At 24.6% G+C, this 57671-nt stretch carries 43 protein-coding genes (2 of these 43 only partly in view); 9 read left to right on the top strand and 34 right to left on the bottom strand.

Annotated features, from left to right (window positions below; all coding sequences use genetic code 11):
* Positions 1 to 283: the 3' portion of a MalY/PatB family protein gene (locus MarbSA_RS09625; RefSeq protein ID WP_054835490.1), read on the top strand. 917 nt of this gene lie to the left of the window's left edge; only the last 283 of its 1200 coding nucleotides appear in the window; its start codon lies beyond the left edge, outside the window; the stop codon is at positions 281 to 283.
* 282 nt (positions 284 to 565) lie between these two features.
* Here MarbSA_RS09625 and MarbSA_RS09620 read toward each other — a convergent pair whose 3' ends face one another.
* The 13 genes from MarbSA_RS09620 to MarbSA_RS09560 form a co-directional block, all read right to left on the bottom strand.
* On the bottom strand, positions 566 to 1198 hold the full coding sequence (locus MarbSA_RS09620; protein ID WP_221061513.1) for a class I SAM-dependent methyltransferase: 633 nt from the start codon (positions 1196 to 1198) through the stop codon (positions 566 to 568).
* Between the two features lie 407 nt (positions 1199 to 1605).
* Complete coding sequence (locus MarbSA_RS09615; protein ID WP_054835757.1) at positions 1606 to 2352, bottom strand: DUF4013 domain-containing protein; 747 nt, start codon at positions 2350 to 2352, stop codon at positions 1606 to 1608.
* Between the two features lie 94 nt (positions 2353 to 2446).
* Positions 2447 to 2641 (bottom strand): helix-turn-helix transcriptional regulator, encoded by a 195-nt coding sequence (locus tag MarbSA_RS09610; RefSeq protein ID WP_054835756.1) that lies wholly within the window; start codon positions 2639 to 2641, stop codon positions 2447 to 2449.
* Between the two features lie 128 nt (positions 2642 to 2769).
* Entirely contained in the window at positions 2770 to 3300 is a 531-nt protein-coding gene (locus MarbSA_RS09605) for a phosphatase PAP2 family protein (RefSeq protein WP_221061512.1), read from the bottom strand.
* 161 nt (positions 3301 to 3461) lie between these two features.
* Positions 3462 to 4106 (bottom strand): DedA family protein, encoded by a 645-nt coding sequence (locus MarbSA_RS09600; RefSeq protein ID WP_054835875.1) that lies wholly within the window; start codon positions 4104 to 4106, stop codon positions 3462 to 3464.
* 532 nt (positions 4107 to 4638) lie between these two features.
* Positions 4639 to 5277, bottom strand: coding sequence for a hypothetical protein (locus MarbSA_RS09595; RefSeq protein ID WP_156314634.1), 639 nt, complete (start codon positions 5275 to 5277; stop codon positions 4639 to 4641).
* Between the two features lie 299 nt (positions 5278 to 5576).
* A complete protein-coding gene (locus MarbSA_RS09590; protein WP_221061511.1) occupies positions 5577 to 11432 on the bottom strand; it encodes a beta strand repeat-containing protein in 5856 nt (1951 codons plus the stop codon).
* Between the two features lie 282 nt (positions 11433 to 11714).
* The gene (locus MarbSA_RS10370) at positions 11715 to 12686 is read right to left on the bottom strand and encodes a transposase (protein WP_231624340.1); all 972 of its coding nucleotides are present in this window, start codon (positions 12684 to 12686) and stop codon (positions 11715 to 11717) included.
* Positions 12687 to 13649: 963 nt separating this feature from the next.
* Positions 13650 to 16682: a pseudomurein-binding repeat-containing protein gene (locus MarbSA_RS09580; RefSeq protein ID WP_054835491.1), complete on the bottom strand. Its 3033-nt coding sequence runs from the start codon at positions 16680 to 16682 to the stop codon at positions 13650 to 13652.
* Positions 16683 to 17078: 396 nt separating this feature from the next.
* Complete coding sequence (locus MarbSA_RS09575) at positions 17079 to 18917, bottom strand: pseudomurein-binding repeat-containing protein (RefSeq protein WP_221061510.1); 1839 nt, start codon at positions 18915 to 18917, stop codon at positions 17079 to 17081.
* Positions 18918 to 19161: 244 nt separating this feature from the next.
* A complete protein-coding gene (locus MarbSA_RS09570; protein ID WP_221061509.1) occupies positions 19162 to 20397 on the bottom strand; it encodes a hypothetical protein in 1236 nt (411 codons plus the stop codon).
* Between the two features lie 373 nt (positions 20398 to 20770).
* Complete coding sequence (locus MarbSA_RS09565; protein ID WP_244987901.1) at positions 20771 to 26206, bottom strand: beta strand repeat-containing protein; 5436 nt, start codon at positions 26204 to 26206, stop codon at positions 20771 to 20773.
* A gap of 97 nt (positions 26207 to 26303) precedes the next feature.
* Positions 26304 to 27080 (bottom strand): hypothetical protein, encoded by a 777-nt coding sequence (locus tag MarbSA_RS09560; RefSeq protein WP_221061507.1) that lies wholly within the window; start codon positions 27078 to 27080, stop codon positions 26304 to 26306.
* 367 nt (positions 27081 to 27447) lie between these two features.
* On the opposite strand from MarbSA_RS09560, the gene MarbSA_RS09555 reads away from it, so the two are divergent.
* Positions 27448 to 28296, top strand: a complete 849-nt coding sequence (locus tag MarbSA_RS09555; protein WP_042703559.1) for an AAA family ATPase — start codon at positions 27448 to 27450, stop codon at positions 28294 to 28296.
* A gap of 122 nt (positions 28297 to 28418) precedes the next feature.
* Entirely contained in the window at positions 28419 to 29567 is a 1149-nt protein-coding gene (locus MarbSA_RS09550; protein WP_221061506.1) for a VWA domain-containing protein, read from the top strand.
* A 177-nt stretch (positions 29568 to 29744) separates the two neighbouring features.
* On the opposite strand, the gene MarbSA_RS09545 is transcribed toward MarbSA_RS09550, so the two are convergent.
* The 3 genes from MarbSA_RS09545 to MarbSA_RS09535 all read right to left on the bottom strand — a co-directional run bounded on the left by MarbSA_RS09545 (position 29745) and on the right by MarbSA_RS09535 (position 32608).
* On the bottom strand, positions 29745 to 30578 hold the full coding sequence (locus tag MarbSA_RS09545) for a hypothetical protein (protein WP_221061505.1): 834 nt from the start codon (positions 30576 to 30578) through the stop codon (positions 29745 to 29747).
* 204 nt (positions 30579 to 30782) lie between these two features.
* Positions 30783 to 32432: a DUF11 domain-containing protein gene (locus MarbSA_RS09540; protein ID WP_221061504.1), complete on the bottom strand. Its 1650-nt coding sequence runs from the start codon at positions 32430 to 32432 to the stop codon at positions 30783 to 30785.
* A gap of 2 nt (positions 32433 to 32434) precedes the next feature.
* Positions 32435 to 32608: a hypothetical protein gene (locus MarbSA_RS09535; protein ID WP_156314677.1), complete on the bottom strand. Its 174-nt coding sequence runs from the start codon at positions 32606 to 32608 to the stop codon at positions 32435 to 32437.
* Positions 32609 to 33053: 445 nt separating this feature from the next.
* On the opposite strand from MarbSA_RS09535, the gene MarbSA_RS09530 reads away from it, so the two are divergent.
* Positions 33054 to 34910 (top strand): right-handed parallel beta-helix repeat-containing protein, encoded by a 1857-nt coding sequence (locus MarbSA_RS09530; protein WP_221061503.1) that lies wholly within the window; start codon positions 33054 to 33056, stop codon positions 34908 to 34910.
* A gap of 961 nt (positions 34911 to 35871) precedes the next feature.
* Here the strand turns inward: MarbSA_RS09530 and gdhA are convergent.
* The 5 genes from gdhA to MarbSA_RS09505 form a co-directional block, all read right to left on the bottom strand.
* Positions 35872 to 37215, bottom strand: coding sequence for an NADP-specific glutamate dehydrogenase (gene gdhA, locus MarbSA_RS09525; RefSeq protein ID WP_221062092.1), 1344 nt, complete (start codon positions 37213 to 37215; stop codon positions 35872 to 35874).
* 235 nt (positions 37216 to 37450) lie between these two features.
* Complete coding sequence (gene xth, locus MarbSA_RS09520) at positions 37451 to 38224, bottom strand: exodeoxyribonuclease III (protein ID WP_221062091.1); 774 nt, start codon at positions 38222 to 38224, stop codon at positions 37451 to 37453.
* 418 nt (positions 38225 to 38642) lie between these two features.
* Entirely contained in the window at positions 38643 to 38840 is a 198-nt protein-coding gene (locus MarbSA_RS09515; protein ID WP_054835826.1) for a 30S ribosomal protein S17e, read from the bottom strand.
* 11 nt (positions 38841 to 38851) lie between these two features.
* Positions 38852 to 39193 carry a chorismate mutase gene (locus MarbSA_RS09510; RefSeq protein ID WP_052332177.1) on the bottom strand — a complete coding sequence of 114 codons (342 nt, stop codon included), beginning with the start codon at positions 39191 to 39193 and terminating at the stop codon, positions 38852 to 38854.
* The gene (locus tag MarbSA_RS09505; protein ID WP_221061502.1) at positions 39171 to 40079 is read right to left on the bottom strand and encodes a shikimate kinase; all 909 of its coding nucleotides are present in this window, start codon (positions 40077 to 40079) and stop codon (positions 39171 to 39173) included. Before MarbSA_RS09505 ends, MarbSA_RS09510 begins: the two co-directional genes overlap by 23 nt.
* 509 nt (positions 40080 to 40588) lie before the next feature.
* On the opposite strand from MarbSA_RS09505, the gene sppA reads away from it, so the two are divergent.
* Positions 40589 to 41407 carry a signal peptide peptidase SppA gene (gene sppA, locus MarbSA_RS09500; protein ID WP_221061501.1) on the top strand — a complete coding sequence of 273 codons (819 nt, stop codon included), beginning with the start codon at positions 40589 to 40591 and terminating at the stop codon, positions 41405 to 41407.
* Between the two features lie 75 nt (positions 41408 to 41482).
* On the opposite strand, the gene MarbSA_RS09495 is transcribed toward sppA, so the two are convergent.
* The 12 genes from MarbSA_RS09495 to MarbSA_RS09440 all read right to left on the bottom strand — a co-directional run bounded on the left by MarbSA_RS09495 (position 41483) and on the right by MarbSA_RS09440 (position 52815).
* Positions 41483 to 41881, bottom strand: coding sequence for a PIN domain-containing protein (locus tag MarbSA_RS09495; protein WP_054835290.1), 399 nt, complete (start codon positions 41879 to 41881; stop codon positions 41483 to 41485).
* The gene (locus MarbSA_RS09490) at positions 41881 to 42195 is read right to left on the bottom strand and encodes a ribbon-helix-helix domain-containing protein (RefSeq protein ID WP_054835289.1); all 315 of its coding nucleotides are present in this window, start codon (positions 42193 to 42195) and stop codon (positions 41881 to 41883) included. Before MarbSA_RS09490 ends, MarbSA_RS09495 begins: the two co-directional genes overlap by 1 nt.
* Before the next feature lie 107 nt (positions 42196 to 42302).
* Positions 42303 to 42959: a protein-L-isoaspartate(D-aspartate) O-methyltransferase gene (locus MarbSA_RS09485; protein WP_221061500.1), complete on the bottom strand. Its 657-nt coding sequence runs from the start codon at positions 42957 to 42959 to the stop codon at positions 42303 to 42305.
* A gap of 285 nt (positions 42960 to 43244) precedes the next feature.
* Positions 43245 to 45332: a DEAD/DEAH box helicase gene (locus tag MarbSA_RS09480; RefSeq protein WP_082398032.1), complete on the bottom strand. Its 2088-nt coding sequence runs from the start codon at positions 45330 to 45332 to the stop codon at positions 43245 to 43247.
* Positions 45333 to 45406: 74 nt separating this feature from the next.
* A complete protein-coding gene (gene moaC / locus MarbSA_RS09475; protein WP_054835288.1) occupies positions 45407 to 45877 on the bottom strand; it encodes a cyclic pyranopterin monophosphate synthase MoaC in 471 nt (156 codons plus the stop codon).
* 388 nt (positions 45878 to 46265) lie between these two features.
* On the bottom strand, positions 46266 to 47399 hold the full coding sequence (locus MarbSA_RS09470) for a glycosyltransferase family 4 protein (protein WP_221061499.1): 1134 nt from the start codon (positions 47397 to 47399) through the stop codon (positions 46266 to 46268).
* 339 nt (positions 47400 to 47738) lie between these two features.
* Positions 47739 to 48986 carry a cobalt-precorrin-5B (C(1))-methyltransferase CbiD gene (gene cbiD, locus MarbSA_RS09465; RefSeq protein WP_221061498.1) on the bottom strand — a complete coding sequence of 416 codons (1248 nt, stop codon included), beginning with the start codon at positions 48984 to 48986 and terminating at the stop codon, positions 47739 to 47741.
* Positions 48987 to 49407: 421 nt separating this feature from the next.
* Positions 49408 to 49653 (bottom strand): MJ0307 family thioredoxin, encoded by a 246-nt coding sequence (locus MarbSA_RS09460; RefSeq protein WP_042703529.1) that lies wholly within the window; start codon positions 49651 to 49653, stop codon positions 49408 to 49410.
* Positions 49654 to 50196: 543 nt separating this feature from the next.
* Entirely contained in the window at positions 50197 to 50718 is a 522-nt protein-coding gene (locus MarbSA_RS09455; protein WP_054835510.1) for a DUF308 domain-containing protein, read from the bottom strand.
* Between the two features lie 416 nt (positions 50719 to 51134).
* Positions 51135 to 51650 carry a DUF308 domain-containing protein gene (locus MarbSA_RS09450; protein ID WP_221061497.1) on the bottom strand — a complete coding sequence of 172 codons (516 nt, stop codon included), beginning with the start codon at positions 51648 to 51650 and terminating at the stop codon, positions 51135 to 51137.
* A 245-nt stretch (positions 51651 to 51895) separates the two neighbouring features.
* On the bottom strand, positions 51896 to 52195 hold the full coding sequence (locus MarbSA_RS09445) for a DUF2098 domain-containing protein (protein WP_054835512.1): 300 nt from the start codon (positions 52193 to 52195) through the stop codon (positions 51896 to 51898).
* Between the two features lie 395 nt (positions 52196 to 52590).
* The gene (locus MarbSA_RS09440; RefSeq protein ID WP_042703523.1) at positions 52591 to 52815 is read right to left on the bottom strand and encodes a PRC-barrel domain-containing protein; all 225 of its coding nucleotides are present in this window, start codon (positions 52813 to 52815) and stop codon (positions 52591 to 52593) included.
* A gap of 504 nt (positions 52816 to 53319) precedes the next feature.
* On the opposite strand from MarbSA_RS09440, the gene MarbSA_RS09435 reads away from it, so the two are divergent.
* The 4 genes from MarbSA_RS09435 to MarbSA_RS09420 all read left to right on the top strand — a co-directional run bounded on the left by MarbSA_RS09435 (position 53320) and on the right by MarbSA_RS09420 (position 57316).
* Complete coding sequence (locus tag MarbSA_RS09435) at positions 53320 to 54978, top strand: tRNA uridine(34) 5-carboxymethylaminomethyl modification radical SAM/GNAT enzyme Elp3 (protein ID WP_221061496.1); 1659 nt, start codon at positions 53320 to 53322, stop codon at positions 54976 to 54978.
* 397 nt (positions 54979 to 55375) lie between these two features.
* A complete protein-coding gene (gene deoC, locus MarbSA_RS09430) occupies positions 55376 to 56089 on the top strand; it encodes a deoxyribose-phosphate aldolase (protein ID WP_221061495.1) in 714 nt (237 codons plus the stop codon).
* A gap of 139 nt (positions 56090 to 56228) precedes the next feature.
* Entirely contained in the window at positions 56229 to 56579 is a 351-nt protein-coding gene (locus MarbSA_RS09425; RefSeq protein ID WP_221061494.1) for a hypothetical protein, read from the top strand.
* Positions 56580 to 57064: 485 nt separating this feature from the next.
* Positions 57065 to 57316, top strand: a complete 252-nt coding sequence (locus MarbSA_RS09420; RefSeq protein WP_042703517.1) for a hypothetical protein — start codon at positions 57065 to 57067, stop codon at positions 57314 to 57316.
* A gap of 289 nt (positions 57317 to 57605) precedes the next feature.
* Here MarbSA_RS09420 and MarbSA_RS09415 read toward each other — a convergent pair whose 3' ends face one another.
* Positions 57606 to 57671, bottom strand: the 3' end of a protein-coding gene (locus MarbSA_RS09415) for a pseudomurein-binding repeat-containing protein (RefSeq protein WP_054835948.1). Its footprint extends 657 nt past the window's final position; the window shows 66 of its 723 coding nt (coding positions 658-723); its start codon lies beyond the right edge, outside the window — the gene reads right to left on this strand; it ends in the stop codon at positions 57606 to 57608.

Here is a 57671-nt window from a genome sequence, read left to right as displayed (position 1 = left end):
GAATTTAAACCTTTTAAAAAATTATTTCAAAGATATTAAAGGTATGACACCAATTATTCCTGAAGGCACTTATTTAGTATGGATAGATTGTAAAGGTCTTGAAATGGACAATGAAACATTGAATGAATTTTTAAAGAAAGAGGCAAAAGTATGTCTTGAAGATGGATCATTATTCGGAACAAATGGAAAAGGTTTTATGAGGATGAATATAGCTATGCCTCGTCCACTTCTAGAAGAAGCATTGAAACGAATAAAAAATGCTGTTTATACATTAAACTTATAACTAACTTAAAAATTAATTATAAAATAATTGTAAAATAATTATAAAGAATTAATATAAAATACATATAGAGTAATAAACAAATAAAATACCTATAAATTATTTATAAATTAATAATAAGCTAATAAAAACCAAATAAAAGAAAAATAAAAAGAATTAAAAAAATATAAGAATAAATACAAAAATTAAAAAAATTAAAATATAGAAAAGTGAAGTAATAAAAAAGTAATTTAATAAAAGATTAAGCACAATAAACAAAAGTAAAAATAATAAAAATATAAATTTTTATTCTTTTTTAGTTGCTATTGCACAAATCCAATTATTACCTTCATCTTTTTTAAATATATTTATATCGACAAAATTAGAATCATTTAAAGCTGATTTAAGATCATTTTCTGAATAAATTTTCATATCCAATAATTCTATATAATCACTCATTTTTTCAAGAATATGTTCTTCACCAGCAGCTTCATTACAAATAAAGATCTTACCATCTTTTTTTAATACCCGATTGACTTCTTTCAAATCTTCAATAAAATCTGGCCAAAAGTAAACTGTTTCAAACCCTGTAACAATATTAAATGTTTCATCTTCAAAAGGAAGCTTTGATACTGATCCTTGAATTATCTCAACTTTTCCTTCTTTTATAGCTGTTTTGTTAAAATGTTCAGATTTTTCAACACTAAGTTCAGAATAATCCAATCCATAAATTTTTCCATTTGGAGTCATTTCACTAAATCTTTTTACATTAACTCCACCACCACAGCCAATATCAAGAATTATATCATTATTTTCAATATCTAAATGACTGATACCCCACCTAGCTAATTTTTCATGAGATTCATTCATTTTTTCAATCATCTGAGAGCCTAATTCTCCCTTAGGTTTACGTGCATTGATTATTAATTTTTTGTCCATAAGTTATACCCACATATATTATTTAATTTTATGCTATTAAAAATATTGTTTTCATTATATAAATTAAATAATCTAGTAAAAAATTAGGATTCTAAATAATAGAAATAATATTTAAAAATAAAAAATAAAAATTAGATAAAACTATACTTCTATTAAAATGTAGATATAGCAAAAAATTTTAATAAATACATTACTAACTACATTTTTAATAATATCATACATTAAAATAAACATATATCATTGATTTATAGTTAATTATTAACAATTACATCTATATCTATATGTCATAAATCATTATATTCCAATAGATTATTTAATTTATTTTACAAATTACTAAGATAAAAATACTAATATAAATGAAAAATAATATAAATATAATAATAAGTATAAATATCATCCTAATAATTTTATTCTAATTCTCTCATATTATAAATCAAACCTATTGCTCTACTTTCAAAAGTTAAAAAGAAAGGCAATAAAAACATAATCGCAATAATAACAAATATTCCAATAATAAAAATAGAAGTAATGTAAAATGCAAAAGTTCCCATAAATTTTATTAAAAATGCAATTGATAACCCTATAAGTGATATTAAAATAAGAAGTGTTCCTAAAATTCCAACTATTAAAACAATACACCCTAAATAGAATTTTACATATCTAAAAAATCCAATAGACTTAATAATTTTTATGAGTTTTTTAATATTAAAAGCACTTTTTAAAGACCCTTCATTAATCATGTTAGGAATAGCCACAATAGAAAATAAATAAAATATTAACCATACTATAATAGTCAATGCTAATATCCCAATATAAGGACCTAAAAGGGAAATATTTGTTGCATCATTAAATATATGATCTCTTTCATGAAATATTAAGAATAAAATTATTCCTGGCAACAAATAAACAAATCTTACTATAGCTACCTTAAGTCCTTGGATAAACATATTACTCCAATTTTTATATTCCGGCAGAGGATCATTACCATTAATAGTCCCTTTAATTCCAATATCTGTTATTCTATAAGAATAACCTGTTACAAAAAATATAGGTATAATAAAAACACTGAAAATCGATAAAACACCTAATTTTAAAATAGATTCAGGATCTTTAAAAGAGTATTCAAAAGAATCCTTAAAAATTTCTAATATCATGAAAAAAACCTTTAATTAAACCATAATTCTATAATACCTCATGAAAAATTATTAAAATAATATAAAAACTTTTCATTAAGGCATTAATAATAAATTATTCTAAGACAAAAACATCCTCAATATGTTTACAACCTAATATTTTAGTTATTTTATAAGCTAAAGCTAATGAAGGATTATATTTCCCATTTTCAAGAGCACTTATAGTTTGTCTACTGACATTTGATTTTTTAGCCAGCTCATCTTGACTCATCCCTAATTCATGCCTAATATATTTTATTTTAGTTTTCATTAACTTAAACAACCCAACATTGCTTTTTAATATATTCTAAAAATATATACTCTAATATAATATTTTATCTAATCATATTATATAATAATATTGATTAAATATCAAATTAAAATATAAAAAAGGATTTTCTACAAAGCAATTTTTTTATATTCTTTTTTTTCTTTTAGAAAGTTTATATCATTAAGATATCTATTTACTATAAAAGTAGCTAATAAACCTCCGAATATTCCGATTAATCCTCCAATAAGAATATCGAATGGATAATGAACACCAATATACACTCTTGAAAAAGAAGCTAATAATGCTATTGGATAAAGAATCCAAGCTAGTTTAAACTGTTTTCCTCTTATTTTTAATGTCCAATTAAGACCAAATGCAGTAGCTAATGCGAATATATTTCCTGAATGTCCTGAAGGAAAAGAATAAGGGTCAAGTTCTATAATTAATAAATTTACATACTTTAAAACTATAAAAGGCCTAGGTTCTTCCACCAGTACTTTCAATGTAAATATTATTATAACTGTAATTATAAAGGCAATTAATCCGATTATAGCTAACCTTCTTAATTTTATATTTTTTTTAAAAACACCAAATATCAGTAATATTATACTTATAGTGAAAACGACTGCGGTACTACCTATATCTGTTATAATTGGCATTAAAAAATTAAAAAAACTATTTTCTAATGTATGATTTATAAAATAAAATAAAAATATATTTATATCAATCAAACTGTTATATATACTCGTAATTATTCAATCAACCCCCTCTCTTTTTTTCTACAACATTTTTACAAATGAAAGTTAACTCTATAGTATAACTATCTATATTTTCTATATTTTCTAAGTAGTTCTTTCAATAAAATTGGTAAAACTGATATTACAATGATGAATACTATTAAAAATGAAAAATTATCCTTAATAATTGGAATATTTCCAAATAAATAACCAATTGAAACAATTAAAGTTATCCAAAGTACACCACCAAAAATATTATATGATAAAAATTTTTTATATGGCATAGATCCAATTCCTGCAACAAAAGGAGCAAATGCTCTAATGATTGGAATAAATCTTGCTAAAATAATTGTTCTAGCACCATATTTTTCATAAAAATCATGGGCTTCCATTAAATGTTTCTTACTAAAAAGTTTAGAATTCTGTTTATTAAATATTTTAGGCCCTATAAATTTCCCAATATGATAATTTAGAGTATCTCCCAATATTGCTGCAAAAGAAAGAATCATAATCACAAAAACCACATTTAAGTGACTTTTTGCAGATAAAGCTCCCACAACAAATAATAAAGAATCACCCGGCAAGAAAGAAACAACTATAGTTCCAGTCTCAGAAAAAATTACCAAAAATAATATTACATAGCTCCACAAACCAAATGAATTAACTATATAAACTAAATATGTATCTAAATTTAAACTTATATGAATAATTTGACTTATAAAATCCATAAACTTCCCCTAAATTCTTTTAAAAAACATTTATTCCTTATATAATCCCAATTAAAACTATTTGTAATATATACATGAAATTAACTATTATTTTATATTAATTTTTAATTTTGAAAATATTTAAAATATGTAAAAAATATATGAAATTTGTAAAATTTATATTACAATTGTAAGATATTTCTTACATAATATATAAAAGTTTTTATTTGAATGAAAAATAAGTTTAAAAAATAAAAATAAAAAAATAGAATTAAGTCAAATATAAAAAAATAATATAAAAATAATATAAAAAAATAAACAAAATAAAAAAAGAACATATTAAAATATTAAATTAATAAAATTAGCTATCAGATTCATTATGGTTATCAAAAAACACCAATTTCAGAATAATAATCATAATAACATATTGGATATAATAATATCAACAGTAATGATTTATTAGGAAAAAATAATCCAGCAAAGAAAAAAATTATAAATATAGTTTAAAAAGTTTCATTTAACTTTCTTTAAAAGAGATACTAAAAAAGTGAAGTTATCCAAATCTATCCATTTTTATATCTAAATCTTCTTCAACAGACTCATAAATTTTATTTAAGTGTTTAAGTAACTGTGAATTTAAAATGATAGATTTATCCTTACTAAAATCAGGATTATTTGAAGCTTGATCTTTAACATTATTAATAGTACTGCAATAATCATCAATCAAATGTCGAATATTTTTAGGCATATAATAAAAATCATGAATATTATGACGAGTTATTTCAAAACTGTAATAAATATTTTTTCTACTTTCAATAACACTATCTGTAGATTTAACAAGAGATTCAGATTCAATATCCTCCAAAGAATCCTTATTTTTAAACAAAAGATCAAATAAATCCAATAAAACTCTTTCTTTATCTTTATATCTTAGCTCGAGCTTTAAATTTTTTTCACTATATCTTAACTGTTCCCTAATAACTTCTTTTTGCTCTTCAAGCTCTTTTTTTAATCTTTCATCTTGGTTAGCAAGTTCAACAGTTAAATTATCAACTTCTGTTTTTAATTGAATTTGCAACCTTTCATCAGCTTTTTCAACCTGTTTTCTTACCATTATATCGTTTCTATAATTTGTATAAATTAAACCCATAAAAGCTAACAATGATGATGAAATTGCTATTGTATCTCCCAATTGAAATCCATAACCATCTAATATAAAAGCTATTATGGATAAAATTAATAATCCACTTATTAAAATATAATAACTTCTATTATTCATAAAATAATATTTATTATAACAAATATTTATTTCTTTATACAAAAAATCTTAAACTAAAAATAAAATTAGTTAAAATAAATAAAAAATAAGTAACTCAAATAATTTTTTAAAAAAATAAAAAATAAAATAAAATAAAAAAATGAAATAAAAATAAAAAAGATAGATGAAAATCTAGAATTAATAAATCTAGAATTAATCTAAAAAATATCTATCTATTTTATATTAACCTTTCTTAAGCTTTTACTGGAATAATAATACTTATTTCCAACAAATTTTCCTATAACACTAGCTTTTCCCTTAAAATTAATTTTTTTAATGTTAAGTATAGCTATACCTTTACGGTTAGTCTTTGCTTTACCAACATACTTATTTTTGATATAGAACTTAACATAGCCTTTAGAAATGTATTTTTTAGCTTTAAGATTAATAAGTTTAATAGCAATCTTTCCTCTCTTCTCAAACTTACCTAAAAATTTAGGTTTAGAAAGTAAGGATTTAGACTTAGAGACCTTAATATTCTTGTTTGAAACAAAACCATTAAGAGTATTATCAGAATTAAATACAGCTTTAATCTTTTTTGTCCCAACAAATTTATTAGCTAAATATTTATAAGTTGCCAGGCCTTTAAAATTTGTCCTAACAGTTTTAACTTTAACATTGTTAACATAAAAGCTCACTAATTTTCCAGATAATGCTTTACCAGTACTATCTTTTAAAACAGCTTTTAGAGTTATGTAATTATTAAAACTACCTTTAACAGAACTCATAGTTAAAATAGCCTTTTTCTTATTAATTTTAATAGTATTAGTGTTACTTTTTGAGGAATTATAGTCTTCAACACCATTGAATGAAGCAAACCAATTTGAATTCATTGTTTTATTGAAAACACGGTAATAGACAGCTAATCCATTAGCATTAGTCTTATTTTGACCAATGTAAACTCCATTAAGATAAAAACGAACAACTTGATTAACAAGTGGATTACCATCTTCATCTGTCAAAACAGCAGAAAATTTAACCTTATTATTAACAAGTCCATCAATTTTTATAATATTAATTTTAGTCTTTTTTGGATCTTCTTTTTCAGCTACTATTATTTCAGCATTTTTAACAGAAACATTATTTTTACCAGCAGTAGTATTATAATTACCAGATAGAGAATAAGATCCTAAATTATCTAAAATTATAGTATAATTAGCTAAACCTTCATTTACTGGAACTAAATAAGTCATTCCATCGAATATAAAGCTAACATCACCACCAGTAATAGGATTACCCATATCATCACAAATTGTGGCATTCAATTTTACAGTAGTTCCATTTAAAACTTTAACAGTCTTGTTTCCTAAGAAAGTTAATATTACATTGTTTATTGATCCATTATTATAGATATAGTTTCCTTTAATATTAGCAGAACAGTTAGTCATTGTATTATTTTTGATATTTAATGTTCCATTGTTATATATTGCTCCACCAATATCTGCATGTTCATTAGTAAATTTTGAATTAACTATATCTAATTTAGAACAATTATTACTGTTGTATACTGTTCCACCAAGCTTTGCAGAATTTTTAGAAAAATTACAATTATTTACTGTAATTATTCCCCAATATGCAGAAGGGAACTCATAATAACCATAATTAAATATAACACCACCATTTTCTCCTGCAATATTAGAAACAAATGAACTATTACTTATATTCATAATTCCAAGGCAGTTTGAAATAGCACCACCATCATTTACTGCAGTATTATTTTCAAACTTAGAATTTGAAATATCTACTTTAGAATATGTATTATAATTATATACTACTCCACCAGCTTTTGCAGAATTCTTTGAAAAGGTACAGTTATCTATTGTGACATTTCCCCAGAATTCAGATGGGAAATTATAATGGCCATAATTAAATATAACTCCACCATTTTCACCTGCAGTATTATTAGTGAATCTAGTATTCTTTATATTCAAAATTCCAAAGTAATTTGAGATAGCTCCACCATTTCCAGTTAGTGCATTATTATTCTCAAATATAGAATTTGTTATGTTTCCATAAGGTACAGAATTATAACCAGCAAAGATAGCACCACCATCAACACCAGCAGTATTATTTATCAATGTACAATTATCGATTACAAACCAATCAATTTCAGTTGTGACATTATCACCAGAATAGATAGTTGTATAAGTGTTAGCTAGTTCAAGAGCTCCTCCGTTAGCTTCAGCAGTGTTATTAATAAATTCTGAATTTTTTAGAACTAAATTTGCAGAATGATCATAAATAGCACCACCAGAGGCAATATAACCAGTATCTTTATCAATAGCTTTATTTCCAATAAATGAACAGTTGATAATATAAGCAGGAGCAATATTTAAGAATATAGCACCTCCACGATTTGCATCATTTTCAATGAATTTACTGTTTGTTATTGTAGTGTTACTTCCTGGATAATTACTACTATCTGCATAAATTGCACCAGCATAAGTATTAGCCCTATTATTAATAAATGTTGAATTATCAATAATTAAACTACCATAGCCACTATTTTGAACAGCACCAGCATAAGCTGAAGTAGCAGAATTGTTTCTGAATATTGAATTTTTGATTATTAAAAGACCCCATGACTGGATAGCACCAGCTTCACCAGCAGTGTTATTTTCAAAAATACAATTATCAATGGTTAGATTTCCACCAAACTGAACATGAATAGCTCCACCATAACCTGCATAATAGCTTGTAGAAGCATTACCATTAGCAAGGATAAGATTGATTAAAGTTAAAGAAGAGCCTTTATCAATATTAAATAACCTTGTAAGATAGTTTCCAGATATAATTACAGGGTTAGATGGATCTAAAGAAGTTATAGTAATAGTTTTATTGATTTCCCAAGGTTCAATTGGCATATATCTATGACCAACATCAACTTCACTAGTAAGGATGTATAAACCACCGACACCTTTAATAATATCATTAAAGTTAGCTGCATCAACAGCTTGCTGTAAAGTTCTATATCCTTTATCACCAATAAACCATTTATAAACAGCTTGTTCAACAATTACATCAAAAATCTGATTATCAATTCTTGCTTGGATTAAACCAGCAGTTTCACCACCAGTAAATGATATATAAGAAGTACCATTTATTAATAAGACATTTGTCCCATTAAATGATCCAGAACCAGAAGTAACATTTAAAACAACAAAATTATCAGGCAAAGGATTTGATAAATTAGTATATGTTGTACCATCAGTGACAGTGTTTAGTTTAACCGTAATATAAGAAATTTCACCAGTATAAACTTTAGTAGTATTAATAGTCATTATCACCCAATAATCAACATCTACACAAGTTGGCTTAGTATTGGTTCCCCACCAATTATAATTAGCAGTTACATTTCCACCATTGTTTTTTATAATAGTATTATTGAGGATAGAGTAACTTATATTTAAATTACCACTATTATTAATAGCTAAATTTGCACCACTTTTCTTGTTATTGATAGTTGAATATGTAATAGATAATTTTCCACTTCTGACAACAATTGCACCATTAGTTGAGTTAGCATTTAGTGTTAGTCCATAAAATGAAACATTTCCAGAAACAATATCAAATATCTGTTCATATCCGTTTCCAGTAATATCATTTCCATTAATTATAACAGTTCCATTAGCTATAATCTCTAAATCACCATTAATAACTAAATTACCCTCATTATAAGTTCCATTTAAAATGATAATCTTATTAGAACCCCCTTGAGCTGTAGCAATTTCAATAGCTTTTGAAATAGAAGCAACAGGTGAATCTTTTGAACCAATATTTGAGTCAGTACCTGTTTTAGATACATAAACAATACCAGAATACTGAGAACCTACAGTGAAATTAAACTTTTTAAAATTACTTGGAATATTAAAGTTTACTGATTCATATCCGACAGTTGAAGCTGTATAAATCATAGATCCATTAGTATTAATTGTAATTGAATCTTGGTCAAATGAACCTAAAGTAGCATTAGCTTTAATTGTAATATATGGCATTATTTCTGAAAGTGTATAATTGTTTACTCCATCAGTATACTTAGTAAAGTCAATGGTGAAATTAATTTTATCTCCAGGATCGGTTTGTCCTGTGGAATTTGAATTGATTAATAAAATAACCCATTTTGTAATATTTACTCCACTGGATACAGTTAAATTTCCTGGTTTACTATTATTTCCCCAGAAATTATAATCAGCCATAGCTTTAATTCCACTTTTTGTATAAATTCCATTTAAACCAGCACTATTTGTAGCAGTATTGTTAATGAAATTACAATAATTTATGGTTAAATTATTGTCCTGAACATTAATAACTCCACTATAAGCTTGAGAACCAGTAGCAGTATTATTTATAAAAGAAGTTCCATTAATTGTAGTTATCATAGTTGTATAAATTACAGCACCATATGAACCTTTATTATTAATAAAACTACAATTATTAATTATTAAATAACGACCAGCATTTCCATTTCCACCACTTACAGAACCAGTATTAATTGAACCAGCATTACCATTACCATTAACAAAAGTTAAACCTTCAAATTTAGCATATTTAACTGAAGATGCAGAAAAATAGAACTGTCTTTTATTATTACCATCAATAATTACATTACCAACACCAATAATAGTAAAATTAGCAGTTACAGTATAATCTTCAACATAATAATGTCCTTCTTCAACAATTATTGTATAATTGCCTCCAAGTGCTGCATTTTGAGTTAATGCTTTTGTTATTGTAGCATAAGGATTATCTTCAGAACCATTACCTGTACTATCACTTCCCCTACTACTAGAAACATAAATAACAGTAGAAGGAGTTATAGTATTAACAACAACAGTTCCATTAAAAATATTGGACCCATAATCAACTGTGTTTGAGCCAGAATATGAACCTGTAATTATATAATTACCAGTTTGATTAAATGTATAATTGTAAGTAGTTATTCCTTCATTTAAAGAAGTAGAATAAGTATTTCCCCCAATTATAAAGTTTACAGTTCCACCAGTAATTGGATTTCCCATATCATCAGTAACAGTAGCATTTAATACAAAACTATCACCTTTTGTAACATTAACAGTCATATTATTTAAAAAAGATAGATTAGTAAATCCTAAGTTACCAGCATTATAATAGATATAATTACCAGTAGGTGCACTACAATTAACCATTGTATTATTATTTAAAATTACATTACTATTTCGAACTACAAGAGCTCCTCCAGTAGAAGTAGCATTATTTGAATCAAAGTTCGAATTTTTAATATTTACAACTGCAGTTGAACCATAAGAGTAGATTGCTCCACCATTTTTTGCTTTATTGAATTTGAAAGTAGAACCCTCAATATTGGTTTTACCACTTCCAGAATAAACTGCCCCTCCATCTTCAGAAGCAGTATTAGATTCAAATATACAATTAGTAATATTTAAAGTTGAATAACTAAATCCATTAATAGCAACAGCAGAACCATATTCTGCATTATTATTTTTAAAATAGCTATTACTAATATTTAAATTTCCTCCCCCTTGATAGATGGCACCACCATAAGTAGAATATCCATCTTTAACATTGTTATTAGCAAAATAACAATTATCAATAGTAGTAGTTCCATCACCTATATAAATAGCTCCTCCACCATCATAGATATAATCATTCTCATTATTTCCATTTATAAAAGTTACATTTATAAAAGTAACTTCAATGTCAGAGTCTATTAAAAAAATTCTTCCATTATTTCCAGCATCTATTATTACACTATCTCTATCTTCTCCAACAATCCTAACCGATTTAGTTATTTCATAACCAGAATCATCATAAACACTATAAGTTCCATTTTTTACAAAAATAGAACCTCCTTTGTCTATTGCTTCTTGGATATTGTTAAATGGATTGTCTATTGATCCATTTCCCCCACTTTGAGCATCAGCAGAAACATAATGATCATAAGTAGTAGGATCTTCTGCAAAGGCTGAAGGCATAGAAATAGCTATAAATAAAAATACTAAAATAATTGTTATATTTTTTATATTATTCATTTTTATATATTTCCCCTTAATTAAATCTCATTTTTACGATATTTAAAAATCTTTTTAATAAATTTTAAAGATTTTATTTTTCCCCTTAATTTTAATATACTCTAATATTCTTATTCCCCATCACATATTCACTCCCTCCCCCAAAGGAGATAATAAATTTATTCAATTAGAATATTCAATTAGAACATCCATTAGAAATGAATAAATTTACAATATGATATGTAATAGTATTCATAAAGCCTCTTATTTTCCTAATAAATTGGCTTTGTAGAAATCCTTTTTTTAGTTGATTTGTATTGATCTGTGTATATTGTAAATTGTGTTTTTAAGTTTGGTTTCTTTGATTGATAGTTTTGTACTTTTACTTTGATTTGTTCCATCAAATAATCTTTTTATTACGCTGAATACACTTTCAACGTTGTTTCTTTTTCTATAAATTTTATTTCGAAAAATTGTAGGGCTATTTAATCTATATTTTCCCTTTTTAGCTCTTTTTTTCAATGGTATTTGGTCAAAAGCTTCAATTTCTTCGTTTATACATTTTCTAATTGGTTCTGTGTCGTACGCTCTGTCTGCTAATATGTAATGAGGTTTATATTTTTTTATTTTTCTAATTGAAGCTATTGCAAATTGTGTATCGTATTTTGGACCTTTTTGTGTTTGATAGTTTAATATTAAACGAGATTTAACATCAATTGCAATATGATTCTTAATGTAGCTTTTTCGCTCTTTTTTGCGTATTTGAGCATAATATTTATCTGCATTATCATTTGTGAACCCACTTCCATCTAAAACAATCATTTCTGGTTTTATATCATTTTCAATCAGGATTAATTGATTTATTTTATTTAAAATTCTTGCAGGTAACCTTTTAAAGAATTTTTGAAGAGTTGTGTAGTGTGGTGCCCTTTTTATATGGAAAAATTTCTTTAAATTATCAGATAAGTCTATTAGAAAGCTTATTTCACGATAAGTTAATTTTAAATAAATTTTCATTGCTAAAATAGTGAATAAAGTAGGTTGTGTGTATAAATGATTAGAAAAATAGTGTGAATACTTATTTATACATTCTTCAGCGTGATTATAAGTGTAAAAAATAAAATTTATAAGTTTATTTTCATTTAAATCAATTTTAAATTGATTTTTAAATCTTTTAATACAGTTTTGAACAGGTTTTTCAAAGTTAAAATCCGAAAGATTTAACTGTCTTGAAATTAAATTATTAAATGGAGAATATGTATTTTTGCGTTTCATATTAATATATATTCTCCTTTTTAATATTTATATCTTTTTAATTAACAAAATTCGAATTAACAAAATTAAATACTTTTTATAAATATTTAAAGAATGAAAAATAGTTTATTTTAAAATTAAAGAATAATATTGAAAAAAAGAAATTTAAAATTTTAAGAAAAATTAGGATTTCTACAAAGCCAATAAATTTTAAAATATTAAAGCTATATGAATAAATATACATATCGATTTATATAAAATATAATATTTATCAGATTAAATATTTAAATCTTATTACTTGAAAATAATAAAAATAATAAAATTAAAAAGATTAAATAAAGAAATATTTAAATACTAAAATTAATTTAAAAGCATTAAAATGAATAATATGAGCATTATAAACCATAAAATTTGAATAGATAATCTAAATGTATAATGCATATCGATAAATTTAAAAACAAATAAAATGTATCCACCATTTATACAAACATAATCCAAAATACATATAAAATAGTTCATATCGACAAGTACAATTATTAATAAAATTTAAATATTAATGAAATTTATAAATCTATTCCCTAAGTTAATGAAAATAGATATAAATCAAAATAATTAAGTAAAAAGCTATTAAAATTAAAAAGCTATTAAAAATATAATAAAAAAGAAATAAGATAAGAAATATGACAAATTAAAAAAAAAAAAAAAAGTAAAAAAGAAAGAAAAATGAAATAATATAAAATAAAATAGAAAAATAAGGCGAGTTAAAAAAATAAAGTAAAAATAAGAAGGATAAAATGAAAATAAGATAAAATAAAGAAATAAAATAAGAAAAAGTAAAAATAAGATAAAAAATAAGATAAAAACAACACAAAAGTAAGATAAAATGAAAATAAGATAAAAAGATAAGAAAAAATAAAATAGAAAATTTAATATAAAAATATGATGATTAACTTTTAATAATCAATAAAAACTTTAAATTCAATATTAGAAAGTTATTTCAGCATATCTACCATATATAGTAGGATTATTTGTGTTCCAATTGTTAACTTTACCTAAGCTATTGCTTGAACTGGTTGTATCTGCAATAACCCACTTTCCATCAATATAAACTTCTGCCCATACATGACCTAATTTTCCACTTTGAGTAAAAATAACTTCACCATTAACATATCTAGAAGCTATTCCACTTGCTCTTAAAAGAGCTATCAATAAGTGAGTTTGATCTACACAGTTTCCAGATTTTGCATTTAAGGTTCCTACAGCTCCTTTTAGTGTATTATAGTAGAATGAGTAAGAAATTTTGTCTCTCACATAGTTGAATATTGCTGTTGCTTTAGCTAAATCTGTTGTCAATCCAGCTGTTAATTGGCTAGCTAATGACTTTATATTCGCATTATTTACTTGACAATTTGTTGTAGCTTTTAAGTAAATAGCTAAACTACTATTTGTACTAGAATTACCACCACTAGAAGAATCATTACCACTAGAACTAGATCCACCATTAAGGGTACTAGGATTAGAAGTATTTATGGTAAGAGTGTTTGGCATTACTCCATTAACATTTAGATAATTCAATACTTTAGAAAGCTCATATACTAAAGATTGGAACTGTATGTTTCCAAGTGTTGAACTTGCATAGTTTGGAGCTTGTCCATTAGCTGCTATATAATTTGATACTCTTAATGCAATGTCTGTGTAATTTGCTTTATTAATTGTTCCTGCAACCTTAGCTCCACTTGGATTTGAAGGAGAAGCAACAGTAATAGGGCTTATTCCACTTGTTAATCCTTTATTTATATTTACAATAGCTTTAGATAAAAGATATAAAAAGCTTGACATTGAATATTGAGTAGTACCAATTGTTACATAATTTGGTAATACTCCATTAATATCAACATAAGCTTTAACTCTTGATGCAGCATCAATTATACTATTTAAACTTATAGTTCCAGAAGAATTAGTAGAATTTCCAAAGTTATAAGAATCAACAGTAGATATTAATTTATTCACTAAATTAGAAGTAACAGATGCACTTTCATACATATAAGTTTCATATAATATAGTAGGTATTCCAGCTTGTACAAGAGGATTGGTTAAAAATGGAGGACTGGTCTGTGAAGGAGGATAATAATAGGTAAGTTCTGGTATTTTACTTATTATTGAATCAGCTATTATTTTTGAAGCAGTGTGATTTAAAGGAGCAAAAATAAAGTTAGTTTCCTCATATGAACCACCAGTTGTTCCTTGATTAGAATGAACATCAATCACTAAATTATAATTATTGCTTATAATATGAGGAAGTACAAATTCCTCTGCAAGTAATTGCCCATTCATTCTACCTTCACTATAATCACTTGGGTCTTTTGTAACATTTATTCTATAAATATAATAACAATACTTCAAATTACTTTTTGAAATTATTGCATTATACAATGCATTATGTACAGCAGACTCAAGAGGATGTAAACCAATAACATAAGCTATTTTTATCTTTGAAGAAGTATTACCAAATGCACCGATTAATTCAACAGTTCCTTTATTATTAGATCCTAAAATTTTAGTAGATAATCCATTAGTACTATTAGTACCATTAGAATTAGTATTATTAGTATTATTATTAGAATTACTTGAACTAGTATAAACAGGTAAATACTTATTCATTGAATGAGAACTAGCTACTTTTATAGTTAAAGTAGTTGGAATCGCTTTATTAACACCGATATAGCTTCCTACACAAGCTAAACCATATAAAGCAGTTTGATATTGTATATTTCCAACACCATAACTTGAACTTAAACAGTTAGGAGCTTTATTATACGTATTTATATATTTTACAAATCTTTTCGCCATATCATTATATTGAGATTTTGTAAAAGTTTTACTGATAGTAGCTCCACTAGGAGATGATGGATTTTTAACATCATATTTAACAGCTATAGCACTAGTTGATCCTGACAACCTTGTGTTTATAGCTTTTGATAGTAAGTATAAAAATTCTGGCATTGAGTATTTATATCCAGAAATTGTAACATAATTCGGTAATTTTCCATTTGAATTAACATAATTTTTAATACTTGTAGATGCAGACCATATGAGACTTTGAGAAATAGTTGTTTGTTTAGAGCCGCCACTAGCAACTAATGTTTTATTAGTTTGAGTTCTTTCATACTTTGGTAAATTTTTATTTAATGTAATTGATTTAGGAATATTCAAACTAATCTTTGGTGTTAAAATACCTCCATAAGATGTGCCATAAACTATTGTATTAAGCAGATATATTGCTGTTTGATATTGCATCTTACCAAGCTTTGTATTAACATAATTTGGAGCTTTATTATACTGTTTAATATATTTAACTATATTTTTAGCATAAGCATAATACTGAGCTTTTGTTAAACTACCTTTAATCGTAGCTCCAGTAGGACTACTTGGATTTTTTATATTATATTTTATAGCTACTTGAGTTGTTTTTTTATTATACTTATAATAAATAGTCATTCCAAGTAAGTACATATACTCTGGCATCGAAAACTTAACATTAGAAATAGTAATATAATTAGGTAGTTTATTATATCTACTTATATAATTATTAATAGTTTTAGAAGCCTGTAAGATTTGACTTTGACTTAATTTAGTAAGCTCACCAGCAGCTTTAATAGTTGTATTTGTTTTTGTGTTAACACTATTAGTATTGACATTATTACTAGTATTATTACTGTTAATATTATTACTATTACTATCACTAATATTATTAATAGTATTATTTGATTTAGAATCATTATTATTAGCATTGTTACTATTATTACTAGCTATATTACTATCCTCACTATAACTACTAATATCATTAAAATTAGAATTATCAGAATATACACTAACAGTATCTTGACCATTATCTTCAATATTGGTACTCGTACTTGAATCCTCTGCAAAACTTGAACTTAAACTAATGAAAAATATACATAACAATGAGATAATTATTATTGTTTTACTAAGATTAATCTTTCCACCCCTTAACAAAATAAAATTTTAAAACATATCTCTTTTACATGTGAATAATATCTGAAAAATATCTAAAAAATTATTATAAAAATATATTAACCCAGTTAATATGAAATTATAGTATAATGCAAATTAATAGATATAATACAATAATGGATATAATACAGAATTAATAGAATAACTATATTATATTAGCAGAATATAATATTATAATAATTATATTAGAATCTTATCAAACTTATTATATTTTATATAATATAGTTATATTTAGAGCCAATAGTTTATAAATGTTCCTAAAAATGACTAAACAATTAAAAAAAGTAATATAATAAAAAATTAAAAAGATAGTAAATAAAAGAGTAAGATTAAAAAATAAACTTTTTCTATATTAAACATTAAATTAAACTCATTAAATCAAAAAACATCTTCTTCTTTAGAAATTAATTGATTGATATTATCTATATTACTTAAATTTTCAATATCAATATTATTAATGATATTATTATTAATAATAGTATTATTAATAATAGTATTATTAATAATAGTATTATTATCAATACTATCTTCAGAAGAATTAGATATATTAGTACTATTATCGGTTAAATTTTCATTAGTTTCATTAGAATAATTATCATCAACAATACTATCATTAATAATAGTATCATTAATAATATTGTCTTTAGCATTATCCTTAATTCCTGAAGTGTTATCTTTTAATTGATCGGTACTTGTAATATATGTATTAGATGTATATTGACTTGCATTATATTCTGTTTTTGTTAAATACTTAGTAGAACCATTAATATGTTCTTTACCAGATACTAGACAAAAATCTGCATCACATATAGTACAAACCCACATTCCTTCAGGGCACGTAGGACCTTCTTCATAAATCATACAACCATCTTTTTTACAAAATGGACAATAATTTTTAAAGGTTGAATTATGATAATAATAGTCCCCTATCACTCCACAACTACATTTTCCAGTGCTAATTAAATATTTATCATTATATTTAACCAACAATGGACCACAAGTATAATTAGAGCTATTAATAATAATAAATCCATCACCAATAGGATCATAAGTACCATTTGTGTTGTTAGATGAATTACTTCCTCCTGTTAAAGGATTCGTGGAAATATTTATAGTTAAATTATTAGGTAGACTACCATTAGAATCAACAAAATCTAATATTCCTGAAAATTCATATACTAAAGATTGGAATTTTATAGTTCCAAGCTTAGAATTAGCATAATTTGGAGCTTGTTTATTTGTATTTATAAAATTTAAAACATTATTAGCTAATATTACAAACTCTCCTTTTTGAAAATTACCAGAGGTAAAATTTCCATTTGGATAGCTAGGTGCTTTAACTGAGATGGGAGTAATATTTCCCTTATTTCCCTTATTAATATTTACGATTGCATAAGATAATAAATATAAAAATTCAGACATAGAATATTGTTTCCCATCAATTAAAACAGAAGATGGAAGAGAGTTATTCATCTCAACATAACTCTTAACTTGTTTAGATGCTTTTAAAATTTGAGTTATAGATAAATTTTTTTGAGTAGGAGTTTTATTATTCGGAGTCACGGGAGTTATAGTATTTTTTGGGAACTTAGGAACATACCTATTCATAGAATGAGTTTTAGATACTTTTAAAGTTAAAGTATTTGGTAAAATACCTTTATTATCTTTAGACCAAGCTAATATTTTACTATTACCATAGATAAATGTTTGAAATTTGATTTTTCCTAACTTAGTACTAGCATAGTTAGGTGCAATATTATATTTATTAATATATCTGTTTACATTTGATGCATAGGTAGAATATTGCTTTTTCGTGAGTTTTCCAGAAATAGAACTTCCAGTTGGGCTTTTTGGGCTTTTAACACCATATTTAACCACAATATTTGATTTTGATTTCTTATTTTTATAAACAATTGTAGCTGAAGAAATAGACATATATTCTTCCATAGAATATTTGCAATTTCCAATAGTAATATAATTTGGTAGCTTTTTATTCTTTTCAATATAGGTCTTGAGATTTTTACTAGCAGATAAAACCTGAGATTGACTTACTTTATTTGGTTTAACTGCTGAATTAGTGGTAGAATCAGCTGCACTAGTTTCACTCACACATACACCCATAAAAAAAACTATGAGTAAAGCTAAAGCTATTATATTATACTTATTTGAAATAATTTTTCTGGAAATGCCTAAAATAGTCATACCTCCAAAAATCATGAAAAAACCTATTCAACAATAAAAATACTATTTTAAAAATATAAATTATTTTAACGTATATAATTTATCTTAAAATATCAACTTAAAATATCATACTATATATAATTTCGATAATAAATTATATAAATCTATCTAAAAAAGTTATATTAAAAATTAAGTTAATTTATACAATAAAAAAATAAAAAAAATTATAACATATAAAAATATTATAAAAAAATATATTAATAACTCTTAACAAATAGTACTAAAATTTGAAATAAAGAGTTTTTGAAACTTCTTTTTTACCAGCTGAGTTGTAAAAAATCATATTTGCAGCTTTTTTATATTTAAAAGTTGAATAAGTAGCAGGAAGAGTTATTTTCACAGTGATAACTTTACCATGATTTACACCTTTAACTTTGATAGTTTTTTTGAATTTACCTGCAGATATCTTTAAGTAAGAAGTTTTAGATTTAGATTCACCAATATTACCTATTTTAAAAGTATAAACTCTACTTTTACTAGAACTTGAAACTTTTAAAGGGATCATTCTTGGGCCAAAATAGTAAACACCAGGATATCCATTTTTAGATATTACTGAAGATCCTGAAACTTTAACATTTTTAGAAACAGATGCAGCTATTCCTTTCTTAGCATGAATAGTACTTTTATAAATTGAACCTTTTGAATTATCAGAAATAAATCCATTTGAATTAGCACCACTAAAGATTATCTTAGAGCCAGAAATTTTCCCATTCCACTTTTTAGCAGATATCCCATAAGATTCTGATTTTCCAGTAATTTCACTATTAATAAAGTTACCTACCCAATCAGGAGCAGAAACTCCCACAGAAATACTTTGCATAGAAATTTTAGTATTTGTAAAATCACCAGCCAATATAGCTAAAACCATAATTCCAGAGCAATAATTTTTATTAAATGTGATTGAACTTTTTTGAAAATTAACAGCTAAATTATTAGATATTATTCCATAATTATATATTCCATTTCCTTTTATATTAGAGTTAATAAAATTAATTTTTCCAGTTCCAATAGAAATAGCACTCATATAATCCTTTTTTAAATTAATAGACGTGTCTTTCATAGTGATTGTTTTCGTAGGTACAGGTGCGAAAATTGTAGAAACAGGATATTTATAAACCCCTTTACCATTATGATTTAAAACTAAACCTGAGAACGTGATCTCATTTGCAGTAATATTAAACATATTTTTATTCTGATTAAAATTAATCTGAGTTTTTTTATTACTTTTAATATTGATAGATTTACTTATTAACAAGGTATCGGATAATTCGTAGTTAGAAACATTGAAAATTAGATTATTTCCTTTCACAGTAGTATAATCATTCATCCAATAATCAATATCTTCATAAGAAGTATTTGAATTTATAGTTAGGTCTGCAGCAGACACTGAACCCATTAACATCGACAAACAAAACACAGCTACCATTATAATTATTAACTTTGCAAATTTAGACATCAACATTACCCCATTAAATATCTTATAGAAATATACATTAGTATACAATAATATTTTATTAAATAATAATATTCAATCAATGGTAATTTTAATCAATGATATTAATAAATATTTCCATTTAAATTTAAAATAAATAAAGTTAGCTTTAATATGTTATATTTAATATAATATTTTCATAATTTATACAATGATTATACTATTATCCAATGATTATACTATATAATTATATGATTATATGATTATATGCCTAAAATATAAAACAAAGCTTTTAAAAACCTTAAACTCAAAAACTAAGCCATTAAATAATAAAATAATTAAGAAAAATTTTCCATAGCTAGAAAAAATCTCAATTAAAATATACGATGTTAATGTTTTAAACTACTTTTTGATTTATTTTATTCTTTGTTATTTTATTTGATTTGTTTTTGAATTCTTGACTAGTTATTAAACCATAATTGTTTTTAGTAATAGTATTTTTCTTTAAAATATTAGTTTTATGGCCTTTATAAACAGCTACACCACTTTTAAAGTTAGAAACATTATTTTTAATTAAAGTATTCCTTTTACTATTTTTATAAATGTAAATTCCATAACCTTTACTATTTGTTTTACCAACAATAGTATTACTTTTAATACTGTTCTCATAACCTTTTATCATAATCCCATTTTCAGTTTTATTAATCTTATTAGATTGTATAATATTACTATTTCCAATAACTTGGATTGCCTTTTTACTGTTGCTCACATTATTTTTAATAATCTTATTGTATTTACCATTAACAACAATATCATTTACAGTATTTTTAGTAATAAAATTAGATTGTATTATATTATAATTACCCTTAACATATATTGCTTTTTTACCATTGCTAATATTATTTTTGTAAATATCATTAATATTACCATTAATTATTATATTCTCAATATTCTTAGTGAGCTTGTTAAATTGTATTTTATTGTTATTACCTTTAATATAAATAGTTTTTTGACTAGATGTAATATTATTCTGGTATATAGTGTTATAATAACCATTAATCATTATAGTATTGGTGTTTTTATCTAATTTGTTATTTCCAATAATATTATAGTTACCATTGATAGTGATACTATTTTTATTATTCTTAATAATATTTTCTTTAATATTATTATTGTTCCCACTAGTGATTATACCATAATCCCCACCATTAATATTGTTTTTAAGGAAGTTACTTGCATTTGCAGTATCTATAATACCTTTTTTAGTATTAATGATTTTATTATTAGTTATATTTACTTTTTGAGTATTTTCAACACCAATAGTACAATTATTAATTATATTATTGGTTATTCTAGTATTAATGCCTTTATTTATAATTGCTCTATAACCACCATCAATACTATTATTGTTTATAGTTACATTAATTCCCTCTATGTAAATTCCTTCATTATTATTAAGTTTGAATTTGTTATTCTCTATTTTAAAGTTGTTTCCATTGTTCCAAATAGCAATTTTATTATTATTGTTTGTTATATTGTTGTTTTTGACTGTGGTATTTTGTCCAATGTTTTTAATATATCCATTAAATTGACTGTCAGTAATTTGATTGTTATTTCCATTAATTTCAAGATTATAATAGTTACCATCAGCATTTATCACATTCATTCTGTTATTATTACCATTAAGAAGTATTATGAAAACATTATTATTAAAATTACCACTACTTAAATCATGTTTAACTAAAGAATTATTCTTCAATATAGTAATAAAGAATCTATTATCAGTTATATTGCTATTTTTATTAATATTATCAATATACAATCCAATATCATCAATATTATAAACAGTATTGTTGATAAAATTAAAAGTATTCTTTGAATAAATAATATAATTATTAACTATCTCATTATCCAAAAACAAAGAATTCATAACACATAAAACACCATTATAATCGTTATATATAACATTACCATATTTAACAGTGTTATTTATAAAATTAGAACTATTAATACATAAAAAACCAGTGTTTAAGATAGTTCCATAATATTCAACAAGATTATTTTTGAAGTTTGAACTAACAATATTCAAAGCACCATTATTAATTATGGTTCCACCATTAGTTGCATTATTACTTTCAAAGATTGAATTAGTAATATTTAAAAGACCATTGAGATCATTAAAAACAGTTCCACCAAGATATATAGTATTGTTAATAAAATTCAAACTATTAAGATTAACACTACCATTATGATTGTAGATAACAGCATTAGTTGCATTGTTATTAATAAAATTTGAATTACTAATATTTAAAATATTAATATCTGAATTGACAATAATAGCACCATATTCGACATTGTTATCTGTGAAGTTTGAACTAACAATGCTTAAAACACCATTAAGATTTTCAATAACACTCCCCAAAATATCGCTATTATTAACAATATTATTAACAAAGTTTGAATTATTAATATTAGTAATACCATTATCATTAAAGATAGTAGCACCATTTACTGCAGTATTATTATTGAAATTTGAATCAATAACTGATAAATTAGCAATATTATAAATAACCCCACCTATAGTAGCATTATTGTTAGTGAAAACTGAACTATTAATATTTAAATTACTTCCAGAATTATAGACAGCACCACCACTAGAAGCATTATTATCAATAAATTTAGAACCATTTATGTTCAAATTAGCATTATTATACACAGCTCCACCATATAAAGCTTCATTACTTATGAATTTTGAATCATTTATATTGAGATTTCCATCATAATTAGAGATAGCTCCACCATTACTTGCCTTATTATAAATAAATTTTGAACTATTAATAGAAAAATTATTACCTTTATTAAATATAGCCCCACCAGACTCATAAGCTTCATTACCAGTGAAATTAGAACCATCAATAATTAAACTATCACCATCACCATAAACAGCACCACCATAAACAGCATGATTATCAGTAAAACAAGACCCAACAACAATAAAGCTACCACCATGATTATAAACAGCACCACCATTATCAGCAGTATTATTAATGAAATTTGAATCATCAATATTTAAAGCACTTTCTTCATTGTATATTGCTCCACCATAACTGATTCGTCCATTACTATATATACCATACATACTATTTGCACTATTATTAGTGAAATTTGAATCAATAATATTCAAGGTACTATTACAGATATTTGATATTGCTCCACCATAACCATCACTTACCACATTATTAGTGAAATTTGAGCTATAAAAAGTTAAATTACCAAGATAATTATAAATAGCTCCACCATAATCAGTTGCAAAATTACTTACAAAGTTAGAATTAACAAATGAATAATTACCCATATTATAAATAGCACCACCAATATTATTAGAAGTATTATTTATGAAGTTATTATTATTAATAATCATATTATCTGCTATATTATAAATAACAGCACCATTACTAGCATTATTGTATTCAAATTTTAAATTATTTGTAACAAAGTTATTACCAGTATTATAAATAGCTCCGCCAATATTAGCTAGGTTATAATTAAAATTAGAATCAAAAATACTAAAGTTATCAATATTATTGTAAATAGCACCGCCCATACTAGCATTATTGTATACAAAATCAGATTTATTAATACTTAAATAACCATTATTATAAATAACTCCTCCATGTAATGCACTATTAGAAACAAAATAAGAGCCTATAATCTCAATAACTCCATAATAATTAGAGAGAGCTCCACCATTGTTAATAGCAATATTATTTACAAACTGAGAATTCAGGATTTCAACAGTACCAATATCAGTATTATGAATAACTCCTCCATTAAAAGCATGATTATTCATAAAAAAAGAATAAGAAATATTTAAAATACCAACACCAGTATTATAAATAGCTCCACCAATAAAAGCATTATTATAATTAAAATTGCAAGATAAAAGTTCAACAAGATTAGTATTATATATTACAGCCCCATTAGAAGCAGCATTATTATAATTAAAATCGCAAGATAAAAGTTCAACAAGATTAGTATTATATATTACAGCCCCATTAGAAGCATTATTATACCTGAATATAGAACCTTTAGCTTCTGTATTAGCTGTATTATAGATAGCACCTCCTGTAGAAGCATTACCTCCCTCAATAAGTGAAGTAATAATACTTAAATTACTAATTCCATTATTATAAAAAGCTCCTCCATAAATTGCAGTATGATTTATAAAATTAGTATTAGTAACATTTAAATTACCATCATAATTATAGATAGCACCACCACTAATTGCACTGTTATTTACAAAATAAGAATCAAAAATCTGTGATATTCCATAATCATTATATATACCACCACCACTAGTAGCTGTGTTATTAATAATATTAGAATTTAAAACATTTAAAATACCAGTATTATAAAAAACACCACCACGACTTGCATTATTACTAGTAAAAAATGACTTAAAGATTTCTAAGCTAGCTCCATATTTATTATAAATAGCACCACCAAAACTAGCAACATTGAAATTAAACATAGAATTAGTGAGATTTAACATATCTTCATTATAAATAGCACCACCATAAATTGCAGTGTTACCAGTGAAATCAGCATAAAAAATATCTCCTAAACTACGATTATTATAAATAGCACCACCAAAACTAGCATTATTATTAATAAAGTTCCAATACCAAATGTAATCTAAAACACCATTATTATAAATAGCACCACCAGAATTAGCATTATTACCAGTGAAATTCATATAAAAAATACGCTCTAAAACACCATTATTATAAATAGCACCACCCCAACTAGCAACATTATTAAAAAAGTTAGAATTATCTATATTTATACTGCCATTATAATTATTAAAAACAGCACCACCAAAAATAGCATTATTACCAGTGAAATTCAAGTTAAAAATATCATCTAACAAGCCATTATTATAAATAGCACCACCATAATTAGCAATATTAGCTATAAAGCTAGAATTATCAATAATTACACTACCATTATAATTATTAAAAACAACACCACCAAAACTAGCATTATTAGCTATAAAGCTAGAATTATGAATAATTACACTACCATTATAATTATTAAAAACAACACCACCGTTTGGTGCAGTATTATTTATGAAAATAGAGTTAAAGATTGAAATAGAGTTAAAATAATTGATAGATGAATAATTATCCTTATTAAAAATAGCACCACCATTAGCTATCCCAATATTATCTACAAAACTAGAGTTAATAATATATAACCTATCATCATTATAAATAGCTCCACCATCAATAGCAGCATTATTTGTAAAACTAGAATTTAAAAGATCAATACTACCAGTATTATATAATGCCCCACCAAAAGTTGCATTATTATTAGTAAAACTTGATTCATTGATAGTTAAATAATTATGATACCCATTATAAATAGCACCACCAAAACTAGCAAAATTAGAAACAAAATTAGAAAGATTAACATTTAATATACCATTATTGTAAATAGCACCACCAAAACTAGCAGAATTAGTGATAAAGCTAGAATTTATAACTTTAATAGGATTATCATAATTAGTATAATTAGTAAAAATAGCACTTCCATTAGATGCATTATTACTTCTAAAAATAGAATCAACAATAATAGTAATATATCCAGCATATATAGCTCCACCATTAAGAGCATTATTCATTCTAAAGCTTGAATTATTAACATTTAAATTTACTGAATAGATAGCACCACCATCATACAATGAAGTATTATTAATAAAGTTAGTGTTAACAACAATTGTATTACCCCAAATTGCACCACCACTTCTACCTGCTGTATTATTAGCAAACATACAGTCCAAAATAGATGGTTCATCTGCTAAAAATTTTATTACACCACCATCACCAATAGCAATATTATTTATAAAACTAGAATTAATAATAGCAATATTATACCCTACTAATAATTACACCACCATCAGCATTTGCAGTATTATTAGTGAAAATTGAATTAAAAATAAAAGTATTATTAGAAAAATCTACAATTACCCCACCATTTCTACCTGCTGTGTTATTTGTAAAAGTAGAGTTAATAATATAATTATCCCCTCTATCACTATAAATAACACCACCATCATTTATTGCAGTATTATTTATAAAGTTAGAATTAACAATAGATAAATTACAGTTATAACTATTAATAACACCAGCATCAATAGCAGTATTATTTATAAAACTAGAATTAACAATAGATAAATTACAGTTACCATTAATAACACCACCATTATGTGCAGTATTATTTACAAATGTACAATTTATTATGGTTAATTGTCCATAATTATTAATAGCCCCACCAAAATTCCTATATGCATTTTTAATTATTAAATTTACTAATGTTAAATTTCCATTGTTTTCAATAAACCATGCTCCATGACAATCAATAGAAGCTTTGTTATTTGGATCTTGACTTTGAATAATTAAATTCTTATTATTGCTAATCTCAATATTAGTGTTATTATCTCCAGAATAAGTACCATTAGTTAAAATAATAGTATCATTACCAAGACTACCCCCTATACCAACATCAGTATCATTACTAATAATAACACTATTAGAAGCATATAAAACACCACTAAAAGCAATAACAACCGCAAATAATAATGTTAAAAAGAATAAAGATTTTATAAAATATTTATTAATTTTTATATTAGTATAAATTTTATTCACCCCCCAAAATTTAAACATACAAAACATAAATATTAAAATAATAAATTAAAATATGAATAAAAATAAAACTAAAAATAAAATTAAATATCATAATTTTATTACATAATTATAATTATCACATACATTATAACTTTTTACATTAATATATAGCATAAATAGTATATAAAAATAAGTGTTTTATTAACTATAATGAAAAATATCCAAATTTTCATTGAAATTAAAGAAAAGTCATAAACACTATAACAAAATCAAATAAAAATATAACAAAATATTAATAAAATTTAATATAATTATTAAATCTAATAAATCTAATAAATCATTAAACAAAAAGTGAGTATTTCTTTGAAGATAAATTGGAGATTAATTAATGGCAAAAAAATTAGATCTAAATAGTGTTGAAGAAAAATTATCTGAAAATAATTATATTCCTAATGAAAATATATCTACTGTAACATTTCTTGCTATTACACTTAAAAAACCTATCTTAGTTGAAGGACCTCCTGGAACAGGGAAAACACAGCTTGCTAAATCTATTGCAAATGCATTTGAAAGAGATTTTTTCAGAATACAGTGCTATGAAGGAATAACTTTTGAACAAATTGTTGGAGAATGGAATTATCAAAAACAACTTCTAAGCCTTGAAATATCAAAATTAAATAAAAGCCAAGAGGATGTTTTTAAAGAAGAATTTTTCATAAAAAGACCTCTTCTATCTGCATTTATGAACAAAAAATCTTCTGTAATATTAATCGATGAAATTGATAAAGCTGATGAAGAAGTAGAAAGTTTTTTACTTCAAGCATTAGGAGAAAAACAAATAACTGTTAATGATTTAGGAACATTTGATCTAAATAATGATTTACTTGTTATAATGACATCAAATTCCCAAAGACAGCTACTTGATGAAACAAAGGATAGATGTTTGTATTTATATATTGATTATCCTGATTTTGAAAGAGAAGTTGAAATTGTAAAATCTCATGTTCCCGACTCTTCTGAAAAACTAATTAAAAGTGTTGTGAAAACAACCCAACGAATAAGAAAGCTTAAACTTAGTAAAAATCCTTCAATAAGAGCCACAATAGATTGGATTAGAAGTCTTATGATTCTTGGAAAAAAAGAATTAGATGAAGAATCCTTCGATAAAACATTAAATGTAGCAATAAAAAGTGAAGAAGATGCTAAAAAAGTCAGAAAAAACATAAAAATAAAATAAAAAAGATAAAAAGTATAAAATAATAAAATATGTAATAAAATAATAATATAAGATAATAAGATAATATAATAAAATAATAAGAAATAAATTAAGACACCAAACATTATAATAAAATAGAAATTATGATAAAAGATATAGTTAAATTTTCAGCAAAACTTAGGGAAAATGAAATTCCTGCTAGTATTCGAAGTACTGAATTAGCTTGTAAAGCTGCTCCATTAATAAATAAGAACAATGGAAACTTGCAAGAAGCATTAGCAGCTATTTATTTAAAAGATCAAAGATACAGAAAAAAATTTGATATAGTTTATGAAAAATTCTTTATTGAAGAAGAAAATGAAGATACAGAAAAAAAGGAATTTTCAACAGCTGGAAAAAAATCCCCTTTTAAAACATACAATGTTTCTGTAAGCAGTAAAAGAGTCTCTAGATATGATTCTGGAAAAGATGGAGAAAATTACAGAATAAATTACATTCAAAATAGTCTAGCTGATATAAATAACAATGGAGATAGAGAAGGAAATTCTGAACTTTTAAAAAATGACATAACAACCCTAAATATGCTTCAAGTAGACCTAGTTGATCTTTGTCAAAAATTAGGTGAAAAAATTGCTACTAAAAGATCTAGACAAAATAAAATTGCTAAAAAGCAAAAACCCGATATAAGAAGAAGTATTAGGAAAAACATGAAACACGGCGGAACTTTATTAGAGCTCATGAAAAGTAAACCAAAGATCAAAAAACATAACCACTATTTTTTAAGTGATATAAGTGTATCCTGTGATTGGATAAGCATGTGGTTTTTCTGTATGGTTTATACTGCCAAAAACTCATTTACTAAAGCTGAAGCATATGAATTTGACAATAAAACTGTTGAAATAACTCCTGCATTATTTGAAAATGATTTGAAAGATGCATTTATAAAAGTTATGAGAATAAGACATGAAAACTCCATGATTCAAGGTAAATCCAATATGTTTACAGCTTTTACTGAATTTGAAAAAAAAGCTAATCTGAATAGTAAGTCATATGTTCTTATTTTAACTGATTGTAGGGATTGGAAAGGTCCTAAAGAAGGAAAAATTCCAAAAAGTGCGGAAATAATCGAAAATATGGTTAAAAAATCAAAAAGAGTTTTAATATTAAACCCTGAAGAAAAAAAGAAATGGAATGTTGCAGACAGCTGTGTTTCATACTATGAAGACGTTGGTGCTGAGCTATTTGAAGTAAGAAACTTAGAACAACTAGCAGAACTAATTACTGAAATCTAATAGATCATTCTATTTAATAAATTATTTATTAAATTTCAAAATAAATAAATTTCTAATAATTATTCTATTATACCCATATATAATCATTTTATTCTATTATTTCCTATAATCATTATTCAATTTTATCGAAAACTATATTCTCTAAGAATAGCTCCTAATTGTTAGCTTATGATCTTATTATTGTTTTACAGGATTTTCACTTTCACATGGAACCCCCACTAAACAAAGACCACACCCATAAGCCTTTTCTATTTCAATTCCAAGGGATTTCACATGTTTTTTTGCTTTTTTGCCATAAGACATATCAAAACATTTTAACTTATCAATACCATCTTCAGAAAGAGCATTTACTGGACATCTTTTAATGCAATCTTCACATTTTTCATCATGAAAATGTAAACAGTTAGCTGTACGATTTTCATAAGGTATTATATCTGGTTCAACTACTAAATTTGTGACAAATGATAAAAGTAGAACGGCTCTTCCTTTTTCAGTGATAAACCCTCCATTTAAACAGAATGTTCCTAATCCACAAGTATAAGCAATATGTTTTTGAGACCAATTTGAATAAGCATTATCATCAATGACAATCTTAAAAAATTCTTGACTAGAAGGATCAACAACATTATATCCTTTTTCTTTTAAAATATGAGCAATATAGTTAGAAAGGTCAGAAATGAAATCTTTTGCAAAACACCCCATTAAAATCCATTTTTTAGAAGGCATTTTTCTTTCTTTATTACTTTCTATGATCTCATAACTTAAAGGCAGAACTATAGAGATCACTGTACCATTATCAATGGTTTTTCCATCAAAAAATAATTCATAAGCTTCAGTGGGAGTTAAATGAGATTCTTTTATTATCTCTTTAAAGCTATAAAACATTGGATCTTTTACAGATGCAAAACCTATTATAGGTTCTCTAAAAGCATTTCCATCTAAAAAATCAAAATAATTGTTTCCTTTTTCTGCCACATATCCTTTAATTTCATTTATCAAAAAACTTTTCATAAAAAACCTTCTATTTTTAAATTATACTAAGAATTTTTTGTTTATTCCATTTTCTAACAGATTCTTTGATATCCCTTTCAAACAAACATCTTTCTAATTTATGCCTTTTATTCTATACCTTTTAATTTATGCCTTTTAATTTATGCTTTTTACTTTATGCCGTTTACTTTATGCTTTTTATTTTATGTTTTTTATTTTATTTGTTTATTTTACACTAAAGCTCTTTAAAAAATTATTTGAAGACACTTTTAAAGAATTATTACTTTTAACAATAGGTTTTAAAGTATATTTACCTTTTTTAGCTTTTAATTTCATAGTCAATGTTGCAGACTTAGTTTTATGAACCTTTAAGTTCTTAACAATCCAAGTTAAAATACGAGTCTTCTTATTAAATTTAACACTACCTACAGAAACTTTAGGTTTTTTATAAGTAAAACCCTTAGATAATTTATATGTTACTTTGAAACTAGATTTACTTGGTCCAAGATTAGCTAAATTAGTTTTAAAAGTAACTATCCTTTTTTTAACAGATTTAATATTCTTAATTTTTAGAACACTATAATTTGGAACAGCCAATTTACTAATCTTACTTGAATTAACATAAGAATTATCTCCTTCAAAAGTTGCACCAACAGTTAAACTACCAGCACCCATAACTTTATAATTAAAAGCAGCTAGACCAGCAACATTAGTAATAGCTTGACCAATAAATTTATTATTAACATAAAACTTAATAATCTTACCAGAAATAGCTTTACCCTGAGAATCCTTCAAAATAGCAGTTAATTTAGTAAATTTACCATAAAAACCTTTAAAATCATTAATAGATATTATAACACTTTGAGGACCATTATTTAAATAATTTCCTAATTTGTCCATTGATAAAGCGCTATTTCCAATTTTTAATCCATTATTAGAATATAAATAATTATCAATAATAGTGTATGTTGCACCATCTAAACTTGATATTGACTTTATAGCATAATCCCCTCCTTTTTTGTAGTAAGATATTATTTTATTATTAGTAATAGTTGCATATCCTGAGTTACCAGCATAATAAATACCACCATGCCCCTTTATTTCGTCATTATTAGAAAAATCAATGTTACTAACATCACTTCCCTTAACTGTAATGATATTACTCGTAATTATATCATATTTAGAAAATTTCGCGGCATAAGCAAACCCACCTTTACCAATACCAGTTAAAACATTATTAGATATTGTTGTATTAGATCCCATCCAAGATTCTATTAAGTAGAATATTTCACCATTAGCTACAATATTATTGTTTAAAATCTTTGTATATATTGCACTAGATCCCTCTATGTAAATTCCATACATTAAATTAGAATATAAAGATATGTTATTTTTCTCAATAGTTGTATTTTCAGCTGATGATGAAATACCTGCAACATAATTTTTACACCTCATATTAATCGTATTTCCAGAAATTAAAGTATTTTTAATGTAATTAGAACTTAATGATATTCCATAAGAATAAAGACTTTCAGACAAGCTATTAAAATAAATCAAATTATCTAAAATTTTGTTATTTTCACTATACCCCTTAATATTAATACAATTTACACTACTAATAGTCCCTAAGCTACTAGTTATATTAAAAAATATTTTCTGAATTATGTTATTTTCAGAATTTTCAATAATCAATACAGATTGGGGTGAGTTTTTAAAAGGATCATAAACACCATTAATATTAAGATTTTTAATTACAGAACCATCAGAACCCTGTATAAGTTTAATATAACCATTTGAAAAAATCGATTTACTATTTTCTCTATCAATGACTAATTTTTTATCTAGGATAATAGTTTTTTTATCTAGGTTAGACAATTTTAAAGTATCGTTTTCCTTATGCCATCAGTCAAATCTTGTATACGTCCTTCATCATCAAAATAATCATGATAATTTGTTTCATTTATAACAATTTCTTTTGAAAAAGCAGATCCAGTGAAACTAATTACAATAATCAAGAATATAATAGTAATAACAATTATTTTATTCTTCATAATCTAACCTCTTATAATAAATTATTAACCTCTTATAATAAACTATCCATAACAAAAAATCATTAATAAATTTCACTTTATAAATAATCAAATATTCTTTACAAATAATAAAATATAATGTAATATTAAAAATTTATAAATAATAAAACTTTCTAAGAGATTTTTCAAAAACAAAAAAGTACAACCAAATAAAAATTTCTTATATTTGATCAAATCATATATCTCTTTATATAAGTGCTTAAATCTTTAAATATAAAAAAATTATCTTATAAACCCTTTAAAATATTACTAATATATAATATAAAAGTTTTAGCTAAAAAATAAGAAATTATATATAATATATAATAAATAAGTAATATTATAATATATATTAATAATATAATTAATATTAATAATTAAACAAATTTCTCAATTTGTTTAAAAATATTTTAAGAGGAGGTATAAAATGATATTTTTTAAAATTAAAAAGAGAAGCCTTTTATCGACAATATTAGGTTTAATAGCTCTTTTATTTCTTTTTTCAATAGCTATAGTTGGAGTTAGTGCAACTGATTATTATGTGAATGGTACTACTGGGAATGATAATAGTGGAAGTGGTGACTCAGATAATCCTTATGCAAGTATTGGAAAAGCTATAAATAAAACTAATACAATAAATGGTCTTAATAAGATTATTGTTAAAGATGGAACCTATAATGGCAATAAAAATAACAAGATTATTATAAATAAAAGTGTTGATATTTATGGTGCACGTTATTACTATAAAAATAGCCAATATGGGGATACTATAATTAATGGTGATAAAGATAATTGGTTTTTCAAAATTAGCCCAAACATTACAGTTAATTTCTATGGAATAACTTTCACTAATGGAACAACTGCATTATTCATTAATAATAGCATAGTTAATATAGACAAATGCAATTTTAAATCAAATGGATATGCAGAAGGGAGTATACTTACCGATTGGTGGGGATCTGAGGGCAGTATCGTTGTAAAAGGTTCAAATAGTGTTTTAAAAGTGATTAATTCAAATTTTATAAATAATGCAGCTGAAAAAGGTGCAGGAATTTTTGCAGGACCTGGATCATCAGTCACTGTAAAAATGTGTAATTTTACAAATAATACTGCAATTTTCGGTGGAGCTGCAATTTATTTAGACCATGATTATTTTAATAAAGAAATTGCCAGAGTTAATATATCTAATTCTAATTTTATAAACAATTATGCTCCTATTTTAGCAGTTGGTGGTGCAATATCTGTTGAATTTGGAATTTTAAAAATTTATGGATGTAATTTCACTAATAATTATGTTGACCAAACTGGAGGAGCTATTTCAAGTTTTAATGGCAATGTAGAAATAAATAAATGTAAATTTACTAATAATTCTGCTACTGGAAATCCATGGAAGGGTGGAAAAGGTGGAGCTATAGGAATTAATGGAGGAAAATTATCCCTTTTATATTCTGTATTTTATCAAAATAGTGCTAAATATGGAACTATTTATTTTAGTCCAGAATCTATATTAAACGTTCAAAACAATAACATATCCAAAAGTGAGTATGGAATATTTATTAACTCCACTAAAAAGTATTGTATGATTGGAGGTAATAATATTAATGATTGTAAATATGGTATTTACAATTCAGGAGGTAGTCGTAGTACTTCCCTTTCTAGTAACAATATTTCTAATTGTGATTATGGAATTTATAATAAAAAATTAATTCCAAACATTAATAATAACAAAATTTTCAAATGTAAATATGGTATCTATAATTTAGGTAATAAAGTATTTATATGGAAAAATAATATTTCTAATTGTGATTATGGAATTTATAATAAAGGTGACTATTCTAAAATTGAAAGAAATTCTTTAAAAAATATTAAAAAAGTAGGAATATATATAGGCAGTCATAAAACTAATATTACTCAAAATAAAATTAGTGGAATTAAAAAATATTATGGAATTTATATAAAAAAGAATTCCAAGTACAATATAATTTATAAAAACAATGTTACTAAATTTAAATACGGAATCTTCAATAATGGATATAAATCTAACATAAAATACAATAAATTATCTTACAATACTGGTTATGGTATATTAATATACAAAAATCCCCAATACTCCTATATAAACAGCAACACAGTTTTTAAAAACTACTATGGCATTTTTAACAAAGGAACACACACATCACTAATTAAAAACAAAGTTACATATAATAAAATCGGATTAGCAACTACTAAAAAAACTAAATATCAAAATAATTACATCAAAAATAATACAAAAAATAAGTTATAATAAAAGATTATCTTAATCTTTTTATTATAAATTACATTATTTTTAAATTCATAATTTTACAAAAATAATCAAATATTATTATAAATAATAGATTATAGGATAATATTAAAATTTATAAATAATAATAAATTTCTAAGAGATTTTTCAAAAAATATTAATTAAAAAAAATAATGGAAAGAATAAAAAATCATAAGTCCTCATAAAAATACATAATTTTAAAATATGTGTTTTAAATCATGTTTCTTCTAAAACTAACTTTGAATATACTTATCACTACTAAAATAACAGCTATTATTCGAATTCCAACTTGTTTCATAAAAGCATAACCAAATTACCAAAATCAGTACCACTATAACATAATTATTCTCTAATTCTTTTAATTAGGAGTATTTAACTAATATTTTCTTAATTTCATACTATTTCTTTTTATACTATTTTTTTATACATTATTTCTTTCTAAATATATACTAATGTTTCGTTTTAAAATTCTATTCATTAAAACCTTTAAGAAATAAAAAATCTTAATTGTTTAATTGTTTTTCAATGTTTTTAGCTATATCCTTAACATTAATAAAATAAGTTTTGTTTCATCTTTTTCTTAGCTATATAAAATTGATAAATATCCAATAAAAGAACAATAGCTACCTAATTAAAAATAGTTTCTAATAAAATATTTTTACTGAGGAACAATATAGATCAAATTTATGTCTTTATATGTAATAATATTGAAGGAAGAAATTCTAAAACTAATGACTAATAAAAATATTGAAAATAGCTATCATGAAGTAATTATTAATATACAAACTATTATTTAATAAATTGTTTCTTCAATAATTATCAATAACTAGAAATACTAACAAAATTTCATGAGAAAGATAAATTTATCTCCCTCCCACTAAAGACAAAGAGAAAAAAATAGAAAAATAAATAAACCTTTTTAAAACATTATAAACTCAAAAGATTAAACCACACCTTGAGCAAGCATCGCATTAGCTACTTTTATAAATCCTACAATATTAGCACCAACTACATAATTACCTTCAGCACCATATTTTTTAGAAGCTTCATCTATATTTTTATATATATTAACCATTATCTTTTTTAGTTTAGAGTCAACCTCTTCAAATGTCCAAGATAAGCGTGAACTACGTTGAGCCATCTCTAAAGCACTTGTTGCAACTCCACCAGCATTTGCAGCTTTGCCTGGGAGATAAACAAGATTACTATTTAAAAATACTTTTATAGCTTTCAATGTTGAAGGCATATTTGCCCCTTCAGCTACATAATTTGTTCCGTTGGAAACTATAATCCTTGCCGATTCTTCACTTAATTCATTTTGAGTTGCACAAGGCAAAGCTATGTCGCACTTAACATTCCATATAACACTGTTTTCAATGTATTCAGCAGTTAAATCTTCCTTTTTGAAATAATTTAGATAATCCGATATTCTGCCTCGATTAACTTCTTTAATCTCTTTTATAAAAGGGATATATAAACCATTTTCGTCATGAATGTAACCAGAAGAATCACACATAGCTATTACTTTTGCCCCCATCATTACAGCTTTTTCTGCAGCATAAATAGCTACATTCCCAGAACCAGAAATAACAACTTTTTTATCTTTAAAAGAATCATTTCTAACTCTTAAAGCTTCATCAACGATGTAAATAAGACCATAACCAGTAGCTTCTTTCCGTACAAGAGAACCTCCAAATTCCATTGGTGCACCAGTTAATACAGCTACATGGACAGTAGATAACTTTTTATATTGACCAAACAAATAAGCTACCTCTCTTCCACTAACACCCATATCTCCTGCTGGAATATCAGTATCTGGACCTATAAATCTAAAAAGTTCACTCATGAAATTCTGACAGAACCTCATAACTTCTCCATCAGACTTTCCCTTTGGATTAAAGTCACTTCCTCCTTTAGCTCCACCAATTGACATACCTGTGAGACTATTTTTAAAAATTTGCTCAAAACCTAGAAATTTAAGAATAGACAAGTTTACAGTAGGATGGAAACGAAGTCCACCTTTATATGGACCTACTGCACTATTAAATTGGACTCTGAAGCCTCTGTTTACTTGTATCTCTCCATTATCATCAACCCAAGGAACTCTAAACATTACTACTCTTTCAGGTTCAACTAATCTCTCAAGAACATTATTTTCCTCATATTCAGGATGTTCATCAAGAACAGGAACTATAGATTCTAAAATTTCAGTTGCTGCATCAATAAATTCCACTTGATCATGATTTTTAGCTTTTAAATCTTTTAAGATTCGTTTTACATAGGAAATAAAATCACCTCAATTATTAGTTCATTTAAAAAAAAAAGTTATACTTAAACAATTTCAACTTTAATAATCCCTATTTAAATAATTTGAGTATATTCTTTGTTTTTAACTTTGTATTATTTATTAATAAAATTTTACTTTTTTAATTGAATTAACATCAGATATTTATAAATATTATTAATATTACTAACCTTATCATTATTACTATTATTATTAATAATTAAAGGAATAATAAAACTCAAATCTCTATCTTCAAACCTATTGGACAGTGATCTGAACCCATAACATCAGATAAAATATAAGAATCAACTACATTATCCTGGAACTCTTCATTTACAAAGAAATAATCAAGTCTCCATCCAACATTACGGTCTCTTGCCCGTGTACGATAAGACCACCAAGTGTATTGTTCTGGTTGGTCGTTGAACATTCGGAATGTATCTACATAACCTGAGCTTAAGAATTTGTCTATCCATTCTCTTTCGATTGGCATAAATCCTGAAACTTTCTCATTTTCTTTGGGTCGGGCTATATCTATTGGTTTATGTGCAGTGTTTAAATCTCCACATATCACGAGATTGTTTCCAGCGTCTCGGAGATTGTTGGTGTAGTCTAGAAATGCGTCATAAAAGTCGAGTTTGTATTGTAGGCGGTCCTCCCCCATACCACCGTTAGGCCAATAAACATTTAATAATGTAAAATCATCAAAGTCAAATCTTTGAAACCTTCCTTCATGGTCAAATTTATCAATTCCCATGGTTATAGCTGTTTCTTTTGGTTTTAAAGCAGAATATGTAGCTACACCACTGTATCCTTTTCTTTCTGCTGGATTAAAATAGCTATGATAACCTTCAATGTGTTTTAATTTACGAGGTAGCTGTTCAACATGAGCTTTAATTTCCTGAAGACATAAAATATCTGGTTTAGCATTAGAAAACCAGTCAAAAAAACCTTTTCTAGCTACTGCTCGAATCCCATTTACATTCCATGAAATTAGGTTAATATTTGTAATAGAAACTCCCCCTATTGTTATAATTAGATTAAATTAATATAATTATTATTAAATATGAATATTATTAACAAAATATTTAAATATTATTATATTTATTTAAAATATTATATTTATAAATATTATTCAATAATTTAAATATCATTTAATGGACTAAATATTGCTTAATAGGTTAAATAATACTTAATAACTAAAATATTAATTAATATAAAATGGTTATTATAATAATAAATAATCATAAGAATAAGACTGAAAAATAGAATATTAAAAAAAGTATTAAGTCTATTAAAAATAGTATTAAATAAAATAATATTAGATAAAAATAGTTGTATAATTTATAAAAAATAATTATATAATTTATATAAAATATAAATAAAAAATAAAAGAATATACTAAAAGAATATGCTAATAGCTAAACAACTTACATTTCAGCTTGTTGTTGTTTAACTAACCTAGTAACATATCCAGCTATTTTATTTCTTAAGTGTTTTGTACTTACGGTAGATTTTTCAGCTACTAATTTTTTGTTTTCATCGAAATCTGTGGTAAAAACACCTTGATGAATTTCAATAAGTTCTTTTGAAGTTCTTTTAACAAATGAAGTTCTAATATTTCCCATAATATTTCCTCCTATAAATTTTTATCAATAATCTTTTTTTGTTCAGATTTACTTAAACTTGTTAATATATTCACAATTTCAATAATAGAATTTCTAGTATTTTCATTTAAATCCTTATCATTAGCTATCTTTATTATTTTTTCATAGATAAGCTTTTCCCTTGACTCATCATAAATATCCATATCTAAAGCTATTTTAGCCATGACAATGTCTTTAGCTAATGAAGTTCTCTTTTGAATTAAATCTATCAATTCACTATCAATCTGGTCAATTTCTCTTCTGGAATCTTCAAGAATCTTTTTTGAATTTTCTAGATCCTTAAATCTTTCTTTATTCAATGATTGATGTTCCAAGATTATCTACCTCAGTTTCAATAATTCTTCCAGAATCAGTATAAGAATTCCAAATATCCTTAATATTATCTTTAGATTCGTTATCTATAATAGCTACATAAGCAGAACCAGTTCCTGAAAGTCCAGAAGCAATAGCTCCTGCACTTAAAGCATCAATAGCTATTTTAGTATCAAAATCTAAAGCATTAGAATATAATATTCCATTTAAGTTTAAAGCAGTATAATATTCTTTTTGACTGGCTTTTTCAAATGCCATTTCGACTAAAGGAGCTAAAAGCTTCATCCTTTTAACATCAGAATTTGCAGTCATTGAATCTATGTTTGGCATATATATTAATAGTTTGTGGTTATCCATTTTTTCTTTTATTATAATTTCACGATTTATGTTGTCTGTAACTGTGACTCCTCCAAAATAAGAAGCAGTAGCATCATCAAATGCCCCAGTAATTGTAACACCTGCTTCTAAAGAAGAATCAATAGCCAGATTAACAATTTCTAAATCATTCATTGGTTTTTTATCAAATTCATCCACAATTAGTTCAGAAATAGCTAAAGTAACTGCATTTGAAAGTGCACTACTACTTGAAAGGCCTGATGCAGGAGGCAAATCAGATTTTGTTGAAATTTCAATACCAATAACATCTTCAACACTCCTCAAATCTTCCTTATTATCTTCAAAGTTGATTTGATAATGATTAAAGACATTTTTTGCACAGAGTTCCATAAGACTAGTATCAATATCTAAATCAGGAGAGCATTTAATTCCAGAACTTGTAGATCTAACTTCAGCTACAATATCTAAATTAATACCAAATGCAGAACCTGAACCAGTAGCTATAGCATTTACAATAGTAGCTGAACCTGGAGATCGAACAATTTTTTTCATTAAAACACCAAAAAAGACAGAATACAAATGATTAAGTATATTATTAAATATTTATTAAATTTTATTAAAATTAATAATTTACAAATTAGTATTTTACTAATCAATAATTTACAAATTAATGTTTCATTAATTAATTTTTTATTAATAAATTTTTAGAAATTAATTTTTTATTGATCAATCAATCTTCATTAATTAATATTTTACAAATTAATAATCTACCAATTAATAATTTACTGCTTAATTATAATTAATATTTAATAATATATAAACATGATTAATATATAAAAAATTAGAAAAACAGCGAAAGATAAAAAAATTGAAACTTTAAACTAATAAAAAAAGCTATTTTTCAACAAAATTTATATAATTAAAGAAATATAGCTATATAGACAAATTATAATATTATCCTATAAATATAATATTATTATATAAAAATACGATTATTATATAAATATACTATTATTATCTAAATATTTATAAAAATTTATAAAGATTAAATATGTGATAAAATGGAAAAAAAGACAAAATATTTCACATTAGGAATATTAGGCGGATTTGGTATAATAGCTATAGTAATAGCTATTTTAATGTTTATTCCATTAATTGCAATGGTTACTGGACCTAGTACAGTGGCTGTTATACCTGTAGTTGGTGAAATTGGTTATGGTGCAAGTAGTGAGAATGTAACTATTGCTAACCCTGATGTATTTAGCCAAATGATGGATGAAGCTAACAATGACCCGAATATAGGGGCAATTGTTCTTGATATAAACAGTCCAGGAGGGAGTCCAGTAGCTGGTGAAGAGATGCTTGAAAAAGTTAACAGCTCGCAAAAACCAGTTGTAGCTAGAATAAGTGATACTGGTGCTTCAGCAGCTTATATGGTAGCTAGTGGAGCTGATGAGATTGTTGCTAGTCCTTCTTCATGGGTTGGAAGCATAGGAGTTATTTTAACATTGAGTGACCTATCTGAATATTATAAAAAACAAGGTGTAGATATTTATTCTATTACTGGTGGAAAATATAAGGATATGGGAGCAGACTATAGAAATTTAACTACTGATGAGAAAAACATGCTTCAAACTATGGTTGATGAACAATATAATTCTTTTATAAACATTGTAGCAAAAAATAGAAACTTAACTGTAGATTATGTTAAAAAAATAGCTGAAGGAAAACCTTATACTGGTCAACAAGCATTAAATAATAGTTTAATCGATCGTTTAGGTGGAAAAGACTATGCTATTGAATTAGCTGCGAACAAATCAAATATGAGTTATTATAATGTTTTAGATTATGGTACAGGACTTGGATTTTTTGGTATTTAAGGATATTTAATCGATTTTATAGAGGATAGAGTAAATTTAATTAAAATCCAAAATTTTTATGATGTAGATTTTAGATTATGGTTTTTGGCCTATTCTTTCTATGGCTGTGAATATATCAAAGTCTTCATCAAAACTAACTATTTCTTTTATATCATTGTTTTGCATAACTATATAGCTTAAATTATCAAAGAAGCCTATTTTATTATGATTTAAGGTATAATCTAATGCTTGTTCATAATATATTACATCTTCCAATACTTTTATTTCTCCATCAACTAATAATTTATAAACCTTATTAACAGTTTTAGTATCTTGTTTTAATTTTCTAAGCACAGTAATTGTTTCATATACTATCATTTTACTAATTATCTTTTCTTTGTCTTTTATTTCTACCCATATTTCTTTGGCTCTCTGGTGGTTTTGTAGCTTTGGAACATTCAAGTTTATTAAATAGCTTGTTTCTATGAATATCATTAGTACAACTCTTTTTTATAGTGTATCCTGTCTATTGTTTCATTTACATCTATATCCTCTGCATTATCTACTTTAGCTATCCCTATAAGGTCATCTATATTAACTTTGTTGTCTGGATCATAACCCGGCATTTCACTATTTATTACTCTGGCTTTTATTTTTTCAGTAGACTTATCAAACCTTCTGCTTAAAGCTTCATTTAAAAGTTCGTTTATTATATTTTTCTGACTAGTTCCTTTTTTGACTGCTAAAGATTTTATTTTTATTAAAGTTTCTTTAGGCATTTTTATAGTAGTAGTGGCTTCAGTTGTCATGAAAAATTCTCCTTTTTTATATATTATTATAAAGAATATGAATATACATATGTACATCTATATATTTATACATATGCACTATTTGTCTAAAATACATAAAAAAATTATTATTTTTCAGACCAGCCATGTTTCCCAATCATTGGAACAAAAACAACTTCTCCTAGAGATTTTTCTCTAAATTCACTTTCAGATTCCTTAACTATACAGATAAGATCTTGAAAACCTAATCTATCACCAACAGGAATTATTAGCCTTCCACCAATTTTAAGTTGTTTTTTTAAAGATTCTGGAATATATGGACTTCCTGCAGTCCCATAAATTCTATCATAAGGTGCTCCTTTATCATATCCTAAAGTTCCATCACCTATGAGTACATCAACAGTCTCCCCATAACCAGTTTTTTTAAGATTCTCAAGTGCAGTATTAGCAAGAGATTCTATACGTTCTACACTATATACATGTCCCTTTTTATTCATAGCTTCAGAAATAACCGCAGCATTATAGCCAAATCCCGTTCCAATTTCTAAAACATTCATTCCTTCTTCAAGTTCCAATTTTTCACAAATAACTGCAACCATGTGTGGTGCTGAAATTGTTTGCCCTTCTTCTAAGGGTAATGGTCTATCTAAATAAGCATAAGGCTTCAACTCATTAGGAATAAATTCTTCTCTGTCAACTGTTTCCATAGCTTTTCTAACTTTCTCTGTTTTTATATAACCAAATTTTAAAAGATTTTCAATAAGTGCTTTTCTATCATTTAACATTGTTTCATATCCTTTTATTATAATATGTATAATATATTATAATAAATATTTGATAATCATTAGTAAGATTAAATCTTGAAAAACTCATTACAAAAATAGGTTATAATAAAATTAAATAAACAAAAAAAAAATGATAAAAAATGATAAAAAATACCTAAAAATAAAAATAAATAAAAATAGTTAAAAATAATTAAAAATAATTAAAAAATAAATCATAGCCAGATTGTATTACAAAATTAAATAAAATTGGATTATATTACTATTATATTAATTAGCCTAATTTAATCAAATATCATAAGTTTCTGAAAATATTTTTATTTTTTCAGCTAATTTTGGACCTATACCTTCTACATTTTGTAGTTGTTTTAGAGAATAAGGTCTAAGATCTTCACCAAAAGTATCTACCAATGCTCTGGCCCGTTTTCTTCCAAGACGTTTAACACCAAGGACAAGAGTGATTAAATCTTCTTTTACACCATAATATAGTCTTGCAGATATATAATCTAAATCTTTAGAGTGATTATATTTTCCTATAGCTTCGAAAATATTTTTAAGGAATTTAACAAGTAAAGAAGCTTCATAAGCAGATCTTCTACTAGATGCAGAGTAAACATTATAAGCATTTTCAATCTCATACTCATTTCTCTCATCAATCCATTCAATTAAAGCAACAGTTGTGGCTTCAGGATTACCAATATTTACAGCAAATAAACCTTTTTTAGCCATCATTTCTCTTACAGGTTCTTTACTTTTTCTACTTTTAAATGAAATTAATGGTAAATCTGGAGTAGATGCAAGATGATAAATAAGCTGATTTAAATCAATACTTTCAACCTGTAATGCATATTCTTTTAGTTTAACAGCTGTTTCAACGGAATAATTTGATTTAGCTATTAGATTACCAAATGGAGTTGCACTTAATCCACTTGGAGTAGCCTGTATAATTCCGTTCTTAAGTAAAAACTCTAATGCAGATTCAATTTCAAACTTTAATGAATCATCAGCAAAAAGAGCCATTGAAGGATTATTGCTCATTTGATAGCCATAAAAAGTCATCTTAAAAAAATCTTGAATCTCTTCAGGAGTTTTAGATAAATTTGAAGCAATTTGAGCTATAATTTGCTTATAAATTGCATCCTTATTTTCAATTAGTTTAGAGTTAGTAGTTTCAACTTCACCATAAACATATCTTTCTTGTAAATCATATGCTTCATCTAATGATTTAGCTATAAGGTAAGAAAATCCCACATCATCATACTGAGGTCTTCCAGCTCTTCCAGACATCTGTTCATAATCAAAAACAGGAATAGCTTGAGGACCTTGAGAAGTCCAACGAGTATAATCCCTAATAATAACAGACCTTGAAGGTAAATTAACACCATACATTAAACTAGGAGTAGCTGCAATCATTAAAAGATTACCCTCTCTAAATTCTTCTTCAATAATCTCTTTTTGTTCATTGAAAAGACCAGCATGATGAAAAACAGCACCATTTTCTGCAGATTCTGCTAATTTCAAACAAGTGGAAGTTGGCCTTGATCCTTTTTTCTTAGGAACCTCTAAAATAGCTTCAGCTACTTTTTTAAACCTTTTTTTCTGTTCTGAAGTGATTTTTCTTTTTATTTTACCTGCAACAAAATTTGCTAAACTTTCTGTAAATAATCTAGTTGAAACAAAACTTAAAGCTTGAGAATTATCTTCAATTGCTTTTTCAACAATTTTTACAACAACTTCATTCTTATTACTAGTGTTAAACATTTCTGTGTTTAAAACTTCCTTGTTCAATGGTACTGGGCGATAATCATGCTCAACTATTTTAGCATCTAACCACCCTTCAATTTCTTCCATATTCTGTAATGTAGCTGATAAAGCAACAATTCTAAGGTTTGGATTGATTATTTTAGCTCTTGTAATAGCACATTCAAGAGTAGGTCCTCTAGAATATTCTCCAATCATATGAAATTCATCAATAATTAATGTATCCACATCACGAAGCGTATCCCATGAAAAACGGGTTAATGCATCGAAAGATTCAAAAACCATTACAGATAAATCAGAAGAGTTTGGGTGTTTTCCTACTTTAATCCCATGATTTTCAAATTTTTTAAATTCTTTAACTTTCTCATTTTGTATTGAAATTAATGGTGCTGCATAGACAGCTTTTCCACCATTTAATATAGATTTTAATGTAGCCATGACTCCAAGAACTGTTTTTCCACTAGCGGTTGGAATAGCTATCACATAATTATCTTTAGTTTCCAAATATCCTGATTCAATCACATGTTTTTGAGCTGGATTAAATTCTTTAATATAAGGATAACAGTCCTTTATGATTTCTTTAATTTCTTTAGGTAAATTTTCCATAATAATCAATCAATGAATATAATTTTTATTATAATCTTAGCTCTAGATTAATATTAATTTTTAGTCTAATATTTGTTAAAAAATTAGATTTTTTCTTTTTTAATCACACAAATATCTGTAATTGAAGTATCAGGATATTGACCATCTGAATCCTTTTCAACAGCTTTAACCATATCCCATATAGTTAAAAGACCTAAACTAACACCAGTAATAGCTTCCATTTCAACACCAGTTTGACCAAGAGAATTTACACTTACAGTACATATGATCTCGGTACTTTTAACTTCAAAATCTACTTCTATTCCAGTAAGATTTAAAGGATGACAAAGAGGAATCATAGAAGAAGTATTTTTAACACCTTGTATAGCAGCTATTTGAGCAGTTGTTAAAACATTTCCTTTTTTAATCTTTTCATTTTCAATCATAGCTATTGTCTTTTCTTGAAGATTTATTTTCCCAGTAGCTATTGCTTTCCGTCTTTGATGATTTTTATCACCGACTTCAACCATGTGAACTCCTTTTTCTGTTAAATGTGTGAATTCTTCCTTTGACATTTAATCAACCTATAAAAACTTTTTAATAAAAATTTTAATAATAAATTTAATAATGATTTTAATAATAATTTTAATATTAACCTTAATACTAATCCCAATAAATAATTTTAGCAATAGTTTTTTATATTATCTAAAATATATTTTATAAGTATTATTTTATTTATTAATACTATTATATTTATAAATATTACTTTAAACAATATCACTTTAAATATTAATGCTATTTTTTATAAGTATTATTTTATTTATTAATACTATTTTATTTATATTTATTACCCAATATATTTATACTTGTTCTAATTTTATTCTTATCGTATATATTATTCTCAAAATTATTATTATTATTATTATTATTATTATTCTCAAATTATTTCTTATTTGAAAAATATTAATAATAAGGAATATCAACTTCTGAAAAATCCATTGCCCTATCTCGAGCATTAGATTGAAATTTTTCTCTTAATTTTTTGTCAGACAGAATTAAATCAATTGAATTAGCTAATCCTTTAGAATCAGTAGGCTCAACAAGTAAACCAACGTCATCAGTTATAATTTCCTTTATTCCACCAACATTACTACCTATAACAGGTTTTCCACAAGCTAAAGCTTCAATTAAAACTAAGCCAAAACTTTCTGAATAAGAAGGAAGAATTAAAAGATCTGAACTTTGAATTACGTTAGCTATATCATTTCTAGCACCAGTAAAGATAACATCTTCAACATTTTCTACCTTAACTTTTTCTTTCAAGCTGTTTAAAAGAGGACCATCACCAACAACAACCAAAACACAACCAGATTTTAGTTGTTTTTTTGCATCTATTATAGTAGCTACATTCTTTCTTTTAATAATATTACCTACAAAAAGAATAATAGGCTTGTCTTTAGGAATATTAAGCTCATTTTTAAAATTATAATTTGAATTATTCTTTGAGTGATGATCTGAATCATTATTAGCTATTTTAAACTCATTAATATCAACAGTATTCCAGTTTAATCTAACTTTTCTTTCTATATTTGGAATATTAGTTTTTAAAATTTCCTCTTTTAATGATTCACTAACTGCCAATACTACGTCTGCTCTTTTTAAGACAAATCGAATGATAGGTCTCATAAATTTATGCTGAGGATATAAACAAAACATATCAGAACCATGAGAAGTTACATAAACTTTCTTTTTAGTGAACATTCCTCCTAAAACAGCTATTAACCCTGCAGGATAAAGATAATGTCCATGAATAATATCAATATTATATTTTCGAACAATACGAATCAGATTTATGGTTCCAAAAAGAACATAAAACAAGCTTCTAAGACCAGGAATATTAATTCCTCTAGTTCCTATAACTTTAATTCCATTATTATCCATATAATCTTTATTAACTTCATTTTTAATATCTTTATGAGGATAAGTAATCACAAATACTTCTTCTCCATTTTTAAGAAGTTCTTTAGATAAACTATTAATATGTACTCCAACACCTCCAATATGAGGTGGAAATTGACCGACCATAGCTATTTTCATTTTTTATCCTCTACAAACAATTCATTTTTATAATTTCATTATTATAAATAATAATTTTTTTCCTAGGTTTTGAAAAGTAATAATTTAAGTATATAAATTATATTCATATTGATTTATTATAATTATATCTAATTTAATTATAATTATATCAATTAGATGTATAAACTAATAATATACTTAATATTTTTAGATATATGATAATTTTTATAGGATAATTTTTATAAAAAATTCTAATATTATATTATAATAGATTATATTAATTATTATAATATTTTTTATATTTAATTTAGAAAATATCTAAAAAATTAGAATTTAATAATCTAAATTAGAATTTAATATTTATATTTTTGAATTTAGCTGATTTCCTTCCATATCAACTAAAATCACATTAACATCCATATCAGCTCTTTCTAAACATCTTTCTTTAATAGCTAAGCTAATGCTATTTAGTACCTTTTTATTAATATTCTTATCTTTAAGAATATCAATCATTCCTTCGGTAGTTTTTGAATCAAAAATTGATTTAATGGTTTCTGTATCTGCACCACACAATCCTGCATGAGTAGCTATTATTTCTCTTCTTCCATCAGCAATACTATGTTTAGTATTGAAAATACCTCCAGCTACCTTAACAAGCTTTCCAATATGACCAAACAGGGTGATTTTATCAATTTCTCTTTTTTTAGCTTCTTCAAGCATAAAACCAATATAATTCCCTGTTTGAACAATTTGATCTTTCTTAACCTTTTTATTATCTTTAAGATTTAAATCTCTAAGGGCTAATTTTTCCCCAATATTACCTGGAACAAAAACAATTTCATCTTTTTTATACTTTCCTTCATCTATTAAAGCTATAGCCATATCGAGTTGACAAAGAAGAGAATCTTTATAAGCTTTTGTTGACATTGCCCTAGCTATGCCAGTAGTTCCAAGAATAGAAATCCCTCCAATAATCCCTAGTTTAGGATTCATTGTTTTTTTAGCTATTTTTTCACCTTCTGGAACAGAAATTATAACTTTAGCTATTTTTCCATCAGGAACAAGACCAGCTAAATTTTTTTGAATCATATCCAATGGAACAGGATTTATTGCTGATTCACCAACTGGAATTTGAAGGCCTGGTTTAGTTATAGTTCCGACACCAAAGCCACCTTCAACAATAACCTTATTCTCAATCTTCTCATCAATATCTAAATTATTAGTATCCATGATCTTCTTATAAGTATCTCTTTTATAAATATCACTTTTATAAATATTTCTTTTATAAATCTCTTTTTTATCAATTAATTCAACCGAAGAAATTATTTTTAAATTAACAGTAACATCTGGATCATTATAAGGATATTTAACTCCAATTGTTTCTGCTTTATTTTCATTTATTAGTTCACATTTTTCAATATCAACATCAAGTTCCTCAAAAGGAGTTATAATTTTAACAATATTAAATTCCTCATTAGAATTAATAATCTTTTTAATAGCTGCAAGTGAAGTAGCTGTAGCTATACTTCCAGTAGTTAATCCATAATCAACATTAGAGTGAGTATAATCATTTTTATCAAATTGATTTTCTTTTTCATAGTTATTCATAAAAACAGCTACATTAAATTATTTTAATAAAAATTAAGTATCTACAACCAATTCATATATTAATCAAAATATCAAGTCATATATTCATAATATTAATCCATATATTCAACAATATCTTTATCAATAATGATATTTAAAATAATTGAAAAATATATGAGGATACAATATAAAAGCAGAAAAAATATTTAAAAATATTATTTAAAAATATTAATAAAAAATATTATAAAAAGATCTAAAAATATAAAAATAACATACCAATAAAAACTCAGAAAAATAAAATTAAAAAATCGACATAGTTAAAAAAATAAGATTAACTTAGAGAAGTTAATATAATCAATAAAAATTATAAGAATAAAAATAAAAAAGAATTATAAGAATAAATAAATTAATATAAATTAAATAATTGAATAATTGTCTTAAATTATTGTTTTAATTTAGCCATTAATTCATTTTTACTTGGTGCTCCTACAAATTCAACAACACCATTAATAGCTATAGCTGGAACTGCCATTATCCCATAATCAACAGCTCTTTGTCTATCAGTCATTATATTAATAACCTCTACTTCCATTTCGTCCCCAATTTCATTTTTTGCTTCTTCTACAACTTGTTCAGCCATTGGACAATAAGGACAACTTGGAGATGTGAATACTTCTACTTTTAACATTTTTAATCCTCCGAATGTATTATATTAAATAAGATATAAATATGATTAGAATTACTAAATATAATTAAAATACCCTATTATTTATTATAGGATAATTTTTTATTAAGAAATTCTTTATTAATTGAATGATCTTTTAAATTATCTAATAATAATTTGTTAAATTATGATTTTTTATGATTATATTATGGATTAATAATCAATAATATACATCTAATTATATCAGTCTAAATTTATCATTAAATAATTAATATCAACAATTATCTTAACTTAGGATTGTTAATATTAACAATATAAATATGTTTTTATTAATATTTAAAATTTTTGATAGCTAATAAAGTTTGAAATTTAAAAGTTTATAAAAAAGTCAAAAAATAAGAAAAATAAATAAATTTTATTATCTCTCTTAAAAAATCAATACAAAACTAAAAATTAAAAGTTAAGAATTATATATAAAAAAATAAAAAGAGAGGAAAAATATTTGAATAAAAAATTTACAATCAAAACAATAAATAATGAATAATAAATAATTAAATAACAGAAATTTTAATCGTCCAGTTGATCAACATCATCTACTTGATCAAAATTTCCCATAGCAATAGCAATTCCATCGATAAGTAAGCTAATACCTAAAATTATAGATACATAGATTGGGCTTAGTAATGCGAAATATCCAAGGATTATAGTGATAATACCTAATAAAGCCATTAAAGCTGCAGATGCTTTTGTCATCATTATGCTTCTGGTGAATAAACCTACAATACCAGATAATAATAACATAAAACCAACTATATATAAGTATAATCCCACTAAAAGGTCAAATATCAATATATTTCCTAAAAGAATTATCCCTACAATAATACCAAAAATACCCAATATTACATGAGCAATAGAACTTCCTTTACTTATTGACCATAAGTTTGATCCAAGAATGATATAATAAATACCTAAAATTAAAATCCCAATTCCAGCTATAATAGATAAAACAAACTGACTCACAAATGGGAAAATCATAATTATAAGACCAAGAATAATTGCCACTATTCCTACAACACTTTTATTTTCCATATAAACACCTTCATTAATATAATCAATATATATACAATATAGTTATATATTAATCCCCTCTAATAACACAAATAATATGTATATTTATATTTAATGCTCTTAATAAATGTTTCCATGAGAAATGTATAAAATGAAACAAGGAAAAAAGAGAAATTTTTAAATAATAAAATTCAGAAGATCAAAAGATATGAATTAAAAAATGGATTAAAAATGATTAAAAATTAGATAAAAAATAAAAAAACAATCAAAAAACAATCAACATAAATAAAAAAAATAATTAAAAAGATATAGTTAAAAAATAGCTAAAAATATAGATTAAAAATGATTAAAAAATAATTTAAAAAATAAAATAAAATTTAATTTAAAAAACAAATTAAAATAACGTCTAAAAAATAAAAATTTAAGAACTAATCTTTTTATTTTTCTTCAGAACCAATCTTTTTATCTTTTGATTCTAAAATTAAAGAAATTCCTTCAATCATCAAAGCTATTCCAATGATGAGTGCTAAGTATAATGGATTTTCAAATATTAAATTAGCAAAAATTAAAAGAACAATACCAAATATAAAGAACAATAATGAAGATATTTTTGACATATTCTTTTCATTATTAATTATTCCAGCTATACCAAATATTATCATTAGAAACCCAATTATATACAATAAGAAGCTAGAAGTAAATAAGAATAGTGGGAAATTACCTGTTAAAACAAGTCCAAAAAAGAATGCAAATAATCCAACTAAAACATACAAAACACAGGTTGCTTTATTTTCATTCCAATGTTGAATACCCCTAATTATCCAATAAATAGCTAAAATACAGACCGACAAACCAGAAGCAACTACAAGAAATCCAACACTAAGAAGAGGAAATGCAATTACTATAATCCCAAGAATAAATGCTATTATTCCTATAAGTATTTTATTTTCCATTATTTCACCATATAAATATAAAATATTATAAATTAAACCATCAAATAAGAAATATAAATCAATGAAAATATAAGTAGATAAGAAATACAAGTAAGAAGTATAACTAAATTAAATTTAAATCAATTCAAATATAAGTAACTGAGAATATAAATAAATGAGAAATGTAACTAAATGAGAAAATAAAATTAATTAATTAAATATAATTAATTAAAAAATAATAAATTAAAAGGTTAAATAATAATAAATTAACCTCCCCCTTCAGCACCACCAGAAGTTAATGAAGGTTCTTCAAAATCACGATTTCTTTCTTTAAGCTCATCAACATTAAATTTTTTATCTTTGAAATCTTTATCTTTAATGTTATCTTCATCAACAATTTCAATTACATCTTCAGAATACCATAGATTTGGTTCTTCCATTTTAGCCCAACCAATGTCTTCTTCATCAGTTTTTAAATCTACAACTTTACCAATGGTTCCAGTTCCAGTATAACGAATATAAAAACCAATTTCGATAGTTTTTCCTCTTGCATCTTTAATGTTCATAAAATCCCAACTAAAAGTCAAATTAATCATAAATTAGTCGTATTATTAAAATTAATATAGGTTAATATAATCTAATATAAGATAATCTAAAATAATTTAAGTTATGTAATAAGATAGATATGTAATTAATATAATTAATGTAAGTTAATATAAATTAATATAAAATAATATAAAATAAAAATCAGTTAAATATTAAGGTTTTAATTAAATAATAAGCTTTAAATAAGTAATAAAGCTTAAATAAATAAAAACTTAACTAAATAACAATTAACTAGATAAAAACTTAGTTAAATAATAAAATTTAGCTAAATAATAAGATCTAACTAGATAATAAGATTTAACCATATAATAATCATAATTCTAATTTTCTATTTTAAATGATTTTATTTTAAGAATTATTTATTCTCAATATTTATTTTCAATAAAACATAATCCCCAATACTTTTAATGTTGTCAAAATGAACTAAAACTTCATCATGAGACAAAATGTTTTTCTTTAAAGAAACAGCTATCTTATTTATTTGACCGCTTGTTTCATTAAAATCAACATCAGTAACTTTTCCAATGTCCATTGCATCAATATCCAGTACTTGCATTCCTAATAAGTCTTTAATTCTCATTTAATCCCTCCGAAATAATAAAAAATACTAAAAGTTACTAACTTACTAAAAAGATATTAAAGAATTACTAAAAAATCAATTATTAAATTGATAGATTATAATATCAATATCATCAATAATTTCTTAATATCAATATTTTTGGGTTAATAATACTATCTTTGCAATATATTTGAATATCTTTATAATATTTTATAATATTATTTTATAATAATCTCTTTTTTGTAATAATACCTTTTTTATATAATAATTATAATAAATATTGTATTAAAAAATATATATAATTATCTATATTATCTAAAAAAATATCTAAAAAAGTTATTAAAACTAAAAAATCAAACAAAAAATCAAATAAAAATTTTAAAAATATTTAAGAAACAGATTTTAATAATAATAAAAACATAATAAAAACTATTAGACATATGAAAAATTCAATGCATAATAATTGATATAAATTTTTACATAAAAAATAAAGCTAATTAAAATGGGAAATAATGGAGAATAGCTATGGAAAAAGCATGTCAAATTATAATTAATGAAATTATAAATGGAAAAATAGTTACAAGGCGTGATTTAGAAATAGCTAAAAGAAAAGTTTGTAGAGATTATGATCTACCTAAGTTCATGAGTAATACTGAAATTTTAGAATGTACAACAGATGAAGAAAGGGAAATAGTATCAAATGTTCTTAGAAAGAAGCCTACAAGAACTATATCTGGAGTAGCTATTGTTGCAGTTATGTGCCATCCTCATGAATGTCCACATGGAAGATGTTTTTATTGTCCAGAAAGTGATGTTGCACCTCCTAGCTATACTGGAGAAGAACCAGCAGCACTTAGAGCTAGAATGTTTAAATTTCATCCATATGATCAAACATATAATCGACTTAAACAGTTGTCTACAGTAGGACACCCCATAGATAAGGTAGAACTAATAATAATGGGAGGAACATTTCCTTCAAGAGAATCATCATACCAAGAATGGTTTATATCACAATGTTTAAAAGCAATGAATGATTTTGGAGGTAACTCTAAAAAGAATAGTTCTAAAAAAGATGATTTTAAAGAAGATAGTTTTAAAAAGGTTAAAACATATCCTCCATATGATTATGTTCTACTCGAAGATGTTCAAAAAGCTAATGAAGATGCAAAAGTTCGTTGCATAGGAATGACATTTGAAACAAGACCAGATTTTTGTAAGATAGAAGATGTAAATAGAATGCTTAAAATGGGAGTTACAAGAGTAGAACTTGGAGTTCAAACCTTATATGATGACATATATGAAAAAATGGAAAGAGGCCATACAATACAAGATGTTATAAATGCAAATCAGATACTTAGAGATTCTGGAATTAAAGTAGCTATGCATCTTATGCCAGGATTACTCCAAACTCCTGATGAAGATTATGAAATGTTTAAAAAATTATTCAAAAATCCAAACTTTAAACCAGATATGTTAAAAATTTACCCTTGTCTTGTAACAAAAGGAAGTAAATTATATGATTTATGGAAAAAAGGAGAATATACCCCCTATACAGATGAAGAAGCTGTAAATTTAATTGTTAAAATTAAGAAAATTCTTCCAAAATGGGTAAGAACAATGCGAATCCAAAGAGATATTCCAGCTAAACTAATAGAAGCAGGAGTGAAAAAATCAAACCTTGGAGAACTTGTTTATAATAAACTTGAGGAAGAAAAAGTAAACTGTAAATGTATAAGGTGCAGAGAGATAGGTCATAAAATAAATAAATCAAAAAAAGACTTAAAATTAAATTATAATGATTTTAAACTATTTAAAGAGGAATATGAAGCTACTGAAGGTAAAGAAATTTTCTTATCTTTTGAAGAGGATACAGAAGAAACCATAGCTGGCTTTTTAAGATTAAGATTCCCCTCAGAGAAAGCTCATAGAAAAGAAATTACAAAATCAACAGCAATAGTTAGAGAACTTCATGTTTATGGAAATATGCTAGAAATAGGATCAAAAGGAAAAAATATTGGTCAGCACACAGGTTTTGGAGAAAAACTCCTTAAAAAAGCTGAACAAATAGCTATTGAAAATAGTAAAGATAAAATGGTAATAATTAGTGGAATAGGAGCTAGAAATTATTATCGTAAGTTTGGATATGAGTTAGAAGGTCCTTATATGGTAAAAAAATTAATATAATTTAATATAATTTAATATAAGATATTATAAATTAAATATAAATTAATATAGATCAATATAAACTAATATAAACTAATATAAACTAATATAGACTAATATAGACTAATATAGACTAATATAGACTAATATAAATCGATATAAGCTATTATAAATTAATATGCATTATATAAATTATTATGAACTAATACAAAATATTATAAATTGTTATAATTATCATAATTATTAATATAATTTGATTTTAATGATAATTAAAAATATAATTATAATAAATATAATAAAAATAATTAAAAATAAAAATAATAAGGCAAATTCTATTAAAAATAAAAATAATAGATCTGATTAAATAAAAATAATAAGATAAATCTGATTGAGAATAAATAAAGTAGGTGTGATAATTATGATGAAAATAAATTCTTCTGAAGAGTTAGCTATTAAAATAGAGCATACAAATCTAAATAATCTTGCAAAAAAAGAAGACATAGAACATTTAACTAAAAAAGCTAAGGAATATGGCTTTTGCGCAGTTGTTGTATCTCCATATTTTGTTGAATATGCAAAAAATCTTTTAAAAGATACTGAAATTAAAGTAGTAACAGTAGTAGGTTTTCCTTTAGGATTTACATCCCCTGAATCAAAAGAAAAAGAAGCAGAAATAGCTATAAATTCTGGAGCAGATGAAATAGATATGGTTGTTAATATTCAAGCTTTTAAATCTGAAGACTATGACACAGTAACTAAAGAAATTGAAATGGTAAGAAAAGTAACTGATGGCAAAATCCTTAAGGTCATAATAGAAGCTGAACATTTAAATGATGAAGAAATCATTAAAATAAGTGAAATAATCAGAGATGCAGGAGCAGACTATATAAAAACATCAACCGGAATGAGTGGACAAAGTCCAAAAGCTGCAAACATTGTTTTAATGAGAAAAATTGCCCCAAATATTAAAGTCAAAGCTTCTGGAGCAGTAAAAGATTATAAAACTTCAATTAGATTAATTAGTTCAGGAGCTGATAGAATAGGAACATCTTCTGGAGACCTAATCATTGAAGAGTACAAAAGAATTTATGACAAACAACTAATGGATGGCCCAAAGGGGTTTATGAAATAAACATGGGACATGATAAATATTAAACATAAAATAAGCTATATAAAAATATAGATTATATGAGGACATTATATAAAGATATTATTAAAGATATTTATAAGATAAATATTACACATTAAAAATATAAAAAGTATGTGAAAAAATGGATAATCATCATAAAAAAACATATTCAATATTTTTTAATGGTGAAACCTTAGAACTGAAATTAATATTGAGTTTAGAGGGCCCTAATGTAATGTATTTTACAAAATATAAAGCATTGTTTAATTCTGATGAGTGGGAGACAATTAACTTAATAGAAGGAGATTTAATCCCCCTTATAAATCAATTAGACGAAATTAATAGAAATAATAAAATGAAAAAATATGAAGAATTTCGAGAGAAATTAAATAGTATTTGGGAAACTTATCTTTTAGAAAGAGAAGCTATAAGATTAAAGATAAATCGAGAAAAAAATTTCAACAATGGAATAATAATCAAAAGAATAAAATAAATAAAATGAATAATATTCCAATATTATAGCATTATATGTTATAATAATATTGAGCTTTATAAAATAATATACATTTCATCCATAATAACGTAAATTTCATTTATAAATAACATTAATATCTTTATTTTAGTAACATATCTAATTTAATAATATGTTTACTTCAATCAGTATATTTACTTTAAATATTTATTTTTACATAAAATTTATATTGATTTTAGTTTTATATTTCAAATTTTTTATTTGATTTTTTAGTTTTAATAACTTTTTTAGTGAATTTTTTAATAAATCTTTTAATAAATTTTTTAATAAATTTTTTAGTATAATTTATTTCAGTATAATTTTTTAATTTATAGTATAGATCTTTAGTTTAACATTAATATTGATAGGTATTAAAAATAATTTAAAAAATTATTAAAGTAATGAAAACAAATAATAATATTATATTATAAAAACAATCAATAATATTATAAATATTTGGTGAGAATATGAGTGAAGAAGTAGGTAAAGGAAAAGTAATCGATGTTATGAACAACTATAACATATCAGACATTGTTGTGAAAGGAAAATTCTTTACAGCAAAATTAGATGATAAAAATGACTTTGATAAAGTCAAAAAGCTTGGGAAGTTTGATGTTAAATTGAATAGTGGAAGGATGTTATTTGATTGTGAAATTGATAATCAAACTTTATCTGAGGAGGGATGTATAATCCGAGGATACTTCGTAAAGTTCGAATAAAAAAGTATTATACTTATTCAACAATTTTTTTAATTATCATTTATCTTTTTACTGTTTTTACTACTTTTACTGCTTTTACTGTTTTTACTTTTCTACCTTATTTAGTATTGTTTTTCTTTTAATTTTTATAAAAATAAGCATGAAATTTAGTAATATTAATTATTTAATTAAAAATTATTTTTAATAAAATAAGTATATAATAAAATAAGTAGATTTTTATCACTTTTAAAAAAAATAAAAAATAAATAAATTTTAGTTTTATTAAATACTACTTTATACTCAACTAACATCAATAAACAGGTAAATAATTATTAATTGAATGACTAGAAGCAATATTAATAGTCACATAATTAGG

It is taken from the genome of Methanobrevibacter arboriphilus (genome assembly GCF_019669925.1).
In the GTDB taxonomy this organism is placed as follows: Archaea; Methanobacteriota; Methanobacteria; order Methanobacteriales; family Methanobacteriaceae; genus Methanobinarius; species Methanobinarius arboriphilus_A.
This window is presented reverse-complemented; position numbering and strand designations above follow the sequence as displayed.

Bases quoted from the DNA above. Each gene is read 5' to 3' on its own strand.
- MarbSA_RS09620 (WP_221061513.1), bottom strand. From the start codon at position 1,198: ATGGACAAAAAATTAATAATCAATGCACGTAAACCTAAGGGAGAATTA.
- MarbSA_RS09615 (WP_054835757.1), bottom strand. From the start codon at position 2,352: ATGATATTAGAAATTTTTAAGGATTCTTTTGAATACTCTTTTAAAGAT.
- MarbSA_RS09610 (WP_054835756.1), bottom strand. From the start codon at position 2,641: ATGAAAACTAAAATAAAATATATTAGGCATGAATTAGGGATGAGTCAA.
- MarbSA_RS09605 (WP_221061512.1), bottom strand. From the start codon at position 3,300: ATGCCAATTATAACAGATATAGGTAGTACCGCAGTCGTTTTCACTATA.
- MarbSA_RS09600 (WP_054835875.1), bottom strand. From the start codon at position 4,106: ATGGATTTTATAAGTCAAATTATTCATATAAGTTTAAATTTAGATACA.
- MarbSA_RS09590 (WP_221061511.1), bottom strand. From the start codon at position 11,432: ATGAATAATATAAAAAATATAACAATTATTTTAGTATTTTTATTTATA.
- MarbSA_RS10370 (WP_231624340.1), bottom strand. From the start codon at position 12,686: ATGAAACGCAAAAATACATATTCTCCATTTAATAATTTAATTTCAAGA.
- MarbSA_RS09575 (WP_221061510.1), bottom strand. From the start codon at position 18,917: ATGATTTTTGGAGGTATGACTATTTTAGGCATTTCCAGAAAAATTATT.
- MarbSA_RS09570 (WP_221061509.1), bottom strand. From the start codon at position 20,397: ATGTCTAAATTTGCAAAGTTAATAATTATAATGGTAGCTGTGTTTTGT.
- MarbSA_RS09565 (WP_244987901.1), bottom strand. From the start codon at position 26,206: ATGTTTGCTAATAATACAGCAGGTAGAAGTGGTGGTGCAATTTGGGGT.
- MarbSA_RS09555 (WP_042703559.1), top strand. From the start codon at position 27,448: ATGGCAAAAAAATTAGATCTAAATAGTGTTGAAGAAAAATTATCTGAA.
- MarbSA_RS09550 (WP_221061506.1), top strand. From the start codon at position 28,419: ATGATAAAAGATATAGTTAAATTTTCAGCAAAACTTAGGGAAAATGAA.
- MarbSA_RS09545 (WP_221061505.1), bottom strand. From the start codon at position 30,578: ATGAAAAGTTTTTTGATAAATGAAATTAAAGGATATGTGGCAGAAAAA.
- MarbSA_RS09535 (WP_156314677.1), bottom strand. From the start codon at position 32,608: ATGAAGAATAAAATAATTGTTATTACTATTATATTCTTGATTATTGTA.
- MarbSA_RS09530 (WP_221061503.1), top strand. From the start codon at position 33,054: ATGATATTTTTTAAAATTAAAAAGAGAAGCCTTTTATCGACAATATTA.
- MarbSA_RS09515 (WP_054835826.1), bottom strand. From the start codon at position 38,840: ATGGGAAATATTAGAACTTCATTTGTTAAAAGAACTTCAAAAGAACTT.
- MarbSA_RS09505 (WP_221061502.1), bottom strand. From the start codon at position 40,079: ATGAAAAAAATTGTTCGATCTCCAGGTTCAGCTACTATTGTAAATGCT.
- sppA (WP_221061501.1), top strand. From the start codon at position 40,589: ATGGAAAAAAAGACAAAATATTTCACATTAGGAATATTAGGCGGATTT.
- MarbSA_RS09495 (WP_054835290.1), bottom strand. From the start codon at position 41,881: ATGATATTCATAGAAACAAGCTATTTAATAAACTTGAATGTTCCAAAG.
- MarbSA_RS09490 (WP_054835289.1), bottom strand. From the start codon at position 42,195: ATGACAACTGAAGCCACTACTACTATAAAAATGCCTAAAGAAACTTTA.
- MarbSA_RS09485 (WP_221061500.1), bottom strand. From the start codon at position 42,959: ATGTTAAATGATAGAAAAGCACTTATTGAAAATCTTTTAAAATTTGGT.
- moaC (WP_054835288.1), bottom strand. From the start codon at position 45,877: ATGTCAAAGGAAGAATTCACACATTTAACAGAAAAAGGAGTTCACATG.
- MarbSA_RS09470 (WP_221061499.1), bottom strand. From the start codon at position 47,399: ATGAAAATAGCTATGGTCGGTCAATTTCCACCTCATATTGGAGGTGTT.
- cbiD (WP_221061498.1), bottom strand. From the start codon at position 48,986: ATGAATAACTATGAAAAAGAAAATCAATTTGATAAAAATGATTATACT.
- MarbSA_RS09460 (WP_042703529.1), bottom strand. From the start codon at position 49,653: ATGTTAAAAGTAGAAGTATTCACATCTCCAAGTTGTCCTTATTGTCCA.
- MarbSA_RS09455 (WP_054835510.1), bottom strand. From the start codon at position 50,718: ATGGAAAATAAAAGTGTTGTAGGAATAGTGGCAATTATTCTTGGTCTT.
- MarbSA_RS09450 (WP_221061497.1), bottom strand. From the start codon at position 51,650: ATGGAAAATAAAATACTTATAGGAATAATAGCATTTATTCTTGGGATT.
- MarbSA_RS09445 (WP_054835512.1), bottom strand. From the start codon at position 52,195: ATGAACATTAAAGATGCAAGAGGAAAAACTATCGAAATTGGTTTTTAT.
- MarbSA_RS09440 (WP_042703523.1), bottom strand. From the start codon at position 52,815: ATGAGAATTAAAGACTTATTAGGAATGCAAGTACTGGATATTGATGCA.
- MarbSA_RS09435 (WP_221061496.1), top strand. From the start codon at position 53,320: ATGGAAAAAGCATGTCAAATTATAATTAATGAAATTATAAATGGAAAA.
- deoC (WP_221061495.1), top strand. From the start codon at position 55,376: ATGATGAAAATAAATTCTTCTGAAGAGTTAGCTATTAAAATAGAGCAT.
- MarbSA_RS09425 (WP_221061494.1), top strand. From the start codon at position 56,229: ATGGATAATCATCATAAAAAAACATATTCAATATTTTTTAATGGTGAA.
- MarbSA_RS09420 (WP_042703517.1), top strand. From the start codon at position 57,065: ATGAGTGAAGAAGTAGGTAAAGGAAAAGTAATCGATGTTATGAACAAC.